At 74.9% G+C, this 54869-nt stretch carries 55 protein-coding genes and 1 pseudogene (2 of these 56 running past the window's edge); 24 read left to right on the top strand and 32 right to left on the bottom strand.

Going from position 1 to position 54869, the window contains the following annotated elements:
- Window positions 1-1170, bottom strand: the 5' portion of a protein-coding gene (locus tag ACIGG8_RS07395) for an acyltransferase (RefSeq protein WP_396546269.1). Its footprint begins 180 nt before the window's first position; only the first 1170 of its 1350 coding nucleotides appear in the window; the start codon lies at window positions 1168-1170; the stop codon falls past the left edge of the window.
- Window positions 1171-1343: 173 nt separating this feature from the next.
- Here ACIGG8_RS07395 and ACIGG8_RS07390 point away from each other — a divergent pair, with 173 nt between their 5' ends.
- The 5 genes from ACIGG8_RS07390 (at window position 1344) to ACIGG8_RS07370 (ending at window position 6476) form a co-directional block, all read left to right on the top strand.
- A complete protein-coding gene (locus ACIGG8_RS07390) occupies window positions 1344-3710 on the top strand; it encodes an FHA domain-containing protein (RefSeq protein ID WP_396546268.1) in 2367 nt (788 codons plus the stop codon).
- A gap of 141 nt (window positions 3711-3851) precedes the next feature.
- Window positions 3852-4466 carry a hypothetical protein gene (locus ACIGG8_RS07385; protein ID WP_396546267.1) on the top strand — a complete coding sequence of 205 codons (615 nt, stop codon included), beginning with the start codon at window positions 3852-3854 and terminating at the stop codon, window positions 4464-4466.
- Window positions 4463-5530 (top strand): serine/threonine-protein kinase, encoded by a 1068-nt coding sequence (locus ACIGG8_RS07380; RefSeq protein WP_396546266.1) that lies wholly within the window; start codon window positions 4463-4465, stop codon window positions 5528-5530. The genes ACIGG8_RS07385 and ACIGG8_RS07380 overlap by 4 nt, the downstream gene beginning before the upstream one ends.
- A complete protein-coding gene (locus ACIGG8_RS07375; RefSeq protein WP_350520901.1) occupies window positions 5518-5892 on the top strand; it encodes a DUF1304 domain-containing protein in 375 nt (124 codons plus the stop codon). The genes ACIGG8_RS07380 and ACIGG8_RS07375 overlap by 13 nt, the downstream gene beginning before the upstream one ends.
- 86 nt (window positions 5893-5978) lie before the next feature.
- Complete coding sequence (locus tag ACIGG8_RS07370) at window positions 5979-6476, top strand: hypothetical protein (RefSeq protein WP_396546265.1); 498 nt, start codon at window positions 5979-5981, stop codon at window positions 6474-6476.
- Between the two features lie 15 nt (window positions 6477-6491).
- Here ACIGG8_RS07370 and ACIGG8_RS07365 read toward each other — a convergent pair whose 3' ends face one another.
- Complete coding sequence (locus ACIGG8_RS07365; protein ID WP_396546264.1) at window positions 6492-7844, bottom strand: streptophobe family protein; 1353 nt, start codon at window positions 7842-7844, stop codon at window positions 6492-6494.
- Between the two features lie 201 nt (window positions 7845-8045).
- Here ACIGG8_RS07365 and ACIGG8_RS07360 point away from each other — a divergent pair, with 201 nt between their 5' ends.
- Window positions 8046-9602, top strand: coding sequence for a DUF6777 domain-containing protein (locus ACIGG8_RS07360; RefSeq protein ID WP_396546263.1), 1557 nt, complete (start codon window positions 8046-8048; stop codon window positions 9600-9602).
- A gap of 249 nt (window positions 9603-9851) precedes the next feature.
- Complete coding sequence (locus tag ACIGG8_RS07355) at window positions 9852-10679, top strand: nucleotidyltransferase domain-containing protein (RefSeq protein WP_396546262.1); 828 nt, start codon at window positions 9852-9854, stop codon at window positions 10677-10679.
- A 12-nt stretch (window positions 10680-10691) separates the two neighbouring features.
- Here the strand turns inward: ACIGG8_RS07355 and ACIGG8_RS07350 are convergent, their stop codons facing one another.
- Both ACIGG8_RS07350 and ACIGG8_RS07345 read right to left on the bottom strand, forming a co-directional pair.
- Entirely contained in the window at window positions 10692-12452 is a 1761-nt protein-coding gene (locus tag ACIGG8_RS07350) for an LCP family protein (RefSeq protein ID WP_396546261.1), read from the bottom strand.
- Window positions 12445-13071: a DUF6542 domain-containing protein gene (locus ACIGG8_RS07345; RefSeq protein ID WP_396546260.1), complete on the bottom strand. Its 627-nt coding sequence runs from the start codon at window positions 13069-13071 to the stop codon at window positions 12445-12447. The genes ACIGG8_RS07350 and ACIGG8_RS07345 overlap by 8 nt, the downstream gene beginning before the upstream one ends.
- A 258-nt stretch (window positions 13072-13329) precedes the next feature.
- Here ACIGG8_RS07345 and ACIGG8_RS07340 point away from each other — a divergent pair, with 258 nt between their 5' ends.
- Entirely contained in the window at window positions 13330-13536 is a 207-nt protein-coding gene (locus ACIGG8_RS07340; RefSeq protein ID WP_396546259.1) for an antitoxin, read from the top strand.
- 73 nt (window positions 13537-13609) lie between these two features.
- Window positions 13610-14299 (top strand): lytic transglycosylase domain-containing protein, encoded by a 690-nt coding sequence (locus ACIGG8_RS07335; RefSeq protein WP_396546258.1) that lies wholly within the window; start codon window positions 13610-13612, stop codon window positions 14297-14299.
- A 103-nt stretch (window positions 14300-14402) separates the two neighbouring features.
- Here the strand turns inward: ACIGG8_RS07335 and galE are convergent, their stop codons facing one another.
- The 5 genes from galE to ACIGG8_RS07310 all read right to left on the bottom strand — a co-directional run bounded on the left by galE (window position 14403) and on the right by ACIGG8_RS07310 (window position 20252).
- Window positions 14403-15416 carry a UDP-glucose 4-epimerase GalE gene (galE, locus tag ACIGG8_RS07330; RefSeq protein ID WP_396546257.1) on the bottom strand — a complete coding sequence of 338 codons (1014 nt, stop codon included), beginning with the start codon at window positions 15414-15416 and terminating at the stop codon, window positions 14403-14405.
- A gap of 131 nt (window positions 15417-15547) precedes the next feature.
- Window positions 15548-16219: a hypothetical protein gene (locus tag ACIGG8_RS07325; RefSeq protein WP_396546256.1), complete on the bottom strand. Its 672-nt coding sequence runs from the start codon at window positions 16217-16219 to the stop codon at window positions 15548-15550.
- Between the two features lie 184 nt (window positions 16220-16403).
- Window positions 16404-18617, bottom strand: coding sequence for an RICIN domain-containing protein (locus tag ACIGG8_RS07320; protein ID WP_396546255.1), 2214 nt, complete (start codon window positions 18615-18617; stop codon window positions 16404-16406).
- A gap of 332 nt (window positions 18618-18949) precedes the next feature.
- A complete protein-coding gene (locus ACIGG8_RS07315; RefSeq protein WP_396546254.1) occupies window positions 18950-19387 on the bottom strand; it encodes a hypothetical protein in 438 nt (145 codons plus the stop codon).
- A 97-nt stretch (window positions 19388-19484) separates the two neighbouring features.
- Window positions 19485-20252 carry a sigma 54 modulation/S30EA ribosomal C-terminal domain-containing protein gene (locus tag ACIGG8_RS07310; protein WP_350520914.1) on the bottom strand — a complete coding sequence of 256 codons (768 nt, stop codon included), beginning with the start codon at window positions 20250-20252 and terminating at the stop codon, window positions 19485-19487.
- A gap of 332 nt (window positions 20253-20584) precedes the next feature.
- Here ACIGG8_RS07310 and ACIGG8_RS07305 point away from each other — a divergent pair, with 332 nt between their 5' ends.
- The gene (locus ACIGG8_RS07305; RefSeq protein ID WP_396546253.1) at window positions 20585-23107 is read left to right on the top strand and encodes a cytochrome P450; all 2523 of its coding nucleotides are present in this window, start codon (window positions 20585-20587) and stop codon (window positions 23105-23107) included.
- A 123-nt stretch (window positions 23108-23230) separates the two neighbouring features.
- On the opposite strand, the gene ACIGG8_RS07300 is transcribed toward ACIGG8_RS07305, so the two are convergent.
- The 3 genes from ACIGG8_RS07300 to ACIGG8_RS07290 form a co-directional block, all read right to left on the bottom strand.
- On the bottom strand, window positions 23231-23374 hold the full coding sequence (locus tag ACIGG8_RS07300) for a DUF6126 family protein (RefSeq protein ID WP_396546252.1): 144 nt from the start codon (window positions 23372-23374) through the stop codon (window positions 23231-23233).
- 44 nt (window positions 23375-23418) lie between these two features.
- A complete protein-coding gene (locus tag ACIGG8_RS07295) occupies window positions 23419-23763 on the bottom strand; it encodes a metalloregulator ArsR/SmtB family transcription factor (protein ID WP_350520917.1) in 345 nt (114 codons plus the stop codon).
- 249 nt (window positions 23764-24012) lie between these two features.
- Window positions 24013-24498, bottom strand: coding sequence for a hypothetical protein (locus ACIGG8_RS07290; RefSeq protein WP_396546251.1), 486 nt, complete (start codon window positions 24496-24498; stop codon window positions 24013-24015).
- Window positions 24499-24719: 221 nt separating this feature from the next.
- On the opposite strand from ACIGG8_RS07290, the gene ACIGG8_RS07285 reads away from it, so the two are divergent.
- On the top strand, window positions 24720-25436 hold the full coding sequence (locus tag ACIGG8_RS07285; RefSeq protein WP_396546250.1) for a polysaccharide deacetylase family protein: 717 nt from the start codon (window positions 24720-24722) through the stop codon (window positions 25434-25436).
- Window positions 25437-25503: 67 nt separating this feature from the next.
- Here ACIGG8_RS07285 and ACIGG8_RS07280 read toward each other — a convergent pair whose 3' ends face one another.
- Complete coding sequence (locus ACIGG8_RS07280; protein WP_396546249.1) at window positions 25504-26652, bottom strand: glycoside hydrolase family 3 N-terminal domain-containing protein; 1149 nt, start codon at window positions 26650-26652, stop codon at window positions 25504-25506.
- Between the two features lie 189 nt (window positions 26653-26841).
- On the opposite strand from ACIGG8_RS07280, the gene ACIGG8_RS07275 reads away from it, so the two are divergent.
- On the top strand, window positions 26842-27297 hold the full coding sequence (locus ACIGG8_RS07275; RefSeq protein ID WP_396546248.1) for a hypothetical protein: 456 nt from the start codon (window positions 26842-26844) through the stop codon (window positions 27295-27297).
- Here ACIGG8_RS07275 and ACIGG8_RS07270 read toward each other — a convergent pair.
- The gene (locus tag ACIGG8_RS07270) at window positions 27235-28749 is read right to left on the bottom strand and encodes a PLP-dependent aminotransferase family protein (RefSeq protein WP_396546247.1); all 1515 of its coding nucleotides are present in this window, start codon (window positions 28747-28749) and stop codon (window positions 27235-27237) included. The genes ACIGG8_RS07275 and ACIGG8_RS07270 overlap by 63 nt on opposite strands.
- A gap of 29 nt (window positions 28750-28778) precedes the next feature.
- On the opposite strand from ACIGG8_RS07270, the gene ACIGG8_RS07265 reads away from it, so the two are divergent.
- A complete protein-coding gene (locus ACIGG8_RS07265) occupies window positions 28779-29636 on the top strand; it encodes a methyltransferase domain-containing protein (RefSeq protein WP_350520924.1) in 858 nt (285 codons plus the stop codon).
- 7 nt (window positions 29637-29643) lie between these two features.
- Here the strand turns inward: ACIGG8_RS07265 and ACIGG8_RS07260 are convergent, their stop codons facing one another.
- Window positions 29644-30141: a MarR family transcriptional regulator gene (locus ACIGG8_RS07260; RefSeq protein ID WP_350520925.1), complete on the bottom strand. Its 498-nt coding sequence runs from the start codon at window positions 30139-30141 to the stop codon at window positions 29644-29646.
- Between the two features lie 111 nt (window positions 30142-30252).
- Here ACIGG8_RS07260 and ACIGG8_RS07255 point away from each other — a divergent pair, with 111 nt between their 5' ends.
- The 3 genes from ACIGG8_RS07255 (at window position 30253) to ACIGG8_RS07245 (ending at window position 33756) form a co-directional block, all read left to right on the top strand.
- Window positions 30253-31173 (top strand): EamA family transporter, encoded by a 921-nt coding sequence (locus tag ACIGG8_RS07255; RefSeq protein WP_396546246.1) that lies wholly within the window; start codon window positions 30253-30255, stop codon window positions 31171-31173.
- A gap of 170 nt (window positions 31174-31343) precedes the next feature.
- A complete protein-coding gene (locus ACIGG8_RS07250) occupies window positions 31344-31985 on the top strand; it encodes an NAD(P)-dependent oxidoreductase (protein ID WP_396546245.1) in 642 nt (213 codons plus the stop codon).
- 154 nt (window positions 31986-32139) lie between these two features.
- Complete coding sequence (locus ACIGG8_RS07245) at window positions 32140-33756, top strand: alpha/beta hydrolase (protein WP_396546244.1); 1617 nt, start codon at window positions 32140-32142, stop codon at window positions 33754-33756.
- A gap of 9 nt (window positions 33757-33765) precedes the next feature.
- Here the strand turns inward: ACIGG8_RS07245 and ACIGG8_RS07240 are convergent, their stop codons facing one another.
- Both ACIGG8_RS07240 and ACIGG8_RS07235 read right to left on the bottom strand, forming a co-directional pair.
- The gene (locus ACIGG8_RS07240; RefSeq protein ID WP_396546243.1) at window positions 33766-34092 is read right to left on the bottom strand and encodes a hypothetical protein; all 327 of its coding nucleotides are present in this window, start codon (window positions 34090-34092) and stop codon (window positions 33766-33768) included.
- A gap of 17 nt (window positions 34093-34109) precedes the next feature.
- Entirely contained in the window at window positions 34110-34520 is a 411-nt protein-coding gene (locus ACIGG8_RS07235) for a hypothetical protein (RefSeq protein ID WP_350520930.1), read from the bottom strand.
- A gap of 567 nt (window positions 34521-35087) precedes the next feature.
- On the opposite strand from ACIGG8_RS07235, the gene ACIGG8_RS07230 reads away from it, so the two are divergent.
- Window positions 35088-36512, top strand: coding sequence for a lytic transglycosylase domain-containing protein (locus ACIGG8_RS07230; protein ID WP_396546242.1), 1425 nt, complete (start codon window positions 35088-35090; stop codon window positions 36510-36512).
- Window positions 36513-36652: 140 nt separating this feature from the next.
- Here the strand turns inward: ACIGG8_RS07230 and ACIGG8_RS07225 are convergent, their stop codons facing one another.
- The 8 genes from ACIGG8_RS07225 to ACIGG8_RS07190 form a co-directional block, all read right to left on the bottom strand.
- On the bottom strand, window positions 36653-37240 hold the full coding sequence (locus tag ACIGG8_RS07225; RefSeq protein WP_350520932.1) for a TerD family protein: 588 nt from the start codon (window positions 37238-37240) through the stop codon (window positions 36653-36655).
- 224 nt (window positions 37241-37464) lie between these two features.
- Window positions 37465-38103 (bottom strand): class I SAM-dependent methyltransferase, encoded by a 639-nt coding sequence (locus ACIGG8_RS07220; protein ID WP_350520933.1) that lies wholly within the window; start codon window positions 38101-38103, stop codon window positions 37465-37467.
- 153 nt (window positions 38104-38256) lie between these two features.
- Window positions 38257-39030, bottom strand: coding sequence for a hypothetical protein (locus ACIGG8_RS07215; RefSeq protein WP_396546241.1), 774 nt, complete (start codon window positions 39028-39030; stop codon window positions 38257-38259).
- Window positions 39031-39138: 108 nt separating this feature from the next.
- Window positions 39139-40014 (bottom strand): hypothetical protein, encoded by an 876-nt coding sequence (locus tag ACIGG8_RS07210; protein ID WP_396546240.1) that lies wholly within the window; start codon window positions 40012-40014, stop codon window positions 39139-39141.
- A gap of 270 nt (window positions 40015-40284) precedes the next feature.
- Window positions 40285-41691: a family 2B encapsulin nanocompartment shell protein gene (locus tag ACIGG8_RS07205; protein WP_396546239.1), complete on the bottom strand. Its 1407-nt coding sequence runs from the start codon at window positions 41689-41691 to the stop codon at window positions 40285-40287.
- 610 nt (window positions 41692-42301) lie between these two features.
- The gene (locus tag ACIGG8_RS07200) at window positions 42302-42814 is read right to left on the bottom strand and encodes a hypothetical protein (protein WP_396546238.1); all 513 of its coding nucleotides are present in this window, start codon (window positions 42812-42814) and stop codon (window positions 42302-42304) included.
- 236 nt (window positions 42815-43050) lie between these two features.
- Complete coding sequence (locus tag ACIGG8_RS07195; RefSeq protein WP_396546237.1) at window positions 43051-44505, bottom strand: PLP-dependent aminotransferase family protein; 1455 nt, start codon at window positions 44503-44505, stop codon at window positions 43051-43053.
- Window positions 44506-44616: 111 nt separating this feature from the next.
- Window positions 44617-45051 (bottom strand): universal stress protein, encoded by a 435-nt coding sequence (locus ACIGG8_RS07190; RefSeq protein ID WP_396546370.1) that lies wholly within the window; start codon window positions 45049-45051, stop codon window positions 44617-44619.
- 666 nt (window positions 45052-45717) lie between these two features.
- Between ACIGG8_RS07190 and ACIGG8_RS07185 the strand changes: the two genes are divergently transcribed.
- The gene (locus ACIGG8_RS07185; protein WP_350625143.1) at window positions 45718-46113 is read left to right on the top strand and encodes a transglycosylase family protein; all 396 of its coding nucleotides are present in this window, start codon (window positions 45718-45720) and stop codon (window positions 46111-46113) included.
- A gap of 70 nt (window positions 46114-46183) precedes the next feature.
- On the opposite strand, the gene ACIGG8_RS07180 is transcribed toward ACIGG8_RS07185, so the two are convergent.
- On the bottom strand, window positions 46184-46768 hold the full coding sequence (locus tag ACIGG8_RS07180) for a pyridoxamine 5'-phosphate oxidase family protein (protein ID WP_350520938.1): 585 nt from the start codon (window positions 46766-46768) through the stop codon (window positions 46184-46186).
- Between the two features lie 154 nt (window positions 46769-46922).
- On the opposite strand from ACIGG8_RS07180, the gene ACIGG8_RS07175 reads away from it, so the two are divergent.
- Complete coding sequence (locus ACIGG8_RS07175; RefSeq protein ID WP_396546236.1) at window positions 46923-47819, top strand: helix-turn-helix domain-containing protein; 897 nt, start codon at window positions 46923-46925, stop codon at window positions 47817-47819.
- A gap of 219 nt (window positions 47820-48038) precedes the next feature.
- On the opposite strand, the gene ACIGG8_RS07170 is transcribed toward ACIGG8_RS07175, so the two are convergent.
- A complete protein-coding gene (locus ACIGG8_RS07170) occupies window positions 48039-48473 on the bottom strand; it encodes a CBS domain-containing protein (RefSeq protein WP_350520940.1) in 435 nt (144 codons plus the stop codon).
- A 202-nt stretch (window positions 48474-48675) separates the two neighbouring features.
- On the opposite strand from ACIGG8_RS07170, the gene ACIGG8_RS07165 reads away from it, so the two are divergent.
- The 5 genes and pseudogenes from ACIGG8_RS07165 (at window position 48676) to ACIGG8_RS07145 (ending at window position 52339) form a co-directional block, all read left to right on the top strand.
- Window positions 48676-49572, top strand: a complete 897-nt coding sequence (locus ACIGG8_RS07165; RefSeq protein WP_396546235.1) for a helix-turn-helix domain-containing protein — start codon at window positions 48676-48678, stop codon at window positions 49570-49572.
- A 42-nt stretch (window positions 49573-49614) separates the two neighbouring features.
- On the top strand, window positions 49615-50040 hold the full coding sequence (locus ACIGG8_RS07160) for a VOC family protein (RefSeq protein ID WP_396546234.1): 426 nt from the start codon (window positions 49615-49617) through the stop codon (window positions 50038-50040).
- A 4-nt stretch (window positions 50041-50044) separates the two neighbouring features.
- Entirely contained in the window at window positions 50045-50404 is a 360-nt protein-coding gene (locus tag ACIGG8_RS07155; protein ID WP_396546233.1) for an MmcQ/YjbR family DNA-binding protein, read from the top strand.
- 102 nt (window positions 50405-50506) lie between these two features.
- Window positions 50507-51376 (top strand): annotated as a pseudogene (ligD, locus tag ACIGG8_RS07150) (non-homologous end-joining DNA ligase); the annotation flags it as partial.
- 108 nt (window positions 51377-51484) lie between these two features.
- The gene (locus tag ACIGG8_RS07145; RefSeq protein ID WP_396546369.1) at window positions 51485-52339 is read left to right on the top strand and encodes a DNA ligase; all 855 of its coding nucleotides are present in this window, start codon (window positions 51485-51487) and stop codon (window positions 52337-52339) included.
- A gap of 76 nt (window positions 52340-52415) precedes the next feature.
- Here the strand turns inward: ACIGG8_RS07145 and ACIGG8_RS07140 are convergent, their stop codons facing one another.
- The 5 genes from ACIGG8_RS07140 to ACIGG8_RS07120 form a co-directional block, all read right to left on the bottom strand.
- Complete coding sequence (locus ACIGG8_RS07140) at window positions 52416-53000, bottom strand: type 1 glutamine amidotransferase domain-containing protein (protein WP_396546232.1); 585 nt, start codon at window positions 52998-53000, stop codon at window positions 52416-52418.
- A gap of 11 nt (window positions 53001-53011) precedes the next feature.
- The gene (locus tag ACIGG8_RS07135) at window positions 53012-53308 is read right to left on the bottom strand and encodes a PRC-barrel domain containing protein (RefSeq protein WP_350520945.1); all 297 of its coding nucleotides are present in this window, start codon (window positions 53306-53308) and stop codon (window positions 53012-53014) included.
- A gap of 4 nt (window positions 53309-53312) precedes the next feature.
- Window positions 53313-53720 carry a DUF3040 domain-containing protein gene (locus tag ACIGG8_RS07130; protein ID WP_396546231.1) on the bottom strand — a complete coding sequence of 136 codons (408 nt, stop codon included), beginning with the start codon at window positions 53718-53720 and terminating at the stop codon, window positions 53313-53315.
- A gap of 66 nt (window positions 53721-53786) precedes the next feature.
- The gene (locus ACIGG8_RS07125; RefSeq protein ID WP_396546230.1) at window positions 53787-54230 is read right to left on the bottom strand and encodes an HAD family hydrolase; all 444 of its coding nucleotides are present in this window, start codon (window positions 54228-54230) and stop codon (window positions 53787-53789) included.
- 156 nt (window positions 54231-54386) lie between these two features.
- Window positions 54387-54869, bottom strand: the 3' portion of a protein-coding gene (locus tag ACIGG8_RS07120) for a GNAT family N-acetyltransferase (RefSeq protein ID WP_396546229.1). Its footprint extends 120 nt past the window's final position; only the last 483 of its 603 coding nucleotides appear in the window; its start codon lies beyond the right edge, outside the window; it ends in the stop codon at window positions 54387-54389.

Below are 54869 nucleotides of genomic sequence, written 5' to 3'. Positions count from 1 at the left end.
CAGCGGGTAGTTGGCGGCCGGACTGAAGAACACCGGGCGCTGCCCCTGGAAGCTGACCGCATAGGCGCCGAAGCGGCTCCAGTTGGAGAAGCTGAACCGGCGGGCCTGCGGGTCGAAGCCCAGCGGTACGCACTCGCGCAGCCGCGAGCGGCCGAGCGCGGCCAGGAAGCCGAGGTTGGCCCGGAGGTTGAGGTGCGCGGTCGGGAACTCCTCGACCGCCGCCCGCAGCGCGCCGGCCAGCGCCGCCGGGCCGTCCCCGGGCCGGTGCGGCACGTGCACCTCGCTCAGCAGGTTGCCCACCAGGGCGGGCGAGAGGCCGAGCCAGCGACGCGCGTTGACCGGGACGGTCAGCATCCGCTCGGCGTCGTCGCCGTCCAACTCCCGCAGGGTGGCGAGCAGATGCGCGCACAGCACGTCCCCGGCGGACAGCCTGCGCCCGGCCGCGGCACCGAACTCCGCGCGCATCCGGGCCACTTCGGTGTCGGTGAAGGCGATCTGCACGGTCCGGTTGGCGCGCGGCCCGGCCGCCACCTCGCGGGCCAGCAGCTCGGCCTCGGCGGGCGCGGGCACCCGGAACCCGGGCCGCCCGCAGTCCTCGGCGGGCAGCGCACCGTCCAGCAACTCGTCCTGGTCGGCGACGAGTTCGGCCTCCGGGAGCGGTTCCCCCTCGACCGCCGCCGACCAGATCCGCAGCAGCAGCATGAAGCTGTGCAGATCGCCGATCGCGTGGTGCCAGGAGCAGCCGAGCAGCGTCCCGCCGTCGGCGGTGCGGGTGACCCGGACGGTGAGCAGCGGGGCGCCGCCGGTGCGGGCGCCCGGTGCGTCCAGCCGGTCGACCAGTTCGGAGCCGGCCGCCGTGACCCGGCCCATCGCCTCGGCGAGCGTGCCGTCCACGGTGTAGACCTCCAGCGGCACGCCGGAGTCGTCACAGACCGCTTCCAGGACCCCGTCGACGGTGCGCAGCCGCCCGGCGAAGACCGGCACCCGTTCCAGGGCACGGGCCAGGCCGGCGGCGAGCCGGTCGTCGCCCAGCGGCTGCTCGAAGCAGAGCACGACCGAGACGGCGAGGTCGGCGAGCATGGTGTCCATCAGGCCGCAGCGCAGCACCCGGCCGGTGGCGCGCCCGGCTCGGACGGTCCGGGATCGGCGCAACCGGGGCCAGATGCTCATGGGTTCCGTTCCGAAGCATTCGTTGACACCCTGCGACGCCCGGCACTCGCCGACGCCCGACGCCCGGCGACGCGCGGGCACGCCGAACGATAGTGCCACCACGGCACAGTGGTCCAGTCCAATCCTGTGGTCCGGGAAGGCCGTTCGCGCCCACCGGCGATAGAATTCCCAGCATGGGAGAGCGCGTCGGCGCACTCACCGCGCCACCCCTCGTCCTGGTCACCGAGACCGACTCCCAGCTGATCGACCCGACCCGGGCCTATCACGTCGGCCGCGACCCGACCAGTGAGATCGTGCTGGACGACCCCCGGGTCTCCTGGCACCACGCGATCCTGCGCGCCACCGACGGCCACTGGCTGCTGGAGGACGTCGGAAGCACCAACGGCACCTTCGACGACGGCCACCGGGTCAGCCGCGAGGACGTCGGCCCGGGCACCCGGCTGCGGTTCGGCGATCCGGCCGACGGCCCGTCCGCGACCTTCGCCGGCCTGCCCGCCCCGGCGCCGGACGAGCGCACGGTCCTGGTCGCCCCGGAGAGCTCCGGCGTCTTCCGAAGTCCGAGCGCCGTCCTCCAGCTGCCCGGCCGCACCGTGCGGATCGGCCGCTCGCCGGACAACGACCTGGTGCTGGACGACCTGGTGGTCTCCCGGCACCACGCCGAGCTGCGCGAACTGCCCGACGGCAGTCAGGAGATCGTCGACCTGAACAGCCACAACGGCACCTACCTCAACGGCCGCCCGGTCAAGCGCGGCCCGGTCGGCCCCGCGGACATCGTCGGCATCGGCCACTCCGCGCTGTGCCTGGTCGACGGCCGGCTGGTCGAGTACACGGACACCGGCGAGATCTCGCTGGACGTCCAGCACCTGGTCGTCCACGTCGGCCCGGACCGCCGGGTCCTGCTGGACGACGTCAGCTTCCCGCTCCCCGAGAAGACCCTGCTCGCGGTGGCCGGCCCCAGCGGAGCGGGCAAGTCCACGCTGCTCAACGCGCTCACCGGGCTGCGCCCCGCCGACCAGGGCACGGTGCTGTACGACGGACGCGACCTCTACCGCGACTACGCCGAGTTGCGCCGCCGGATCGGGCTCGTCCCGCAGGACGACATCCTGCACACCCAGTTGACCGTCCGCCGCGCGCTCACCTACGCCGCCGAGCTGCGCTTTCCCGGCGACACCGACCCGCAGGAGCGGGAGGCCAGAGTCCTGGAGGTGATCCACGAACTGGGCCTGGACGAACGGGCCGACCAGGTGATCGCCAGCCTGTCCGGCGGCCAGCGCAAGCGGGTCAGCGTGGCCCTGGAGCTGCTGACCAAACCGTCCCTGCTCTTCCTCGACGAGCCGACCTCCGGGCTGGACCCGGGCATGGAGCGCTCGGTGATGCGGATGCTGCGCGGGCTGGCCGACGACGGCCGCACGGTGGTCGTGGTGACACACAGCGTGCTGAGCCTGAACGTCTGCGACCGCCTGCTGGTGCTGGCCCCGGGCGGGCGGACGGCCTACTACGGGCCGCCCGGCGAGGCGCTCGACTACTTCGGTCAGGACGAGTGGCCGGAGGCCTTCGAGGCCTTCGAGAGCGACACCGAGGGCGTCGCCCGCGACCGCTACCGGGCCTCGTTGCAGTACCAGCGGTACGTGACGGCCGAGGCGGCCCACCCGCCGCACGACGCCGCGGCGTCCGCGCCGACGATCGGCCACGAGAAGCCGCAGAGCTGGCTCTCCCAGCTGGGCACGCTGGTGCGCCGGTACTCCGCGGTGCTCGCGGCCGACCGGCTGTTCCTCACCGTCATGATCGCGCTGCCGTTCATCATCGGCCTGATGTGCCGGGTGATGGCCGGCTCCCGGCTCACCGACGAGAACGCCATCAACTGCCTGCTCACGCTCTGTCTCGGCGGTGTGCTCACCGGCTCGGCCAACTCGGTGCGCGAGATCGTCAAGGAGCGCGCGATCTACCGGCGGGAACGCGTCGTCGGCCTGTCCAGATCGGCGTACCTGGTCTCGAAGGTGGTGGTCCTCGGGGCGGTCACGGTGGCGCAGGCCGCGGTGCTGACCGTGGTCGGCCTGGGCGGGGTCAAGCTCTCCGCCGAGCCCCGTCCGGGCTCCCCGCCGCCGGTGACGAGCGGTGTGCTGATGCCGCAGCTGCCCGAACTGATCATCGCGGTCGCGGTGCTCGCGTTCACGGCGATGATGCTCGGCCTGGTGGTCTCCGCCGCCGTCGACAAGGAGGAGACCACGATGCCGCTGCTCGTGCTCCTCGCCATCGTCCAGATCGTCCTCAGCGGTCTGATGCTCAAGCTGGTCGGCGTGCCCGGCCTGGAGCAGTTCGCCTGGCTGTTCCCCTCGCGGTGGGGCCTGTCCTCCATGGCCCGGACGGTCCAGTTGAACGGGCTGACCATCCCGTCCCCGATCACCGCGGACCCGATGTTCCGCCACGAGCGCACCGGCTGGCTGGTCGGGATGGGCGCGATGTTCGGCCTCTCGGTGGCGTACGGCCTGGTGGTGCTGGCCCTGCTGCGGCGGCACGAGCCCTCGGTGATGCGCAAGTAGCCCGGGGGCCGGCCCGGGCGCGGGCGTGCACCCGCGCCCGGCGCCGGGTCGGGCCGCCGCCGGTAGAGTGGGAACCGACCCTGTGGTGCGAGTCGTGCCGCGCGCGGCGGGGGTCGCGCGGCGGAGGAAATGTAGCCGCCCATGGACGAGTTCGTGTTCAGCCCCACCCACGTCGCCCCGCCGGGCGGACTGGCCTCCTGGACGGCCCCGGACCCGGCACGGCCGTCCGCGCGGTTCGACGCGCTGCTCCCGCTGCAGCTGCTCGGCCGCCAGGGCGACTGGGCGCAGGTCCTGTGCTCCAACGGCTGGAGCGCCTGGGTCGACGGCCGGCTGCTGGTCGCCCTGCCGCAGCCGCCGCCCGCCGCCGGGGGCCCGCCCGCCCGGACCGCCGATCCGCGCCCGGCGCTCGCCGAGGCGGAGGCCGCGCTGGCCCGCTACCGCGCCCTGCTGGAGGACCTCGCGGCCGGGACCCTCGACCTGGAGGCGTTCCGGGAGCGCACCCGCGGCCTGCGGGTGGGCCTGGTGGTGGACGGCGAGGCGCTCTGGGCCTTCGACCCGGTGCACGACCGCTGGTGCTTCTGCGACGGGCTGCAGCTGCAGACGTACGCGGCCACCGACCGGCAGCCGGCGCCCGCCGCACCGGAGCCCTCCCCGCGGCACACGCCGACGCCGGCACCGGCGCAGTCGCCCGCGCCCGGGGCGTCGCCGTCGCCGGTGGGCGGCCCGTACGCGCCCACCCAGGCCGGTGAGCCGTGACCTCCGCCGAGCAGCCGTCCGCCCCGAGCCTGCCCGCCGGCCTGGTCGGGCGGAAGGTCGCGGACTACCGGCTGGAGAGCGAGATCGGCCGCGGCGGCATGGCCGTGGTCTACCGGGCCAAGGACCTGCGGCTGCACCGGACCGTCGCGGTCAAGCTGCTGGCCCCCGAGCTGGCCCGCAACGAGGTGTTCCGGCAGCGCTTCATCCACGAGTCCGAGGCCGCGGCGGCGATCGACCACCCGCACATCATCCCGGTGTTCCAGGCGGGCGAGCACGAGGGCATCCTGTTCATCGCGATGCGCTACGTCGAGGGCGGCGACCTGCGCGCCCTGATCAACCGGGACGGCCCCCTCTCGGTCGAGCGCACCACCCGGTTGGCCCTGCAGATCGCCTCCGCGCTGGACGCCGCGCACGACCACGACCTGGTGCACCGGGACGTCAAGCCGGGCAACGTGCTGGTCGCCGCCGGCACGGACAGCGAGCACCCCGAGCACCTGTACCTGGCGGACTTCGGGCTCACCAAGAAGTCCCTGTCGCTCAGCGGGCTGACCAGTGTCGGCCAGATCGTCGGCACGCTGGACTACGCGGCGCCCGAGCAGATCTCCGGCCGGCCGCTGGACGGGCGCTGCGACCAGTACAGCCTCGGCTGCGTGGTCTTCGAGATGCTCGCGGGCACCCCGCCGTTCCGCCGGGAGAGCGACCTCGCACTGCTCTGGGCCCACCTCAACGACCCGCCGCCGGCGCTGGAGGAGCACCGGCCCGACCTGACGGCCGCGATGACGGCGGTGGTCGCCCGGGCGCTCGCCAAGACGCCCGAGGAGCGGTACGCGAGCTGCCTGCAGTTCATCGCCGAGCTGCGCGCGGCCACCACCGCGGCCGACGCCCCCGACGCGGCCCGGTGGGGCGGCGGCGGGCCGCCCACCCAGGTCGTCCCGGCGTTCGACCCGCGCGTGCCCCGCGCGGTGCCGGAGCCCCCCGCCTGGGCCTCGCCGGTCGTCCACCCGCCGCCCGCGTGGCCGTCCCCGTTCGCGTCCGGAGGGAGCCGCTCGTCATGGATGCCGTGAGCCAGGTCTTCGCCATGGTCGCCGCCGCGATCCACCTCGTCGCGTGGCCGCTGGAGAGCTTCCTCTACGGACACCCCCGGGTGCGCTACCTGCTCACCGGCAACACCGCGGACGCCCCGGAGGTCCGGCTCTGGCGCTTCAACGTGGGCTTCTACAACCTCTTCCTGGCCCTCGGCCTGGTCACCGGCCTGGTCCTGCTGCACTCCGGCCACGGCGGCTCGGGCCGCGCGGTGATCCTCTACATCGCCGCCTTCATGGTCGCGGGCGGGATCACCCTGTTCGTCTCGGAGCCCAGGCTGTGGCGCGGGGCGCTCGGCCAGGCCGTCCCGGCGGCGGTGATCCTTCTGTCCGAGGCCTTTTGACGTGACGTCATCTGTTTCACCGGCCGCGGGCACGGCTACAATCCGCCTGCCCCGTGACGGTCGCGGCGGCGTCTGGGGGTGGCACGGTGGCACAGTCCACGATCGGCGACAGATACGTGGTGAGCCTCGGCTGCAGGGTGAGCGTGGAGCACGGACCCACCGCGACGACGGTCAGGTGGAGCGTCTCCCACGTGCCGCAGGGCGGCGCGCCGCGGCCCGCCGAGGGGGACCGCGACATCGCCCTCATCTGCCCGCGATGCCTCCGGGCGTTCTCCGTCCGGGTGGAGAGCGCCGCCCGGGCGAGGGCCAAGCAGCTGGTGCACCGGGCGCTGGGCTGGCTGCTGCTGCTCTCGCTGCTGGCCACCGTCCCGATGCTGATCCACCTGGGCGGCCAGACCGTCGAGGAGGGCGACGACCGGAGCACCCAGAACATCGGGCTGCTCTTCGCCCTGGCCGCCGCGGGCGTGATCATCGGCCCCTCGCTGCTGTTCAGCGCGAAGATGCACAGCGGCGTCAGGAAACTCCGGCACGTCCGCGACGACGGCACCAGGACCGCCCTGGTCCAGGGCCACCGGCTGTTCTGAGCCCCGGCCGGCCCGTCAGCTCCCCGCCGCCTCCTGCTCGGTGACCTCTCCCCGGTGCCGCACCCGGGTGGCGAGCAGCGCGCCGAGGGCGCCGGTGACCAGGCCCCAGCCCGCCGCGAGCGGGACGGCCGTCCACAGCGAGGGGCGCAGCGTGAGGCTGCCGCTGCCGAGGCCGGCCACCGGGTTGGAGCCGCCGAGGACGGAGCCGATCAGATCGTCCAGGCCACCGCCCTCGCCGAGGCCGACACCGAGCACGGAGAGCCCGTACTCGGCGTCCATCCGGGTCCACAGGCCCACCAGCAGCATGGTGACGGCGGCGGCCAGCGCGAACCGGACGGCGTGCTGCCAGAGCCGGACGGTGCGGGGCGAACGGCGGGCCGCCAGGAAGGCGGCCGCGAGCAGCACGACGGCGGCCAGCGGCAGCAGCCACCAGGCGCGCGCGTCCTGGTCCGCCAAGGTGCCGAGGTCGACCGTCGCCTCCTGCCCGTCCGGCACGCGCAGCACCTCGGCGAGCGGCTTGGGCACGGGCAGGCCGAGTGCGCCCTTCAACCGGCCGTGCCACTCGGCGCCGAGCCCGAGGCCGAAGGCCATCCAGGCGAGGTCGGGCAGGGCGAGCAGCAGCACCGCCATGGTCTGCCGGGCGTTGCCGTTGACGACGGCGGTCAGCACCCCCGCCAGCGCGCCGATCGCCAGGTACGCCAGAAGTACCGTCCAGAGTGCGAACGCAGCCGGTCGGACGGCGAGTTGGTGGCGCACCAGGGCGGGCGGCAGCGGCGCCCGGCGGGACACCGCGAAGGTGGCCGCGAGCACCGCCAGCAGCCACGCCAGACCGATGCCGACGGTGCTCGGGCCCTCCGCGTGGAAGCCGACCTCCGGGGTCAGCCCGAGGGCGCCGCCGATCGACTGCACGAGGTCGCCGCCGAGCGGGACGACGAAGCTGTGCCGGGCGGCGAGGGTCAGCAGGACGAGGGCGAGCACCCACAGGACGACCGTCCGGGCGAGCCGGCCCAGCAGTTCACGCCCGCCGGCCACCGCGCGGAAGCGCAGCTGACGCAGCAGCACCTCGGCCATCGTGACCGCGCCGACCACCGAGACGGTCAGCGGCATCGCCGTGATCCCGGCGTCCACGGCGGCGAAGCCGCCCGCGCCGCCGTCGAGTTGGACGGATCCGCCGACGGCGAGCGCCAGCGTCGCCGCGACCACCGAGGCGAAGCCGCCGTCGGGGAGGTCGGCGGCGCCGGCCAGCCAGAGGCCGAGCGCGGCCACCGCCGCCATCGCGACCACTCCGGCCAGCACGACGGCGAGCGCGTCCAGCCAGCCGCGGACGGCGCCGGGCGGGCCCGCGGCCCGGGTCGTGGGCTGCTCCATGCCGCCTCCTGGTCGCTCGACGGGCCTCCGGCTCTCGGGCCCGCTCGGCTTCCAGGGTGGCCGACGCCCGGGGCGCACGCTCGGCGACGCCCCGGGCACCTGCTGTTGCGGAGGGCGGGGCGCCGGGAGAGAAAGGGAAGCCAGTGGCAGGAGCTTCCCGTGCCGAACGCGATCGCCGGCCGCCTGCGAAACGGAGCCTCGATGACCTCCCAACCACCGCCGTCCGGACCACCGACCGAGCCGCCGTACGGCCCACCGTCCGGCCCCCCGTCCGGCCCGCTGGCCGGTCCGCCGTCCGGTGGCGGCACCTCCGGGCCGTCGTCCGTGCCCCCGCCGCCCTCGGGCCCGCCCGGGGACTCCGGGCCGCCCTCCGGTGGTGGCAACGGTTCCAGTGGCTCCGGGGGCCGGCCGCACCGCCCGTGGTGGCGCTCCCCGAAGGGGCTGGCGCTGGCGGCGGGCACCCTGGTGGTGGCCGTGGTGGCCACCGTGGTGATCGTCAGCAACCAGGGCAGCAAGACCGAGGCGATCCCGGCCGCCAACGAGGTCGCCCTGCAGGCGCCGGCGGACCCGGGGCCCGCCCCGTTCACCCCGTCGGTGGAAACCCAGGGGATGACGGCGCCCGCTCCCGCCACCTCGCCGGCGCAGCAGCCCGGCGGTACCACCCACCCGGGCGGCGCAACGTCCGCGGGCAGTACGTCGGCCGCCCTGCACAGCGTCGAGGGGACCTCCGCGGGGCTGTACGGCGGCGCGATGGGCAAGTCCAGCTGCGACACCGAGCGCCTGATCGGCATGGTCTCGACCGGGGACACCGGCCGTGCCTGGGCCGCCGGCGCCGGCATCGCGCAGGCCGACATTCCCGGCTACCTGCGCTCGCTCACCCCGGCGTACCTGCGGGTGGACACCCGGGTGACCAACCACAGCTACAAGGGCGGGGCCTCGGTCGAGTACCAGTCCGCGCTGCAGGCCGGGACGGCCGTCCTGGTGGACGCCCAGGGCGTGCCCAGGGTGCGCTGCGCCTGCGGCAACCCGCTGGGGCCGCCGAAGCTGATGAGCAACGCCAAGTACACCGGGAAGGCCTGGACGGGCTTCCAGCCGTCCTCGCTGATCGTGGTGGTGCCGGCGCCGCAGCCGGTGACCGCGATCGTCCTGGTGAACATCGACACCGGCGGCTGGTTCGCCCGGGCGACCGGGCAGATCCGGATCGTGGACAAGCCCGTCGAACCGCCGAAGGGCCCCCTCGCGCCGGGCGTGCCGCCGCCCGCGGTGTGGAAGCCGACCACGCCGTCGGGTTCGCCGGCCTCCGGGACCGCTTCGGGCGCCACGACGTCCGGGGCCACCACCTCGGGTGCCACGACCTCCGGGGCCACCACCTCGGGCTCGACCACCTCGGGCTCGACCACCTCCGGGTCCACCACCTCGGGTGCCACGACGTCCGGGGCCACCACCTCGGGCTCGACCACCTCCTCGGGCGGGCCGTCGTCCTCCTCGGCGACGACCTCCACGGGCACGCCGTCCGCGACGAAGTCGACGGCGAGCACCGCGCCCTCGACCGCCACCACCACGGCCACCACGGCCACCACGGCCACCACGGCCACCACGGCCACTACGGCCACGACGGCCGGAAAACCGACCACCACCGTCACATCGGCCGCGACCACCGTCACCACGAGCGCGAGGTCGCAGGCCGCGACCTGTGCGACCACGGCGCCGTCGACCCTCCCGCCGTGCTCGACCACGCAGGCGGCCACGCCGAGCTGACCGGGCGTCCGGCTCCGCCCCGCTGCCACCGTCCGACTCCCGGCCGGTGGCAGCGGCACGCCTCCGGGCCCGCCAGTGGCCGGTCGTCGGTCATCGGTCGCCGACGGCCGCCCCGGGTGCCCGTGCCGATCCCCGCGCACACCCTCCGTGTTCGTGTGCGACGGATGCTTGCACACGGCACCGACAAGCCACCGGGTGGCCGGATATCTCGCTGGTCAGCCGGGCCGGTGGTGCGGCAGAGTGCCCCCCATGACCACCACTCAGGGCCTGGACGCCGCCGGATTCATCGCCCGGGAGGGCTCGCTCACCCGCATGCCGGCGCCGTTCGCCCCGGTCGTCGGCGCGGCCCGCGAGCGGATCGCCCGCGGCTTCGGCCCCGACCGGCTGCACAGTGCCTACCTCTACGGCAGCATCCCGCGTGGCACCGCCCGCCCCGGTGTCTCCGACCTCGACCTGCTGCTCGCCCTGCACCACGAGCCCACGGCCGCGGACCGGGCCGACGCCGACGCCCTCGAAGCCGCGCTGGACACCGAGTTCGCGCAGGTCGACGGCGTCGGCGTGCTGCTCTTCGGCACCGGCACCCTGCTGAGCGAGCTCGAACGGCACGACCTGGGCTGGTTCGTGGCCTGCCTGTGCACCCCGCTGTTCGGCGTGGACCTCGCCACCCGGCTCCCCCGCTACCGGCCCACCTCCCTGCTCGCCCGGGAGACCAACGGCGACCTCGCCGTGGCCCTCCCCGGCTGGCGCGAGCGCGCGGCCACCGCCACCACGGACGCCGAACTCCGCGCCCTCACCCGCGCGGTCACCCGCCGCATCGTCCGTACCGGCTTCACCCTGGTGATGCCCCGCTGGGGCGGCTGGACCAGCGACCTCACCGCCTCCGCCGAGGCCTTCGCCGCCTACTACCCGGAGCACGCCGACCGGATGCGCCTGGCCGCCGCCACCGCCCGTACTCCGGCCGCTGACCGCGCTCCCGCCGTGGACCGGGGCGTCCTCACCATGCTCATCGACGACCTGGGCCCGTGGCTCGCGGCCGAGTACACCGCCGTGCACGGCGAGAAGGCACCCCGCCCCTGACCCGCGCTCCCCTCAGTCCACGCAGGGGATCCCGCCCGCCTTCACCGGCGGCCCCTGCATCGGCAGGCCCGCCGCCGGGTCGCCGGACGGGGCGCCCGTCGCGGCGGCGCCCGAGGGCACGGCGGTGGGGGCCGGGGTGCGGGCGGCGGCGAGGGTGAGCAGGATGTGGCCGGGCGCAACGGTGCCGGAGGGTGCGGCGGTGACCCCGTAGCGGCCCGCGAGCTGCTGGGCGTCGGCCTTGGCGCCGCTTCCGTAGGCGACGGTGGTGACCTTGGTCCTGGCCGGGGCGTCACCGATCCTGCCCGCCTGGTAACCGAGTTCGGCCAGCGCCTTGGACTCGTTGGACGCCGCGCCGGCGCCCGCCGCCGCGTTCACGTCGACCACCGCCTTCGCTTGCCCGCTCGGCCCGCTCGGCCCGCTCGGCGCAGCGGACGCGGTCGTCGCGGCCGACGCGGAGGCGGCGGGAGCGGCGCCCGCGTCGCCCGGTGCGTCCCCGGCGGGAGCGGCCGCGGTGGCCGGATCGTGGTTGAACAACTGCCGGACGATCTTCTTGATCAGGTCCGGGTTGACGGTGTTGACCTCCTGCCCGCCGACCGTCCTGAACCCGGCGATCGGCAGGGTGTTGAACTCGACGTTGCCGCCCGTCAGGTTGGGCGCCTGCTGGGCGAAGTCGAGGATGTTCCACTCGTTGTCGATGACGACGTCCTTCTTCACCACCCCGAACAGCTTCTGCATCTGCCCGAAGTCGTTCAGGATCCCCTGCTGCTTGAGCTTGTACTCGACGGAGGAGATGAACGCCTGCTGCCGGTGGGTGCGGTCGAGGTCGCCGTTGGCGAGGTGGTGGCGCTGGCGGACGAAGGAGAGCGCCTGGGCGGCGTTGAGGGAGCTGATCCCGGCGGGCAGTTTGAGGCCGGTGCCGCCGCCCTCGTGGGTGGCGGTCCGAGCGGTGATCGGATCGTCCACCGGGTGGTTGAGGCAGACCTGGATCGGCTCCACCGCCTTGGCGATGTCGTAGAAGCCGATCAGGTTCACCTCCGCGAAGTGGTCGATCGGGACGTCCAGGAGGCTCTGCACGGTCTGGATGGTGGCCGAGCGGCCGGCCTCCCGGCTCTGCCGCTCCAGGTCCGCCTTGGAGAGCCCCTTGCCGGCCAGCTTCAGCTCGGCGGCGTCCTTCGCGATGCCGTACGCCTCCTTGATCTTGTGCATCCTGCCGTCGGCGCCGACGGTCTGCACGTAGTCGTCGCGCGGGACGGACAGCGCGGAGACCTTGCCGCCGTTGGCCGGGATGTGCAGCACGATCAGGGCGTTGGTGTTGTAGCCGCCGATCCCGCTGGAGCCCGCGTGCAGTTCGTCCTCCACGAACTGCTTGGGCAGGTCGTTGCCGTCCATGTCCTTGCGGCTGTCCAGACCGATCAGCAGCAGGTTGACGGACTTGTCGAGGTGCGGCGGGGCGTTCTTCTTCGCCTCGCTCAGCGCCATGGACTTGATCATGCCGTCGTCCAGGCTGCGGTACTCGTACCAGGTGAAGCCGCTGGCCCCGAGCACGGCGATGGAGACGGCGCAGGCCAGGGTGCGCCCGGCGACGGTCAGCGGGGCGGGGCCGCGACCCTGGGCCCGACGGCGCGGGCCGCCGGCCCAGCCGGCACCACCGGCACCACCGGCACGAGGGGCACCACCGGCACGAGGGGCACCACCGGTACGAGGGGCACCACCGGTACGACCGGGGGCACCGGAACGGCCCGCGCCCCGGCCCCGGTTGTTGTGTTCAGCCACGACGGCTCCCCCCGGTCGGGGCGCCCGGACCGTCGGGTCGTCGCCGGTCGGGCACGGCCCGGCGGCGGTCGGCCACCGCCCGGCCGACGACCACCGCCAGCGCCACCCCCACCGCGGCGGCCATCACCGGGAACGCCTCGACGACCCAGCGCAGCGTGCCGGTCCCCAGGTTCCTGCCCCGGTACTCGTCGGGGTGCGCCGCGTACTCCACGCCCGCCGCGGCGAGCAGCACCACGACCGGAGCGGCCGTCACCACCCACCACCGGCCCGGCCGGCTGCACAGCGCCGCCGCGACGCCCGTCCCGAGCACCGAGCCGGCCGCGAACAGCAGGCCGACGCCGGGCCCGCCCGACTCGTCCGCGACAGCGCCCAGTAGGGGCAGCCCGACCGCCGAGCACGCGGCCACCAGACCGCCGCGCCGACGCGCCTGCTGCCGGCGGCGCGCCGCCCCCGTCCGCGGCGCCCGCGCCGACGGCTCCGCGCCGGCGTGCCCGGCGTGCGCGGCGTCCACCGGGCCTCCCGGAGCTCCGGCCACCCGGGAGCGCTGGGCGGGGAAGGCACGGTCCTCGGGGCGCGGTCCCGCGTCCTGGTACGGCGTTCTCGCCCGCTGGCCGGCCATGCGCACTTCCCTCGATCGTTGCGGCTGCGGCGACGCGATCGCACCGCCGCGGTCGCCGGGACGCCTTCGGTCCCGGCGACGGACCCGTCTTCTACACCTCTGTAGAAGTAGGGCTGGAGCATACAAACCCATCTCACCAAAGTCACCCGCCGCCGACCGGCAGCAGGCGAACCGTTCGGTCGGCCGTCGTTAGGATGGTCATGATCCCCGCCACGTCGGCACACCATCAGGAACGCACCAGAGGAGCAGAGCGTCACCATGCTTGAGGGTCCGAAGAACCTGGCGGACGAGGCAACCGACCTCGCCCGCGAGCACGGTGACGTGATCGGGAAGGGCCTGGAGAAGGTCGGCGACGCGATCGACGACCGCACGGACGGCAAGTACAGCGGGCAGATCGACACCGGCGTCGAGAAGGCGAAGGACTTCCTCCGCACCCTCGACGGCGACCACGGGAGCGCCGAGTAACCTGCCGACGGAAGGCGGTCGGCCGTACGGCGGTCGAACGGGCACACGGACGAATGGGGAGGGGCCGGCAGCGGTGAGCGAGGAACAGAAGGGCCCGGGCTGGGGGCGCTGGCTGGTGATCGGCGTCGTGGTCGTGGCCGGACTGGGCCTCGTCCGTGGCAACGGCCACGACGGCGCGACCTCCGCCGACCCCACGCCGTCCGCCGCGGCGTCGTCCGCGCCGGCGTCCGGTGGCGCGCCGTCGGCCGCCCCCTCGGCCGCACCGTCGAAGGCCTCGGGCCGGTACGACCCCGCCGACTACGCAGCGCCGGTGCGCCGGTTCGCCGCCGAGGCCGGGGTCAACCCGCAGCTGCTGATGGCGATCCTCTACAACGAGGCGTACAAGCCGCACGACCCCGAGCTCGAACGGGCCTGGCAGCGCAGCAAGCCGGACGCCTCCTTCGGCATCGCCAACATGCACCGGGCCGCGTTCGACGACACCAAGCCCGGCCGCCCCTTCGCCTCCCGCCAGTGGGAGGAGCTCCCGGACGACCGCGACCTCGCCGTCCAGGCCGCGGCGTGGCACCTGCACGACCTCGCCGAGCAGCTCCCGGCCCACCCGGGCGTCTCGCTGAGCCGCGACGAACTCGTCGCCCTCGGCTACAACGCCGGCGCGGGCAACATGCTGGCCTTCGCCCGGGGCGTCAAGATCGGCTCCCAGGCGCAGTCCTACCTGGACCGGCTGCGCGACAACTGGACGAAGTCCGGCGAGGCCGTGAAGTAGGCCGCGCCGCCGGGCCCGTGGGGTGAAGCGGGCGGGGCCCGCCCCCGTCCGCCCGGCACGCGGCGACGGGCGGTACGCGGGCGGGCCCAGGACTGCCGACCGGTCAGACGCCCAGGCGGGCGGCCCACTTGGCGCGCCAGGCGAGCGCGTCGGCGACCCCCTCGGCGATGCCGCGGCGCGGCTGCCACTCCAGCAGCTCGCGGGCGGTGTCGACGGCGGCGTAGCAGCCGATCACGTCGCCGGGGCGCGGGCCCGCCTCGCGGACGTAGAGCCGGGCGCCGACGGCCTCCTCGAAGGCGGCGACCAGCTCGCGGACGGTGGTGCCGTCGCCCGTCCCGACGTTGATCACGCGGTAGCGGTCCGCCGCACCCGGGGCGACCACCTCGTCGAACCGCAGCAGCGCCGCGACGTGCGCCTCGGCGAGGTCCTGGACGTGGACGTAGTCGCGGATGCCGGAGCCGTCGCGGGTCGCCCAGTCGACGCCGGTCACGGTGAACGGCGCGCCGGTGGTGTGCGCCTCGATCAGCTTGCCGAGGGCGTGGGTGGGGTTGAGGTCCTGCAGTCCGGTGCGCAGCTGCGGGTCGGCACCGATCGGGTTGAAGTAGCGCAGGGCGATGACCCGCTGCCGTTGGGCCCCCTCGCCGCGGGTCCAGTCCTGGAGCACCTGCTCCATCATCTGCTTGGTGCGCGCGTACGGGCTGTTGGCGTCGACCGGGCAGCTCTCGTCGACGCGGGCGTCGGGGGTGGGCGCGTAGATGGAGGCGGAGCTGCTGAAGACGACGCGGGTGCAGCCGTGCCGCTGGAGGGACTCCAGGAGTTCGACGGTCTTGGCGACGTTCTCCCGGTAGTAGTACAGGGGCTTGGCCACCGACTCCGGTACGACGATCTTCGCGGCGCAGTGCACGGTGGCGTCGATGTCCGGGTGGTCGGCGAAGATCCGGTCGAGCAGGGCGGCGTCGGCGATGTCGCCCCGGTAGAAGATCCGGTCCTCGACGAACTCGGCCCGGCCCTTCGAGAGGTCGTCCAGCACGACCGGGGTGATCCCCCGGTCGAGCAGGGCGGACGCCACCGTGCTCCCGATGAACCCCGCCCCGCCGGTGATCAGCACCTTCTTCATCCGCGGACGCTCCCTTGCGATCGGCCGGGCGCCCGGTGGCGCCCGATGACCGAGGAGGACGTCGGTTCGTGCCCTGCTGGTTCCCCGGCGGGGCGCGCCGACGGCCGGGGGGCGGCCTGCGGCCGGGCGGTTCAGGCCCGGCGGCGACGGAACCAGAGGCCGGCACCGGTCAGCAGGACGGCCGCGACGGCGGTGCCGACGGCGGCCCAGGTGGTGGCGTCGGAGGTGGTCTCGTGCGCGGTGGCGGCCGTGGTCTCGCGGACGGGTCCGGCGGTGGCCCCCTGCGTGGCGGCGGGGCCCGAGGTGGCGGACCGGGTCGGAACGGGCGCCGGGGTCGGGGCGGTCCCGGAGCCCGTCCCCCGGGTCGGCCCGGCGGTGGGCTGGGCCGGCGTCGGGTGGGCCGCGGTGCCCGCGGGCACCGGGTCGTCGATGGCGGTCGCGTCGACGTCGAGCTCGCGCTGGGCGTGCCCCAGCGAGGGGAACGCGCACTCCACGGTCACCGTCCAGTGCCCGGCGGGGACGATCTCCCGGGTGGTGTACGTCCCCGGCTGACCCGGGACGGCGACCAGGCGCCAGGGCCCGACGGCGCGGCCGTCCGCGGCGGTGGCGGAGAGCGTTCCGGCGAACTCCTCGGTGACCGGGTCGTGGTCGTTCTCCCAGGTGGCGACGGTGCTGACGTGACCGTTCTGCTGGCCGGTGACGTCGAGGTGGACGCTGTCGCCGTGGGAGACCGCGGGCGTGGCGGCGGAGAGGACGGCCGCCGCGGCCAGGACGGCGGCGGCGAGGATCGAGCGGGTTCGCATGGCGGGACTCCTCGTGGCGGTGTGGGGAACGGGCGCGGGAAGCGGTGAGCCGGGCGCGGCCGCCACTGGGTGAGTGGCGGCCGCGCCCGGCGTGTCGGTCCGAACGGCTCACGGGCTCGGCGACTTGCGGCCGGCGGCTAGCGAGCCGGTACGACGGGCCCGCGGGCCGGCGGTCCGGCCGGCGTCACGAGGTCTTCAGCAGCGACCAGTTCTGGTACGGCTTGCCGTTCGGCTGCTGCAGCTCCAGCAGCCAACCGCCGTAGTACCAACGGTTGCTGAGCCCCAGCACCAGCGAGCCGCCGTCCGCCGTGACGGTGAAACCGCCGTCACCGGCGTTGAGCTGCCACTTCTGCGCGGCGGCGTCCGAGCACGGCTGCTGGGCGACGTACTGGCCGGCGACCGCGGCACCGCCGAGCTGCAGGCACTTGTTGGAGCGCACGGACTTGATCCGCACCGCGCCGTTCCCGGCGTCCTCGAACTGCCACTTCTGGTTGGCGTAGCCGGTGCGCTGGTAGGCGATGGCCACGGTGCCGTCGTTCATCGAGCTGCCCCACAGGTCGGCCGCCTGGCCGGTGAGGCTGTTGACCATGGTGTAGCTCGCACCCGGCTGCGGGCGGCCCGCGTCGGTGACGGTGCGGAAGGTGGCGGTGCGGCCGGGCTTGCCGACCGCACCGGCGGCGTCGCGGACGGCGACGGCCACGGTGTACGAGGTGCCGGGGGCGAGGCGGACCACGCCGACCACGGTCGAGTGGACGGTGCCGATGGTCTGGCCGTTCAGCAGGACGTCGTAGCCGGCGGCGGCGGGAGCCGCCTTCCAGCTCAGCATCACGGAGTTCTGGGTGATCTGGCTGACGCCCACGTCAGGGCCGCCGGTGCCGGTCGTCGACGTCGGAGTCGGGGTCGGCGTCGGCGTCGGGGAGCCGGTCGGCGTGGGGGTGGTGCCGCCGGTGGGCGTCGGGGTCGGAGTGGGCGTGCGGGTCGGCGTGGCCGTCGGAGTCGGGGTCGGAGTGGGCGTGGGCGTCGGGTTCGGGTTGCTGCCGCCGCCGGAGATGAGGAAGCGGTTGTTGGCGACGTTCCAGTGCGTGGTGAGGTAACTGCCCGGCGCGGGCGAGGTGTTGTAGTAGTCGTCGTGGTTGCAGTCGAGCCGGTCGTCATGGGCGCGGTCCGGGCAGACGGTCCGCATCTGCGGGTAGTTGGGTGCGTCCGAGTAGCACATGATGTCCCACTCGTCGACGCAGTGCCCGGCCTTGCTGGAGTTGGGGGCGCTGTTGTTCACCGCACCCAGGTTGTGGCCGAGTTCGTGCGCCGCGGTGCTGCCGCTCCAGCAGCCGGAGTCGGTCCGGCCGTACGAGGGGCCGAAGTTGCTGAGGTTGTCCTGGCTGGGGCGCTCGTCCCCGGCGAAGGTGCCGATCCCGCAGTACACCTTGGCGTCGGTGAACATCATGTACTTGCGGTCCTTGCGGTTGAACCCCTGCGCGGCGAGGGCCCGGTTGCTCGCGTTGAAGTCCTGGATCTCGGAGTCGGAGATCTGCACGTTCAGCACGGACGCGGTGCAGTCGGACTCGGTGACGAAGCGGACGTGCCGCTCGCCGCCGGTCTCCGCGGCACTGGCGTTGTAGATGACGTCGACGTCGGCGGCCCACTTCTTGAACGAGGGCAGGTACTGGGCGAAGCGGTCGTTGCCCGGCGAGTGCACGTACACCACCTGGACGCGGTTGCCGCTGCTGCCGTCACCGTCGCAGAGGACCTTGGACCCGGCGGGCGCGGTGGGCGCGGCCGGCGCGGCGTCCGCGGCGGCGCTGCCGGAGCCTCCGAGCAGCGTCTTCTGGGTGGCGTCCAGGACGGGCGCGCCGCCCTTCAGCAGGTCGGCGGCGGCCGGCGGCTGGGCACCGGCCGACGGGGTGAGCGCGGGCGCCTGAGCGGCCGGGGCCGCGACCGGGGCGACGTCCTGGCGGATGTCCACGCCCTTGGGCGGCACGTCCGGGCCGTGGCTGCACTGGGTGCTGCCGGTGACCTCCAGGGTGCCGCCGCAGCGGTCGCTGCTGGGCAGGCTCAGTCCGGCGTAGACCAGTCCGCGGTCGGGCTCGTCCTTGGGTATCGCCTTGAGCGGCGCGGCCTTCTGGTCGCGCTTCGGGGCGGGCGCCTGGGTGGCGCCCTCGGCGGTGCCGGTCTCGCCCGGCCCGCCGTCGTCGCCGACCAGTCCGGCCTGCGACCCCGAGCTGTCGACCGCGTCCGCCGCGGCCGTGACGGCGCTGTTCGCGCCCGTCGGCTCCAGCGCGGTGCGGATGCCGAGCGTCCCCGCCACCAGTCCGGCCGCCACTACTGCGGCGACCAGGACGCTCCTGCGGGTGAGCCTGCGGCGCTTGCGCCGGCGAAGCTCGCTGCTCCGGTGTCCCATCGCGTTCCTTTCCTCGTGCGACGACCCGCGCCCTGTGGTGAAGAGGGGCTCGGGCCTTCCGACACTCAGGAGAGCCAGTGGGACTGGTGGGAATAACAGAAACCTCTTGCGAATTTCTTCGACCAGTTCGACCGGGCCGTCGGCTCGGCGCGGTGGCATGCGAAGCACCGGGCGCCGGCCCGGCCGGCGGCGGGGATCGTCCGGTGCGGGTCAGGAGCCGGGGAGCGCGCCCGGGGCGTGTGACGGTCGACACATGACGTGCAGCGGGTGACGGCCGGTGTGACGGCCGGTGTGTGACGGGCGGCGTGACGGCCGGTCACCCCGACACGGGATCAGGCCGCAGCCTTCACGGGCCCGGGGTCGAAGGACGCCGCGACCGCGGCGGCGCCGCAGCCGCCGTGCAGCCGGGCCAGGGCGCCCGCCAGGGCGACGCGGTCCCCGGTGAGCCAGAGCCGCAGGGCCGCGGAGAGCGCGGCGCTGGCCGACCCGGCGAGCGGCCCGCCGGTGCGGGCGAGCCGCTCGCCGAGCAGCGGCAGCAGGTCCGCGACCGGCGCGGGCAGCCACAGGGTCAGGGCGAAGGGCGCGGGCCGGGCCAGGACGCGCTGCAGCGGCAGGACGGACGCGTCGTCGTGCAGGGCGGGGACGATCTCCAGCAGGCCGTCCACCGCCACGTCGGACACGTCACCGCCGTGCCCGCGCGCCAGCTCGCGCAGCAGCGCCCGCTCGGCCGCGGTGATCCGGACGGTCAGCATGACCTCGTCGCAGTCCATGGTCCCGGTCCCCTGTCGTGGAGTTCGTGGAGTGGAGTACTGGCGTACTGGGAAGTTCGTGGAAACCCGTGTGCGGTGGTGCCGTGCCGTTGTCGTGTCAGTTCCGTGCCGACAACAGGGTTCCTGCCCCGATCCGGCCGCCCGACACCGGCTCGATCAATCCGTAATGGCCGTCATAGCGGCGGTAGAGCACCCGGACCCGGTCGTCGCCGGGCCCGGTGTAGCCGACGAAGGGGCGGCCGCCGAGCCAGAGCCGGCGGGCCGCCTCGGCGAGTTCGAGCCGCGGCAGGGGCCGGCTGCCCGCGGCGCAGGCCTCCACGACACCGCTCGACGGGCAGCGGTGCACCAGGCCGTCCCGTCCGGTCGTCACGTCCGCGAAGAGGTGGAACCGCCGGTCCAGCGCGAGCAGTTCGCGCGCGGCCTGCCCCGGGGTGCGGCGGGCGAGCAGCACGGTCTTGTGCCGGGCGATCCGCCGCCGGGCCAGCGGGCGCTCGACGTACTGCGGGCGGTAGGCGCTCTCGTACGTGACGGCGAAGCCGATGTCGCCCTGCTCGCGCAGCCGGACGGCCCGCCCCGCGAGCGTCCCCAGCACCAGGTCGACGGCCTCCCGGGCCGTTCCGGTGGCCAGCTGCACCCGCAGCGGCCCGGCGTCGTCGAGTCGGACGTCCGCCTGCGCGAGCGCGGGCCGGCTGATCGACCGGTCGCGCGCCCGGGTGAGCCGCAGCCGCAGCGCGCGGGCTCCGGGGCCGAGCGCGGTGGCCGTGTCCAGCGCCCGGGCCCTGGCGTACTCGGCGTCCTCGCGCGGCAGCTCGCCGCGGATCTCCACCCGGACGTCGAGTGCGGGCCGGTGGCGCAAACGGGTCATCAGGCTCCTCCTTCTCCGCCACCATGCTGGCCCTCCCACGACCCCGCGGCGAGGGTCCAAAGACCCTGCGGCCGGGCCCCGTCGGGGACCTTCCGACCCGGGCCGTCCGCGCAGGTCAGCCCGGATCTCCGGACGGGCCCGGACGACACGGTGGGATCGGCCGTTGGAGTGATCCCCGCGCGTTCGGCGCAACGCCCGTGGAACCGGCGCGTTTGCCATGGCGAGCGCCCTGGTGCGCGCGGGGTCCGCGCTGGCCGGGCCCCGAGCCGCGGTCGGCCCGCCGGTGCCCACCCGCACCGCCCGGCGCCTGCCCCTCTGTGGAAGGTTGTGTCATGACCCTGCTGACCGAGTCCCGGAAGCGGATCGTCCCCCCGAGAAACGCGCCCCGCCCCTCCCCCCTGGCCCGGTCCGCCGTCCCGCCGCTCGCCCCCGGCGCGCTCCCCGGCCTCGGACACGCCGCCGCCCTGCTCCGCGACCCGCTCGGCTTCCTCGGCTCCCTCTCCCCCCACGGCGGCGTGGTCCGCATCCGCCTCGGACCGCGGACCGTCTGCGTGGTCACCGACGCCCGGCTGGTCCACACCCTGCTGGTCGCCCTCGCCCACGACTGCCCGCGCGGCGCCGTCCAGGACACCCTCAAGACGGCCTTCGGCGACGGCCTGCTGATGTCCGAGGGCCAGGCCCACCGCGACCGGCGCCGGATCATCCAGCCCGCCTTCGGCCCGGACCGGATGGGCGAGTACCTGGCCGTGATGCACCGGGTCACCGAGGAGCGGGCCGGGCGCTGGCACCCCGGCCAGGTCCTGGACGTGGCCAAGGAGATGAACCACCTGGCGCTGGAGATCGTCACCCGCTCGCTGTTCGGCGCCCGGCTCAGCGAGGACGCCACCCTGGCCTTCCACCGGGCGCTGCCGGACATGGTGAAGGGCCAGATCGTCCAGTCCCTCTACCCGACCCCGTCGCTCGCCCGACTGCCGCTGCCCGTCAACCGGCGCTTCGACGCCGCCGTGCGGGTGCTCAACCAGGTCGTCGACCAGGCCGTCAACGGCCCCACCGAGAGCCCGGGTTCGGAGGACGGACCCGGCCCTTCGCAGGAGGGACGCGGCGCTTCGCAGGACGGACCCGGCCCTTCGCAGGAGGGACCCGGTACCCTGCCCGCCCTGCTGCGCGCCGCGACCGACCCGGCCACCGGCTGTCCGCTCACCGAGGCCGACGTCCGCGCCGAGGCGATCACCATGTTCGGCGCCGGCACCGAGACCGTCTCCACCACCCTCACCTGGCTGCTCGACGAACTGCTGCGCCACCCCGAGGTGGAGGCGCGCGTCCTGGCCGAGCTGGACGAGCACCTGCCCGCCGGCGCCGTCCCCACGCCCGCGGCGCTGGCCCGGCTCACGTACACCAGGAGCGTCACCCAGGAGGTGGTGCGCCTGCACGCGCCCAACGCCTTCCTGATGCGCACCGCCCGCGTCCCGGTCGAACTCGGCCCGTACCGGATCCCGGCCGGCACCGAGCTGCTGTACAGCCTCACCGCGCTGCACCGCGACCCGGTGCGCTACCCGGAGCCGCTCGCCTTCCGCCCCGAGCGCTGGCAGGACGGCGGCGGCGCCGGCCGGCCGTCCTTCCTGCCCTTCGGCGCGGGCAAGCACAAGTGCATCGGGGAGGCCTTCGCCTGGGCGGAGCTGACCGTCGCGGCGGCCGCGATCCTGCGCCGCTGGCGGCCGGTGGCCGTAGCGGGCTCACGGGCCCGGGAGGTGGTGTGGACGACGGTCCAGGCGCAGGGGCTGCGCGTCCGACTGGCGCCGCGCGAGCAGCGGGCGGGCGGCGGCCGGCGGGCGGCCCGCGGGGAGCGGACGGCGGACGGCCGGGGTGCGGCATCCTCCTGCGACGAACCTGCGACAGCGGGCCGCTGTCCGTTCACCGGAGCCCCTGCGGCGAGCCCGGCGAGCCGCCCGCCCGGCGAGCTGCACGCCGCCGCACGACGACACGACGACTGGGCGGTCCGCCACGGCCTGCTCACCCCCGCGCAGCTGCCCGGCTACCGCGCCTACGCCCTGCAGGAGCTGATCGGCCGGGCCTTCCCCCGCACCCGGGGCACCGAACTCGACCTGCTGCTGGACATGCTGGGCTGGTTCACCATCCTGGACGACCGCTTCGACGGCACCCCCGGACGCCGCCCCGCCGAGGCGCACGCCCTCGTGGACCCGCTGATCTCCGTCCTCGACGGCGGCGACACCCCGCCGCAGTCCCGACTCCTCGACTCCTGGCGGGAACTGTGGGACCGCCAGAGCGCCTCGATGTCACCCGCCTGGCGCGCCCGGGCGGCCCGCGAGTGGCGGGAGTGCCTGGCCACCTTCCCCGCCGAGGCCGAGCACCGCGCCCGCGGGGCCGTGCCCGCCCACGGCCTCGGCCTGGCGGACACCATGCGGCTGCGCCGACACGGCAGCTGCCTCTACCCGTTCATGAACATACTGGAACGGGCCCACGGCGCCGAGGCCCCCGCCGCCCTGCACGCGGATCCCGCGCTGCACCGCCTGCGCGCCCACACCGCCGACGCCGCCACCCTGATCAACGACCTCTACTCGCTGGAGCGGGAGGAACGGCAGACCGCGGCCGCCTTCAACACCGTGCTCACCCTGCAGCGGGCCCGCGGCTGCACCCGCAGCCGGGCCGTCCGCGCCGTGCGGGACCGGGTGGCGGTGCTGCGCCGGGAGAGCGAGGCGCTGCGCCGCGACCTGCAGCGCCGCCACCCGGCCGGGCGCTGGTACCTGGACGGGACCAGGGAGCTCGTCGCGGGCGTGCAGGCCTGGAGCAGCACCAGCGGCCGCTACCTGGTCCCGGACGACGGGCGGCGCCGCTGAGCGACCGGGACGGGCGGCGCCGCTGAGCGACCGGGACGGGCGGCGCCGCTGAGCAACCGGCGCGGGCGGCGCCCCTGAGTAGTCGGCGCGGTCGGCGGCGCCGAGCCGGCCGTCCCGGCCGCGCTACTTCCGACCGCCGAGCGCGAACAGCAGCAGCACGAAGCCGGCGAACAGGTGCGTGGCGAAGATGTAGATGCCCGCGCGGATGAGCATCGCCTTGCGGCGCCTCTTCTCGTCGCCGATGCCGTCGCTCGTGCTGTCGCTCATGGTGGGTGGTTCTCCTCGGATCTGTCGGACGGGCCGGGCGCGGCTCAGCGGAGCTGCCGACCACCGGACGCGCGCAGCTCGGTGAGCAGCGCGCCCTGGTCGGTGATCAGCTCGGTGAGGATCCTGCGCGCCGCGCGCAGCAGGTCGGCGACGTCCGGGGTGCTGAGCGCGTACACCACGGTGTTGCCCTCGCGGGTGGCCGTGACGAGCTGGGTGCGGCGCAGCACCGCGAGCTGCTGGGAGAGGTTCGACGGTTCGACCTCGATCTCCGCCAGCAGCTCGCGCACCGGCCGGGGTCCGTCCTGGAGCAGTTCCAGGACCCGGATCCGTACGGGGTGGCCGAGGGTGCGGAAGAACTCCGCCTTGGCCTGGTACAGCGGGACCGGCATCGTCCGCGCGCCTCCCTCGGGGCCGGATCGGGTCCGGCCCGGTGGTCGTCCTGGCCGGGCGGTCCGTGCCGCGGCCGGTAGGCATCATCGCGGACAGATGAAGACTTCTTCAAGTCGTCACAGCTTGACGACTCCCGGTCACCGCGCGCACGGGCGGCCCACCGCGCACCGGCGCCCGCGCGGGGGCATGCCGACGCCGAGCCCGGGACGCTGCCAACTCCCGGGCTCGGCAGTCACGGTGACGAGCCGTCAGCAGACTACAGGCACATCGACCGTGACCGGGGACGGTCCTCGCCACATCGCCTCGACGGAGAAGGATGCGTGCACGGTCGAACCGCACGGCACCGTCGCGGTGATCCCGTCGACGCGCACCGTGCTGACCGTGAAGACGGTGCGACCGTTCACCGCGCCGAGCGAGTTGCCGCCGGCCACGTCGGCCGACAGCCGGGTGAGCAGCTCCTGCGGCGCCGGCGGCCACGGGGTGCCCGGGGACGGCGGGCCGGCCAGCCCGATCTGCCCGTAGAGCACGACGCTGTCGCCGGTGACGTCGGCGCAGACCTTGGTGGACAGGCCGGCCTGGAGGCCGGACCACCCGCAGGTGGTGACGGTGCCGGTGGCGGCGGGGGCGGCAACAGGGGCGGCGGCCGTCCGGGTCGCGGCGAGTGCGGGCACGGGCGTCGCGAACAGGGCGACGGCGCCGGCGGCGCCCGCCGTGATCGTGGCGATGCGGTTCATGGGTTGCTCCCTGGGAGACGAGGACGGTCAGAGACAGGTGGCGTGGTACATATGACATTTCATAGGCCCACAGACAGAAACTTTGCCATGCGATTCCTATGCCCGAGTGCGTTTCACCCTTGGAAGTGCCGCCTCGACCGAAACCAGACCTTCGATGGCGTGATCACCCTCGGACGGGCGAATGCCCATAACCCGCCAGGCAACGCCCGCGTTGACCCCAGGTGAACCGACTCCGCACCGCCGCCGCAGCCGTCCTCGCCACCGTCGCCCTGCTGGCCACCGCCCCGCCGCCCGCGGCACTCCTGGGCACCGAGATCCGTCGGCTCCCCACCGACGAACGCGTCCTCGCACTGACCTTCAACGCCGCCTGGAACGAGACCGGGCTCGACGCCGTCCTCAACGTCCTGCGCGACCGCGGCGTCCCGGCCGCGTTCTTCCCCACCGGCGACTTCGCCGACCGCCACCCCGGGGCGGTCCGCGCCATCGCCGCCGCCGGGCACGGCCTCGGCAACCACTCCTACAGTCACCCGCACTTCTCCGAGCTCACCGCCGACCGGGCCCGCTCCGAGGTCCGGCGTGCCGACACCGCGATCCGCCGCGCGGCCGGGACGGAACCGCTGCCGTTCTTCCGCTTCCCGTACAGCGAGACCACCCCGCAGGGCATCACCACCGTCAACGAACTCGGCTACGCCGACCTGGAGTTCACCGCCGACACGAACGGCTACCTGGGCCCCGGCCACGGCATGACGGCGGACCGCGCGGTCGAACGCGCCCTCGCCGCGCTCACCCCGGGCGCCGTCCTCCAGCTCCACGTCGGCGCCACCGACGAGGGCGGGCCGGACACCTGCCTCGACGCCGAAGCGCTCCCGCGCATCATCGACGGGGCACTGGCGCGCGGCTACCGCATCATCGACCTGCGGACGCTGCTCGACCGGTGAGCCGCGCCGGCGGGCGGACCGGGCCTCGAAGCACCAGCACCGCCCCGGCCGCCGGCCGCCCCGACGGTCAGCCGAGCGAGGCACGCAGGGCGTCGACCCGGGAGACGGCGGCGGTGAAGGCGCGGCGGTCGAGCCGGCCGTCGTCGAGGGCGGCGGCCAGGGCCACCGCGGCGTCCTCGGCCTGCTGCGGGTCACGGGCGGAGCAGAGCATCAGGTCCATCCCGGCCTCGGCGGCGGCCACCGCCCGGTCCCCGGTGTCCCCGTACGGGGCCAGCGCGCCGGCCTCCATGGCGTCGGTGACCGTCACGCCGTCGAAGCCGAGCCGCACGCGGAGCTCGCCCTGGATGACGGCGGGCGACAGCCCGGCCGGGCGTTCCGGGTCCAGCGCCGGGTACACCGCCCAGGAGGCCATCACCAGCCGCACGCCCGCCGCGATGGCGGACCGGTAGGGGGCCTCGTCGTGGGCCCGGATCCGCGCCAGCGGGGCGGTGAGGGTGACCGGGCCCTCGTCGGTGTTGGCCCCGCGGACGGCGGCGCCGAGGCCCGGGAAGTGCTTGGCGGTCGCGGCCACGCCGAGACCCTGCTGGGCGGCGAGGAAGGCGGTGCCCAACTCGGCCACCGTGGAGGGGTCCTGGCTGTAGGAGCGCTCGGCGTGGTCGATGAAGTTGTCCGGGGTGTCGTAGACGTCGAGCACCGGGGCGAGGTTGACGTTGAGGCCGGCGTCGGCCAGGTTCCGGGCGGCCCCGATCCCGGATTCGACCGCGGCGGCCGGCGGGTTCGCAGCCGACCCGGTGCGGCGGGCGGAGAGTTCGGGCGCGCCCGGCAGCCGGCGGACCTTGCCGCCCTCCTGGTCGGTCATCAGCAGCAGGGCCCGCGGCTCCGGCGCCTCGGCGGCGGCCTGCTTCAACGCGGCGACGGCCTCGGCCAGTTGCCCCGGGCCGGTGATGTTCTCACCGAACAGGATGACCCCGGCCGCGCGCCCCTCCCGGATCGTCTGCAGCACCCCGGGCGGTGGCGTCGGCCCGGCGTACGAGAGCACGATCCGCCGTCCGGCGAGCACCCGCGAGTCCTCCTGGTCCTGGGTGGCCACGGCGACGGTCCTCTCGGGGTGGGCGCTACCGGCCACGGAAGCCGATCCGTCCGGTACGGGGCCGAGCGCGGCCCCCAGGGCCGTCAGCACCACTCCGAACCGGGCGGCTCGTCGGAAGGCGGCCATCACGTCTCCTGGATCGATGGGAATGACTGGAGCGATGCAACGTCGGAGCGATGCAGCGTCGGAGCGGTTCGGTCGACGGCGGACCACGGCCCGTCAGCGTACCCGCGCCCGGCCCGCCGCTTCCCTCCCCGCACCAGCTTCGTCCGGTACTCCGATCGGCGCTACACCGCAGGGCCATAGGGTGGACGCGTGTTCGACCGACTGGAGATCAGGATCCTGCCGCCGGGCCGGCGCCTCACCGCCGAGCTGCGGGTCCGCGTCAACGACGAGGACCTGGTGGCCGAGGCAACCGGGCCCGACGGCCAGGGGCCCTGGGCCGGTCTGCTGTTCCCCGACGGCCACCCGAGCCCGCTGCACGCGACCGGCGAACCGCACCGCGTCCGCCTGGGCGAACCGGAGTGCACCGGCGGGTGCTGCGGTTACCTCTCGGCCGAGGTGCAGCGCTTCGGGAACGTCGTCCGCTGGTCCGCCTGGGAGGTGCCGGACCAGCAGTCCCGACCGCCGGAGTTCGACTTCGAGGCGGAGCAGTACGACGCCGAAGTCGCCCGTGCCGCGGCCGACCCCTGGTGGCACGCCGCCCGCTCACCCCGACCGGCGGAGCAGCCGGCCGAGGACGGCGACGCCCTCGGTGATGTCGGGCGGTGAGCCCGCCGCGTAGCCGAGGACCAGACCGGGCGGGTACGGCAGCCGGGTGTGCCAGGACAGCGGCTGGACCTTCACGCCCAGGGCCAGCGCGGCGGTGGCCAACTCGGTGTCGGTGCAGCCGGGTTCCTCCGGCAGGGTGAGCATCAGGTGGAGACCGGCCGCCGCGCCGTGGACGGTGGCGCCGGGGAGGTGGGTGCGGATGGCGGCGATCATGGCGTCCCGGCGGCGCCGGTGGCGGCGGCGCAGCAGCCGTAGGTGGCGGTCGAGTTCGCCGGATTCCATCAGCCGGGCGAGGACGAGCTGCGGCAGTACCGGGTTGCCGAGGTCGGCGAAGCGTTTGGCGTCGAGGACGGCATCCCGGAGGCGGGCGGGCACCAGCAGCCACCCGGTGCGCAGGGCGGGGGCGAGCAGTTTGGAGATACTGCCCGCGTAGCAGACCCGGTCCGGCAGCGCGGCCCGCAGCGCCGGGACGGGCGGGCGGTCGTAGCGGTGTTCGGCGTCGTAGTCGTCCTCGATGACCAGGCCGCCCTCGGCCGCCCAGCGCAGCAGTTCCCGGCGGCGGTCGCCGCCGAGGACGACACCGGTCGGGTACTGGTGGGCGGGGGTGAGCAGGACGGCCGGCGCTCCGGTGGCGCGCAGGGCGTCGACCCGGATGCCCTCGGCGTCGACCGGCACGGGCGGGGTGGCGGCGAGCCAATGGGCGAGGTGCTGCCGGGCGCCGAGCGAGCCGGGATCCTCGACGGCGACCTCGGTGATGCCCGTCCGCCCGAGGGCGCGGCCGAGCAGGGCGAGGGCCTGGGCCGTGCCGGCGACGACCAGCACCTCGTCGGGGTCGGCGCGGATGCCCCGGTTGCGGGCGAGCCAGTGGGCGACGGCCCGGCGCAGCGCCGGGGTGCCGCGGACGTCACCGTAGCCGAGGTCGGGCGCGGCGAGGCCGTCGAGGACGGCGCGTTCGGCGCGCAGCCAGGCGGCGCGGGGGAAGGCGGCGAGGTCGGGCACGCCGGGGGTGAGGTCGATCCGGGCGGGGGTGGTGCGCAGCAGGTCGAACACCTCGGGGTCGGGGTCGTCCCGGAAGAGGGCGGGCGCCGTCGGCGCCGGAGGGCGGAGCGGTTCCGGGACGGGCACGGCGGGCGGGGCCGGGGCGGCGACCACGACGGTGCCGCCCCGGCCCCGTCCGGCGATCTGCCCCTCCTCGGCGAGGCGGCGGTAGGCGTCGGTCACCACGCCGCGGGAGACGCCGAGTTCGGCCGCCAGCACCCGGCTGGCGGGCAGCCGGCTGCCGGCCGGGAGCCGGCCGTCGGCGACGGCCTCGCGCAGTCGGCGGGCGAGCCAGTCGGTGAGACCGCCCGACGGGGCGTCGGCGGTGTCGAGCTGCAGGAAGTCGGCGCCGGTCTCCCGGGGGTCTCCGGGCTCTTTGGACCTGTCGGTCAGGGTGGTTTTGGACCTGTTCACCGGACCATGGTGACGCGAGGGTGGTGGCCATGACCACGGAAACGGCCCGGCCGACACACCGGAACGAGAACGAGAACGACGGCACGACCTACGTCCACGGCTACTCGGACACCGAGGCGCGGCGCCTCGGGGACCAGGCGGACACCCTGGCCGAGTTGCTGCACGCGGGCACGGCGTACCCGGCGGGCAGCCGGGTGCTGGAGGCGGGCTGCGGGGTGGGGGCGCAGACGGTGCACCTGCTGGCCGCCGGCCCGGGGATGCTGCTGACCGCGATGGACCTCTCCGCGGACTCGCTGGCGCAGGCCCGCGCCCGGGTGGCGGCGCAGGCACCGGACGCGGACGTCAGCTGGCACCACGGCGACCTGCACCGGATGCCGTTCCCGGACGGCGCGTTCGACCACGTCTTCCTCTGCTTCGTGCTGGAGCACCTGCCCGACCCGGCGGCCGGGCTGGCCGCGCTGCGGCGGGTGCTGCGGCCGGGCGGGACGATCACGGTGATCGAGGGTGACCACGGCTCGGCCTTCTTCCACCCGCAGAGCCCGGCCGCCGGCCGCACGATCGACCACCTGGTCCGCCTCCAGGCCGCGGCGGGCGGCGACGGTCTGCTCGGCCGTCGCCTGCACCCGCTGCTGACGGCGGCCGGGTTCACGGACGTGACGGTGCGCCCGCGGACGGTCTACGCCGACGGCGGCCGCCCCGAGCTGGCGGAGGCCTTCACGCTGCGCACCTTCGTCGCCATGGTCGAGGCGGTCCGGGCGGAGGCGCTGGCCGCCGGGCTGACCACGGCGGAGGACTTCGACCGGGGCATCGCGGACCTGCGCCGCGCGGCCGAGCCGGGCGGGACCTTCCACTACACCTTCTTCAAGGCGGTCGCGGTCAACCCGTGAGGATCCGTCAGTCCGGGCTGTCCCCGAGGGTCGCCAGCAGGGTGCGCATGGCGTCGACCAGCGCGGCCGTCCGGGCGTCGTCCAGTCCCTCCAGGAGGCCGAACTCGGTGGCGAGGTGGTCGGGCAGGGCGCGGTCGATCAGGGCGTGGCCCTCGGGGGTGAGGGCGACCTCGCGGCTGCGGCCGTCCTGGTCGCTGCGGGTCCGGGTGACCAGGCCGCGGGCCTCCAGCCGGTCCAGGCGCTGGGTGATGGCGCCGGAGGTGACCATGGAGGACTGCATCAGGCCGGTGGGGGTGAGGCGGTAGGGCGGGCCGCTGCGCTTGAGGGTGGCGAGGACGTCGAAGGAGGCGGCGTCCAGGCCGTGTTCGGCGAAGGTGCGGTTGAGCGCCGCGTCCACCAGGCGGTACAGGCGCTTGAGCCGGCCGAACACCTCCATCGGGGAGACGTCGAGGTCGGGACGCTCGGCGGCCCACTGCGCGACTACGCGGTCCACATGATCTGCCACGGCACCAGGGTAGGCGATCGGACCCCGGTCCCTTAGCGGTGAGGTAACTGTGAGCCAGGTCACCCGCAGGCGACGGTGAAGAATGTCTTAGCGCTGAGATACATTGACTTAGTGCTAAGACATCGCCTCGCCATCGTGCTGGTGACGGCCCTCGCCCCCGCCGTCTGGGGGACGACGTACCTCGTCACCACCGAGCTGCTGCCGCCCCACCGCCCCCTGCTCGCCGCCGTCATCCGCTGCCTGCCCGCCGGGCTGCTGCTGATCGCCCTCACCCGCCGACTGCCGAAGGGCAGCTGGTGGTGGCGCTCCCTGGTCCTCGGCGCGCTCAACATCGGTGCGTTCCAGGCCCTGCTCTTCATCGCCGCCTACCGCCTGCCCGGCGGCATCGCCGCCACCGTCGGCGCCGTCCAGCCGCTGCTGACCGCCGGCCTTTCGGCCGCCGTCCTCGGCGACCGGCTCACCCTGCGCACCGTGCTGTCCGGCATCGCGGGCGTGGCGGGCGTGAGCCTGCTGGTCCTGCGGGCCGGCGCCGAACTCGACGCGCTCGGGGTCACCGCCGCGCTCGGCGGCGCCGCGGTCATGGCCGCCGGCGTCGTGCTCTCCAAGCGCTGGGTGTCGCCCGCCCCGCTGCTCGCCACCACCGGCTGGCAGCTCACCGCGGGCGGCCTTCTGCTGGTACCGCTCACGCTGCTCACCGAAGGCACGCCGCCGACCCACTACACCGCCGGCAACGTGCTCGGCTACGCCTACCTGTGCCTGATCGGCGCGGCCCTCACCTACGCGCTCTGGTTCCGCGGGCTCCGCTCGCTGCCGCCGACCTCGCTCTCCTTCCTCTCCCTGCTCAGCCCGGTGGTCGCGACCCTGGTCGGCTGGCTGGCGCTCGGACAGAACCTCAGCCCGCTGCAGGCGCTCGGCGCCCTGGTCGTGCTCGGTTCGCTCGTCGTCGCCCAGACCCGGCGGCCCGGCGCCACCGCCGGCTCGACGCCGGTGGCCCGCTCGGCCGCCGCACCGCCGGTGCGCGAGAACGTCTGACCCTCCCGGTCGGAGTCCCGCGCCGCAGGATCCCCACCGGTGTCCCGGACCCCGTGCCCCCGAGCCGGCGTCCCCGATCCCCCGTTCCCGATCCCGCATCCCGCGTTCCCAAGCCCGCATCCCGCATCCGGTCCGGCCCCCGGTCCGGACCCCGTCCGAGGAGAACTCCCATGCGCATCACCGTGTTCGGCGCCACCGGAAACGTCGGCAGCCGGGTCGTGGCCGAGGCGATCGCCCGCGGCCACGAGGTCACCGCCGTCGTACGGGACCCGGCCAAGCCGCACGGCCTGCCCTCCGCCGTCACCCTCGCCGTCGCGGACGCCCGCAACCCCGAGGACGTCACCCGGGTCACCGCGGGGCAGGACGCGGTGATCACCGCCACCCGCCCGGTGCCCGGCAGCGAGCACGAACTGGCCGTGGCCACCGAGGGGCTGCTGGCCGGCCTCGCCGGCACCGGCGTACGACTGCTGGCCGTCGGCGGCGCGGGCAACCTCGTCGTCCCGGGCACCGACGGCACGACCCTCGTCGAGACCCCCGGCTTCCCCGCCGAGATCCGGCCGATCGCGCTGGCCTGCGGCGAGCAGTTCGACCTCTACCGCGCGGCCGACGCCGACGTCGACTGGACGTATCTCAGCCCGGCCGCGCTGCTCGAACCGGGCGTGCGCACCGGCCGGTTCCGGCTCGGCCGGGACGAGCTGCTGCTCGACGCCGACGGCAACTCGGCGATCTCCATGGAGGACCTCGCCGTCGCCCTCCTCGACGAGGTCGAGACGCCCGCCCACCGCCGCGCCCGGTTCACCGCCGCCTACTGACGGCCGGCGGCGGCCTCCACGGGGGTGGGGCCGCCGCCGGCCACCCCCGCCCGGAGCTGGAGCCTTCCTCCGGGCGGGGGTGTAGCCAGCACCACCCCGAAGACGGCAGCACGGGTGATCGATCGTCAGGCCCGGCTCGGACAGGATCATTCCCGTGACGAACACCGCATCGACGAACCCCGCCCCGACCGCCGCCGCACCGGCCGCCACCGCCCCGGCCCGCACCACCCCGGCCGCCGCCAGGCCCCGCACCCGCCGTGCCGCGCTGGCCATGGCCGCCGCCGTGCTGACCGGCCTCGCCGTTCCCGCCACCGCCAGTGCCGACACCGCCCGCGATCCGGGCGACGCCGACCCGGCACCCGCCCGCTACACCCACCAGACGCTGAACTGGCAGCCCTGCGCCACGCAGCCCGCCCTGGACTGCGCCACCATGACCGCCCCGCGCGACTGGCACCACCCCGGTGTCGGGGCCGACCTCACCATCGCCGTCTCCCGGCACAAGGCGACCGCCGACCCGGCCAAGCGCAAGGGCACCCTGCTGATGGCGGCCGGCGGCCCCGGCGGCTCGGGCCTCCTGCGCCCGGCCGGACTGGCCACGGCCGCCCCGGCCGTCGGCGCCGCGTACGACATCGTCGGCTTCGACCAGCGCGGGGTCGGCGCGAGCACCAAGGCCGTGTGCCAGACCCCGGAGGAGTTCCAGGAGTTCCTGGCCGGCGACTACCGCGACCAGTCCCCCGCCGCGGTCGACCACGTGATCGCCGAGTCCACCAAGCTGGCCGCCGATTGCCAGGAGCGCAGCGGCGACCTGATCCCCTACCTCACCACCGAGCAGACCGCCCACGACATCGACCTGTTCCGCTCCCTGCTCGGCGAGCGCAAGCTCAGCTACTACGGCCCGTCCTACGCCACGATGATCGGCGCCTACTACGGGACGCTCTTCCCGCATCGGGTCGAGCGGATGGTGCTGGACAGCAACATCGGTTTCGACGGCACCTGGGAGAAGTTCCAGCTCGGCCAGCCGATGAGCTTCCAGCGCCGCTTCGACGAGGACTTCGTGCCCTGGCTGGCGACCCAGGACGCCACGTACCACTGGGGCACCACGCCGGAGCAGGTGCGGGCGCACTGGGAGCAGCGGCGGGCCGCGCTGCACGAGTCCCCGATCGTCGAGGGCTCGCTGACGATCGGCCCCAACCAGCTGGACAACATCGCGATCTCGGCGATCTACTCGGCGTCCCACTTCCCCGACCTCGCCCGCCTGTTGGCCGTCCTCGACAACTGGCAGACCACCGACGCCGCCACCCGGGCGGCGGTCGCGACCATGTTCAACAGCTACCTCAGCCCGGACTTCCTCGCCGAGTACTTCTCGGTGACCTGCAACGACACCGCGTGGACCAGGGACATGGACACCTGGGTGCGGCTCGGAGCCGAGAACACCGCCCGCTGGCCGCTGGTCGGCGCCCGGACGCTGGCCTTCAGCGCGGTCTGCGCCGCCTGGCCGGTCGCCCCGGCACCCAAGGTCAAGGTCACCGGCGCCCACCTGCCGACCACGCTGATGCTCAACTCGGTGCACGACCCGGCGACGTACTACGAGGCGGCGCTCGGCGCCCACCGCGCGCTGCGCGGCTCGAAGCTGGTCACCGTCACCGGGAACGGCGACCACGGCCAGTACCCCGGGACCAACTCCTGCGTCACCGACGTGGTCGAGCGCTACCTGCTGGACGACAAGGCGCCCGCGCACGACCTCACCTGCGCCCCGCCGCAGGCGGGTTGACCGCCCGGGTCAGTTCCGGGGCTTGGCGCCCAGCCGGGCGCGGAGCCAGCCGAGGCCGACGGCCATCGCGGCGAAGCCTCCGACGGCGAGCTTGATGCCGGCCTTGGCGACGAGCCAGCCGATCCCCGGGACGGCCCACCCCAGCCAGTGGAACACGGCCAGCAGCACCGCCGCACCGCACAGCGCGGCCAGGACGGTGACCACGACGGCGGCGGCCCGCGAGAGCTCCTGCGGGCCGTCTGCGTCGGAAGCGGACACCGGAACCGAACTCGACGTCGCGCCGTCCGTACCGCCGCCGGTCTCGTTCACCATGTCGTTCGTACCCCCCTCAGCCATGGGGTGATGATACGACTTCAGCGCCGGGCGTGGTGGGTGTCCCCGAGGTGCTCGCCGGTCTCGTCGTCGGGGAAGCTGACGGCCAGGGTGACGCGGTACTCGTGGACGTCGTCGCGGTGCCCCGGCACCCGGGCCCAGGCCAGCGAGTGCACCTCGGCGCCGGGGGCCTGACGGCACCAGGCGGCCGCCTCCTCCAGGGCGCGGGCGGCCGACAGTCCGGTGCACACCACGGCGGTGTACGCGGCGACCGCGACGTCCCCGCCGGAACGGCAGGTCCGCGACACGGCCCGGACGGCGGCGGCGGCCTGGGTCAGGTCACGGGCCAGGTCGTCCACCACCCGAGGGGGCGCCGGCAGGACGACTGCTCCCTCGGCGACGGTCTCCGGCAGGTTCGGGCTCACGGTCTGGACCTCCATCCGCATCATCACGCGGCACAGCATGCCGGGCGGTGATTCCTGGCATGCCCACTTTCACCAGAACGTCACCCGTCCAGGGGCGAGTTGGGAGGGCGCCCTGGTGTCCGGGGGCCCGCCCTGCTAGGGGAGGCCGACCGGGGCGCCGGGCGTTCCGGCAGGTCAGGGAGGTCGGGGGCGGGCGCCGCCGGGGAGCCCGGAACACCGCGCACGTACCACCCCCGTGCTCCGAACCGCCGGTCCGGCGCCCGCGGCGTCCGTCCCACTGCCGTTGGGCCCTTGGTCAACTCCCGGTACCGGAAGGTGATATGCCGCCGGACGCGGGTGGAGCTACCGCCGGCCACGGGACCGCTCCGGAGTGCGGTCCGCGGCGTGATCCGCGGGCCCGGGAGCGGCGCACCCCCGCTGAAGTGCCGAGTCAACCCCTCGGAGGGCCTCGGGCCGCCTCCCGGTCACCCTGTCCCTGTCAGATCGTCGTGATACTAATCGTGCGGTGGCGGGCCCCTTATCAGGTGGACGGGCACGATGACGACAGCTCAACCGTTCCGGGATCGTCCGGGCGGTGACGGGGAGGGGAATCGGATGACGGCGAGGTTCGGCAGCAGCCAGGGCGGGCGGAAGCTCCGGGTCGGCAAGCGGGTCACGGGGACGGCGGCGGCCTTCGCCGCGCTCGCCGCGCTGACCGGCTCTCAGGTGACGGGAATCGGGCTCGCCCCCGGCGCGGCCGCGGACACCGGCCCGACGAGCGGTGCCAGCGCCCCGGACACCGACCACCAGGGCACCGGCTCACCGTTCGGCACCCCCGCGCCCGGCACCGGCATTCCGGCCGACGGCGGCGGCACCCTCCAGCTCCCGCAGCCGCCCGGCTCGCTGCCGGGCGCGCCCGACGCCGGCCTGTTCGCCGCCACCGGGCCCGCCCTGCCCGCCACGGTGCTCGCCGCCTACCGCCAGACAGAGGCCTCGCTGGCGCAGCGTTCCCCCGGCTGCCACCTGCCCTGGCAGCTGCTGGCGGCGATCGGCCAGGTCGAGTCCGGCCAGGCCAACGGCGGCCAGGTGGACGCCTCCGGCACGACGCTGACCCCGATCCTCGGCCCGGCGCTGGACGGCAACGGCTTCGCCGCGATAGCCGACACCGACGGCGGCCGCTACGACGGCGACTCCCGCTGGGACCGCGCCGTCGGACCGATGCAGTTCATCCCGTCCACCTGGGCCACCTCGGGCGTGGACGCCAACGGCGACGGCAAGGCCGACCCGAACAACATCTTCGACGCCGCCGAGGCCGCCGGGCGCTACCTGTGCGCGGGCGGCCGCGACCTCTCCGACCCGGCGCAGCTCGACCGCGCGGTGCTCAGCTACAACAACTCGGGCGAGTACCTGCGGACCGTCCGCAACTGGATGGCCCACTACGGCAGCGGCACGGTGACGACCGTCCCGAACAGCCCCGGATCCTCGATACCGTCGCCCTCGCTGCCCTCGCCGTTCCTCCCGGTCCTCGGCGGCCCGACGGTCGGCGGCGGATCGGGCTCCGGCGCGACCGGTACCGGCACGACGCCCGCCCCGGCTCCGACCCAGCAGCCGACCACGCCGACCACGCCGGTGACGCCCACCCAGGACCCGTCGCCGACGGCGCAGCCGACGCCCACCACGGCGCCGACGCCCACCGGCTCGCCGTCGCCGACCGCGACGCCGACGACCACCCCGACCGGCACCCCGACGGCGACGCCCACGGGCACCCCGACCGGCACGCCCACGGCCTGCCCGGACCCGACGGCCACCGCCACCCCGACCGGTACGCCCACGGGCACGCCCACCGGGACGCCGACGGCGACGCCCACCCCGACGGGTTCCCCGTCCCCCACCGCCACGCCCACGGGCACCCCGACGGCGACGCCGACCGGCCTCCCCGGCTGCCCGACCCCGGCGCCGACCGCGACGGGCACCCCGAGCGCGGCGCCCAGCACCACCCCCAGCGCCTCGTTCTCGCCCTCGGCGGCCCCGAAGAAGTGACCTGACGACGCGCCCTGACGACGTGCCCGACGGGGGCGCGGTTCCCGGTGCGGAACCGCGCCCCCGTCGCGTCCGGTTGTCGTGTGTCCCGTCGGGCAGGTGGGGTGGACGCACGGGTCGGGTGCGCGCCCGCGGGAGCATCAGAGGTGCTTGACCAACTCCGGCATCAGGTCCTGGAAGGTCCGCCCGGTGGCGGGCTGGCCGATCGCGGTCATCTGCCAACCCGTCCCCGTGCGCTGCACCTTGGCCATGATCTGCGCGGTGTACGGGCCGCCGCCGGTGAGGGTGTAGCGCGCCAGCTCGGCGCCGGTGGTCTCGTCCACCAGCCGGCAGAAGGCCGCCTCGACCTCCTGGAAGGTCTGCCCGGTGAAGGAGTTGACGGTGAAGAGGATCTGGTCGACCTCGGCCGACACCGTCGACAGGTTGACCGTGATCGACTCGTCGTCGGTCGCGTTGCCGGAGCCGCCGACCAGGTTGTCCCCGCTGTGCCGCACCGAGCCGTCGTTGCTGGTGAGGTGCTGGAAGAAGACCACGTCGACCGGACGACCCTGGGCGAACAGCACCGCCGAGGCGTCCAGGTCGATCTCCCGGCCTGCGGCGAGCAGCTTGGCGAGGAAGCCCTTGCGTTCCGCCGCCTTCCAGCCCAGCCCCATCCGGACCAGGCTCAGCTGACCACCGCCCGGCTTCTCCAGGCTGATCTTCTGTCCCTTGGCCAGCGAAACGCTCATCGCGCCCTCCTCGTTCTGCCACCGCCGCGTGCCGCGAATCTACAGCACTGTAGAAAGTTTGTGATCATCCGACGGCGCCCTGGGAGCACCCCTACCCCGCACGCCCCCGCGCCTCACCCCCGACAACGGTCCGTACACCGAGGAAGCAGCGGCCAGGGGCCCTGCATCCGGCATCCGACGTCCGGCATCCGGCATCCGGTTAAGCCGCCGGGCCGGGAGCACCGTCACCCGGCGCCGCGCTCCAGCCGTACCAGCGCGTCCACCGCGACGCCACCCGCACCCCCACCCCTGTGCCCGGACCCGCCACCGACCGTACGGTGCACGCGCTCGGCGCGGACGGTGCGCAGTCCGAGGTCGGCGAGGTCCGCCAGGACGTCCTCCGGGGTGAAGAGCACGGCCGGGTCCTGCGGCCCGCCGACGCCCTCGGTGAGGTTGCTCAGGTCGTGCCCGACGACCAGCAGGGTGCCGCCGGGCGCGAGCGCGTCGGCGGCGCGGCGCAGCGCCGTGCGGCGGTCCCCGGCGGGCAGCTGGAGGTAGGCGACCAGGACGAGGTCGTAGCCGCCGACGGGGGCCTCGACGGCGCGGGCGTCGCCGTGGCGCCAGGTGAGCCGGTCGGCGACCTCGTCGGGCAGGTCGGCGGTGAGCCGTTCGGCCCGCTCCAGCGCGACGGCGGAGAAGTCCAGTCCGGTGACCTCCCAGCCCTGGGCGGCCAGCCAGATGGCGTTGCGGCCCTCGCCGGCGGCCAGGTCGAGGGCGTGGCCGGGGGTGCGGCCGGTCAGTTCGCGGACCACCCACTGGTTGGGTGCCGTGCCCCACACCAGTTCGCTCGCGGCGTAGCGGTCGTCCCAGTCCTGGCTGTCCATCGCGCGTCCTCCGTTCGGGGGCCTGCCGGTACGGGTCAACCTACCGGGCGGCCGCAACGGAGAGGGGGCGGGCGGACGGTCCGCGTGGGCCGTCCGCCCGCCCGGATTCTCCCGATGCCCGGGAGCACCGGGGCCGGCCCCTCCCGGAGGGGATCAGCCCTTGAGGTCCAGCGACGGGAAGAGGTCCTCGAACGGCTGGGTGGTCACCGAGACGCTGCGGGCGAACGGGTCGTCGAAGTCCCAGATCATGAACAGCAGGAAGGCGATCAGCACGCTGAAGCAGAGCGCCAGCGTCAACTCCCTTGGTGTGCGCCGGATCTGCAGGGCGAACAGCATGCCGACGGTCACCACCGCACCGCCGATCAGTCCGAACCAGACGATCCCCGGCATCGTCGAGCCGGCGTTCTGACCACGCGCCTGGCGGGCCTCGGAGGCCTGGCTGATCCGGTCCATGATCGGCTGGTAGGCCTGGGACTCCAGGTCGGAGGCCGGCGGCCGGGTGGCGACGTCGGTCTGCAGCTTCTGCAGCAACTGGTCGCCCTTCTCGGAGATCCCGCCGTTCTCGCGCATGTAGTCCCACTCGGTGTTCACCACGTACGTGACGTAGGCGTCCACGTCGGCCCGGACCTGGTCGCGGAACTCGACCGGGTAGACCACCGCCCGGTCGCTCACATCGCGCAGGGACTGCGCCTCGCGGAACAGGTCGTCCTGGGCGACGCCGCGCGCCTCCCAGACGCCCGCGATGGCGAGGCCCAGGACGATCGCGTAGACCACCCCGATCATCATCGTGATGTACTCGATGACGTCCGGGGTCTCGTCGGTGTTCTCCTCTGCGGCGCCCACCCGGCGGTTCCTCAGCAGGACCACCGCCACCACGACGGCACAGGCCGACGCCATGGCGATGGTCAACGCCACCCACTCGGACATGGGAACTCCCTTCTCTGGCTTGGCTTGTGACGAAACGAAAAAGGTCTGGGCAGGCCCGGGCCGACGGACGTCGCAGGATCGGACGGCGGGCGGCGGGGCCGCGGCCGGTCAGGACCGGCCCGAACCGCCTCGGCCTCGGCCCTGGCCTCGACCCGGGCGGAGGGCCGCCGCCGCGAGCACACCGGGCACCATGATCAGCAGCAGCGTGGTGGTCATCGGGGCGCCGTGGTGGCGCTGCGGCATCGCCACCGGCAGCGCCGCCGGGGCGCGGAACGCCGGTCGCGGCGCGGGGGCCGGCCACGGCGCGCTCGGGCGCGCCGGGCTCGACGGGACGGGGCTCGGGGCCGCCGGGACCGGGGCCGCGGGAACGGCGGGCGGCGGCGGATCGGCAGGCGCGGGCGGCGGCGGGGCCGGGGCGGGCGGCGGCGGGGCGGCAGGCGCGGGCGCGGGTGGCGGCGGCGCGGGGGGCGACGGCGGGGTCGGCGTGGGGGTGGGTGTCGCGGTCGGCGACGGCGTACGCGTCGGCGTGGGAGTGGGGGTCGGGGTCGGCGTACGCGTCGGCGTGGGAGTCGGGGTCGGGGTCGGGGTCGGCGTACGCGTCGGCGTGGGGGTCGGAGTCGGGGTCGGACACGGGTGCGGGTGGTGGTGGTGCCCGGCCGGGGGCTTGTGGTCGTCGTGGTGTCCGGTGCCGGCGTTCGGGGCGACGCTGACGCCGACCTGGACGTCCACGCCCACCCCGACGCCCACGCTGCCGCCCGGCCCCACCGACACCGACACGTCGGTCCGGGTGCAGACGCAGGTGTCGACGGACGTGCCGTGCGGGTGCCCTCCGTGGCGTTCGGCCCCGGACGCGGTCGCGCCGGTGACCAGTGCGCACATCGCGACCACGCCGACCGCGGCACCGGCCAGCCGCGCCCGCCGCCCGGAGGCCGCCGCCCCACCGCCGTGCAGCGGTATCCGTCGTAACTGCCGACGCTGGGACATGGGCTCCACGCACCTCTCGGGTCACCTGGGGACGGAACGGGCGGAACGCATCGGGACCGGACCGGTAGGGCTCCGGTCGACGGATCGCCGTAGGACCGGCGGAACGGCCGACAGCGGTCGCTCCCCGATCAGAAGTCGATCGGGCACAACCAGAAACGATCGGACGCGATCAGCCGGACGGCCCGCCTTCCGGGGGGCGGGCCGTCCGTCATCAGGTCAAACGATCATCGAGCCCGGCCGGTTACGGCCCGCGCCCGTTGTTGTGCGCGATCAGTGGCGGCGGTGCGCGATCTCCACGTTCTCCAGCACGCCGACGGCGTCCGGCACCAGGATCGCGGCCGAGTAGTAGGCGCTGACCAGGTACGAGATGATCGCCTTCTCGTCGATCCCCATGAAGCGGACCGAGAGCGACGGCTGGTACTCGTCCGGGATGCCGGTCTGGTGCAGACCGATCACGCCCTGGTTGTCCTCACCGGTACGGATCACGAGGATCGAGCTCGTGTTCTCCTTGGTGATCGGGATCTTGTTGCACGGCAGGATCGGTACCCCGCGCCAGGCCGGCACCTGCTGCCCGCCGAGGTCGACGTGGGTGGGGTACAGACCGCGGGCGTTGAACTCGCGGCCGATCGCGGCGATGGTCCGCGGGTGGGCCAGCAGGTAGTCGGGGTCACGGCGGCGGTTGAGCAGCTCGTCCAGGTCGTCCGGGGTGGGCGGGCCGGAGTGGGTCTGGATCCGCTGGTCGAAGTCGGCGTTGTTGAGCAGGCCGAACTCCGGGTTGTTGACGATCTCGTGCTCCTGCCGCTCGCGCAGGGCCTCGATGGTCAGCCGCAGCTGGTGCTCGGTCTGGTTCATCGGCTGGTTGTACAGGTCCGCGACCCGGGTGTGGATCTTCAGGACGGTCTGCGCGACGCTCAGCTCGTACTCGCGCGGCTTCAGCTCGTAGTCCACGAAGGCGCCGGGGAGCTCGAACTCGCCGTGGTGGCCGGCCGACATGGCGATCTCGGCCTCGCCGCGCTCGTTCTGGGCCTGCAGCGGCAGGGCCAGGAACGCCTGCAGGTGCTCCTGGAGGCTCGGCGCGTTGTCCCGGATGGCGACGAAGTCCGCCCGGGACAGGGTGAGGGCGACACCGGAGGTGGCGGTCTTGGCGGTGAAGTCCCAGGCGGCGTCCGGGTTCAGCAGCGCGTCGTCGCCGAAGCGGTCGCCGTCCGCGGCCACGCCGATCTCGGTCTCGTCGCCGTACTTGCCGGTGCCCACCAGGTTGACCCTGCCGTGCGCGATCAGGAAGATCCGGTCGGCCGCCTCGCCCTGGGTGGTGAGCACCTCGCCGGGGCCGAAGTCCCGCTGCTGGCAGCGGTCGGCGAGGGCGGTGAGCACGTCCTCGTCCTCGTAGCCGCGCAGCAGGGCCAGCTCGCCCAGCTCCGCCGGGATCACCCGGACCTGGGAGCCGGTCTTGATGAACTCCACCACGCCGTTGCCCACGGCGTAGGTGAGCCGGCGGTTGACCCGGTACGCGCCACCGGCGGCCTGCACCCAGGGGAGCACCTTGAGCAGCCAGCGGGAGGTGATCTCCTGCATCTGCGGTGCGGACTTGGTCGTGGTGGCAAGGTTGCGGGCAGCGGCCGTCGCAAGGCTCTGCTGCTTGACCTGCTCTGTCTCCGGGCTCGTGTCCACGGGCATCGGCAGGGTCTCCATTCCTGTGGTCGGGTCACGCGGCCAGGGCCATACGAACCGCCCTGGGGCACATGCCGTGACGGATCATCAGATCCGTAGACTGGTGGGGGCGTTGGCGAAGTATCGCGAGTGAGGCCACCGTCCGGCGGCGGCCCCTCCGGAACCCTAGATCACCAGGGCCCAGCCGAGCCCGTACGGACGCCCAGTACCCCCCGATAGGGTGAATCTCGCGCGGTCCGCCCCCATCACGCCGAGGACCGGAGGAACATCCGTTCACCCCGGCGGTTCGCCGCTCTGCCAACGGCTCCCCCGTCCAGGCCACGACCCCGCGGGCCGGTTCGGAGCCCACCGCCCGGCGTCAACCCGGCACACCGGTGGACCCGCTTCGGGGCTTCTACGGCCGGTGCCGTACGGGGTCGAACCGAACCGCCCGACCCACCAGGGCCCACCGGGCGCCGGGCCCGCCACCGCCGCGCGGAAGAGCCCGTCAGGTGCCGGCACGGGGGAGGCCGGCACCTGACGGGGGCACGGGGATGCGCAGTGGGGTGTGCACCGGGGAGGGACGCCGGGGAGGGACGCCGGGGTCGGACGCCGGGGCCGGTCGGGGCGCTCGTGATCAGGCGCAGGCGACCTGGGTGCCGGGGACGTCGACGATGCCCGAGTTGTTGTTCAGTCCTCCGTTGTACTCGTAGTACAGGTAGGAGTAGAAGTCGATCCGGGTGGCGTCCCCGCAGGCCGAGTCGGGGGCGATGGCGTAGGTCACCGTGAAGGTGCTGCTCGCTCCCGGTCCGAGCGGCACGTCGTACCGGGCGATGCCGCCGTGGACATTGTCGCTGCAGCCGTTGGTCTGGGTGCCGCAGGCCGTCTCGGTGAACCTGAGGCCGGTCTCCAGGCTGGTCCCGTAGGTCTCCTGGACGCTCTGGTAGACGAACTGGATGGGGGTGTCGTACGGGTTGCCGAGCGTCAGGGTGAGCGTGAACTCGCCGCCGCGGACGGTCGTCTGCCGGTCGGAGACGACCGTGAGGGGCAGCGGGGAGTCGGCCCGGGCGGGAGCCGCGGCGAGGAGCAGACCGACGACGAGGGCCGGGCACGCGACGAGCGCGGCGCGGATCGGATGTGTTCTGCGCATGACCATGGAGCGTAGGCCGGGGCACCGCCGGGGTTGCCCGCCGCTGCCCGGTTCCGTACCGACGCAGGAGCGGCGAGCGGACGCGGCGGACCGGTCGGTCCGGTCACTGCCCCGCCCGGACGTCCGGGGGCCTATGCTTCGCGCCGCCCGGCCCGTCCGCCGGCCCCGGCGCCCTGCCTCTCCACCGGTCCCCGGCTCCTCCGCTCCCCGCCACCGGCCGCCGCCTCCGGCCCCGTTCAGGCCGGCGGCGGCAGGATGTCGCAGAGCGCCGCGAGCGCCGCCGGGTAGGCGTGGTCGGGCGGAGTGGCGTAGCCGACCACCAGTCCGTCGACGACGGGCATGGCCGCCGGGGCGATCGCCGGGTGCCGGAAGTCGGCGAGGCCGTCGACGGCCAGGCCCCGGTAGGCGGCGGCCTTGAGCACCGAGCGCTCGGTGCCCGGCTCCAGCCGCAGCACGGCGTGCAGGCCGGCCGCGATGCCGGACACCTCGACGTGCGGGGCGCTCGCCGCCAACGCGGCCACCAGCTGGTCGCGGCGCTCGCGGTAGCGGCGGCGCATCCGGCGCACGTGCCGGTCGTAGCCGCCGGAGTCGATGAACTCGGCGAGGGTCAGCTGGTCCAGCGCGCTGGCCCAGCCCTCGCGTTCGCCCTTGGCGGCGAGCACCCGGTCGACCAGGTGGTCCGGCAGCACCATCCAGCCGAGGCGCAGCGCGGGGCTGAGGCTCTTGCTGGCGCTGCCGAGGTAGACCACCCGCTCGGGGTCGAGGCCCTGGACGGCGCCGACCGGCTGGCGGTCGTAACGGAACTCGCCGTCGTAGTCGTCCTCCAGAACGAGCCCGCCGCGGCCGCGCGCCCAGTCGATCACCGCGGCGCGGCGGCCCGGGTGCAGCGGGCCGCCGGTGGGGAACTGGTGGGCGGGGGTGAGCAGGGCCGTGCGGACGTCCCCGTGCTGCACCAACTCGTCGACGAGGGCGCCCTGTTCGTCGATCGGCAAGGGGACGGCGGTCACCCCGGCGGTGGCCAGCAGCCCGCGGTGGAAGCCCAGTCCGTACGCCTCGACGGCCAGCGGGCCGGTCTCGGCGGGCGGCAGGACGGGCCGCGCGCCGTCGAAGAGCAGTCGTAGCGCGTGGGCGAAGCCGGAGCAGATCACGATCCGGTCCGGGTCGGTGCGCACCCCCCGGGCGCGGGCCAGGTAGTCGGCGAGGACGGTGCGCAGCTCGCGCCGACCGTGCGGATCGCCGGGCCCGAAGGCCTCGTTGGGCGCGGCGGTGAGGGCCCGGCGGGCGGCGGCCAGCCAGGCGGTGCGGGGGAAGGAGGCGGCGTCGGGCTGGCCCTGGCGCAGGTCGTGCCGGGGCCCGGGGCGGCGCGAGGGGCGGCGGGCCCGGGTGGCGGGGACGGGCTCGGCCCGCTCGGCGACGGCGGTGCCGGATCCCTGACGGGCGGTCAGCCAGCCCTCGGCGACGAGTTCGGCGTAGGCCTCGGCGGCCGTGTTGCGGGCGAGGCCGAGGTCGGCGGCGAGGGTCCGGTAGGGCGGCAGCCGGGTGCCGGGTGCCAGTCTGCCGCTGCGGATCGCCTCGCGCAGGGCCGTCATCAGCGCGGCGCGGCGGCCGCCGGTGGCGGGGAGGTCGAGGTGCAGGTCGCTGCCGGTCGGGTGGGCGGGCTCGGAGAGGTGCGTGCCCCGCGTGTCCGTCATGTTCACGCACCCTACCCGCCGCCCCGCTCCCGCCCTGCGGCCGGTCGGCCCGGGGCCCTCCGGCCCCAGTTCCACCGGGCCCGGAGCCACCGACGTCCGGCCGATCCATACCTAGGGGACGACGGTCACCGGCCAGCGGCCCGCCTTCACCAGTCGGACTGCCACCGATCCGATCACCTTGTGCCCGGCCTGCTCGGAGACGCCGACCACCACGGCGTCGGCGCGCAGCTCGTCGGCGAGCTTGGCCAGCCCGCCGTACGCGTCGCCGCGCATGGTCAGGAACCGCCAGTCCACCTTCCACACCTCGCGCACCCGCACCTCGGCCTCGCGCAGGGCGGTCAGCAGTTCCTCGGCGACCTCCTGGGTGGTCTCCTCCACCGCGGCCCCGGCCAGGGCGGTCGCGGCGGCGAGGATCGGCTGGATGTAGGCCACCGCGAGGACGGCGCCCTGCCGGCGGGCCAGTCCGGCGGCGTAGGCGGTGGCGCGCCAGGAGGAGTCGGAGCCGTCCAGCCCCGCCAGGATCACCTTGGGCCCGTCGGTCCCCAGCTCGAAGCCCTGCGGCGCTGCCGCGGCCTCGTGCTCCTCGGCTCCGAACGGTCCGGTCGATCCGAACGGTCCGGCCGATCCGAACGGTCCGGCCGATCCGGTCGGCACCGCGGCCCCGCCCGTCCCTCCCGCACCGGCATCCGCGGCCCCCGCGCCCGCCGCACCCGCTGCATCGCTCTCTTTGCTCATGGCCACGAGGCTATGCGCGGCACCGTGCGTGAGCGCCCGGGGCACTCCGGGTGAGCCGTGTGGTGCGGGCCACCCGGGACGGCGGCGGGCACGGCGGATCCGGCACCGGCGGCGGGCGGGCCGTCACGCGCTGTCGACGATGTGCGCGGCCTCACAGCACTTTCGCTGTGGCCCGGGCCACTTCACCGGGGGGTTTGATCTTGGAAATGGGTGGAAATCAGGCGAAATCATCACAATTCCTTGATCCTTACTTCCGGTAACAGGCCTCTGACGTGCCCAAACCTTCGAATCCTTGAATCGGCCCCGACCGGACCCGTAACTTCGAACCCGTTGCACCGAGCGATCCGCTCCGGACGGGCCTCACCGCCCGCCCACCGAGCCGGAACGGTGCCGAACCACGCGAGTGACGTGTCCCCGAAACCACCGGCCTTCCGAGGGCCTGGTTCCGCGCGCTCGCAACCCTCCGAAAGGAACTCCATGACCTTCCGTAACGAGACCGCCGCTGCCACCACCACTGCCACCCCGAAGCGCCGCAACCGCGTCCGGATGGCTCTGATGGCCGGGGCGCTCACCGCCCTGCCCGTGGCCGGCCTCGTCACGGCCACCAGCGCCTCCGCCGCTCCGGCCGGCGTCTGGGACAAGGTCGCCGCCTGTGAGGCCACCGGCAACTGGGCCATCAACTCCGGCAACGGCTTCTACGGCGGCCTGCAGTTCACCTCCAGCACCTGGGCGGCCTTCGGCGGCACCTCCTTCGCCCCGCGCGCCGACCTGGCGACCAAGGACCAGCAGATCTCCATCGGCGAGAAGGTCCTCGCCGCCCAGGGCCCGGGCGCCTGGCCGATCTGCTCCGTCAAGGCCGGTCTGGGCAAGTAGGACCACCACGCCGCCGCCGCATCCCCCACAGGGTGCGGCGGCTTCGTCGTCCCCGCGCCTTCCGGCCCCGTCAGGCCGGCCGGGCCGGGAGCGGCAGCGGGAGGGCGGGCAGCCCGTCGAGGCTGGTCCCGACGAGCGGCTTGCGCTCGCAGTAGGCGCCGAACTCCTCCTCGTCCTTGCGGTCGAAGTACTGCGCGTGCAGGTCGCGGTCGGCGCGGTAGTCCATGAACGGCACCGCGTAGCCGCAGGAGTCGCTCACCCGCTCGGCCTTGACCAGCACGATCGCCCGCAGGCCCGACCCGTCGGCGGCCGGGTCGAAGTGGCCGAGCAGCCCGGCGAAGCGCGGGTCGTCCCGGAAGACCGCCTCGCCCGTGCCGTGCACCCGCACCACGGTCGGCGGCCCCTCGAAGGAGCACCACATCAGGGTGATCCGGCCGTTCTCCCGCAGGTGGGCGACGGTCTCGGCCTGCGATCCGCCGAAGTCCAGGTAGGCGAGGGTGAGTTCGTCGATCACCGCGAGGGTGCCGGAACGGCCCTTCGGCGAGAGGTTGACGTGCCCGTCGGCGGCCAGCGGGGCCGTCGCCACGAAGTAGACCGGCTGGCGCTCGATGAAGGCGCGCAGTCGGCCGTCGATCGATTCGTACTGCTTTCCCATGTACGCAATTGTGCTCGCATCTCGACTGGCGGGAAAGAAGAATCCGTTCCGTGAGACCCACCTGACCTGCCGTCGGCCCGCCCGGGGACTTCGAGGACGGGCCCTAGAATGGGCTGCGTACATGTCACCCACCCCGCCCAGCACGGGAGTCGATATGTCCCGGAGCACCGTCCCGCCGACCGCGCCGGGGATGGTCCTCGGCACACCCGCCGTACCGCTGCGCCGGTACGTCCTCGGCTACCGCGGCTACCGGCTGGACCTGCGGCAGCCGCGCCGCCGACTGGAAGTGCCGACCGACGTGGTCACGGTGGCCCTCGCCTTCGAGGGCAGCATGCGCCTCACCGACGCCGTCTCCCCCGCGCCCGCCGCCTCCTTCGGATCGGTCGTGGCAGGGCTGCGCCGCACCGCGACGATCGCCCAACACTCGGGCGTCCTGCACGGGTTGGCCGTCTCGCTCACCCCGCAGGGCGCCTTCCGGGCGTTCGGTCCGCTGGCCGGCGACCTCGGCGGACAGTGGGCCGAGCCCGGGGACGTCCTCGGTCCGCGGCTGCGCGCGCTGACCGACCGCCTCGCCGACACCCCGAGCTGGCCCGCCCGGTTCGCCATGCTCGACGGCTACTTCGCCGCGCTGTTCGCGTACGGCCCGGACTGGGAGCCGTCCGTCCGCTGGGCCTGGCACCGACTGCGGCGCTCGCACGGGATGGTCCCGATCCACACCCTGGTCGAGGGCACCGGGTGGAGCCGCCGCCGACTGGAACTGCGCTTCCGCGAGCACCTCGGGCTGGCCCCCAAGCAGGCCGCCGGGATCCTCCGGCTCCAGCACACCCTCGGCGTCCTGGCCGCCCGCGCGGACCGCCCCACCGGCGCCGACCTCGCCGTGCTCTGCGGCTACTACGACCAGTCCCACCTCGACCGGAACTTCCGCGGCATGGTCGGCTGCTCGCCGCGCGAGTTCCTGGCCTCCCGCACCGGCACCGGCACCCTGCCCGAGCCCACCGACCGGGTGGCGGGGCGGGTGACCAGCGCCCTCCTCGACCCCGGCGCGGCCTGAGCCGGGCCCCCGGCCCGCTCCGGAACGCGTGCGCATTCTTACAAGACGCGCGGCGGCCCCGTCCGGCACCTTCGAAGAGCCCGGCCGGCACGGGGGGCCGGCCGGTCACGGGCGCGGACGGGGCCGGGGCTCGGCTCGGTGGCGGCCGAGCCCGGTCACTGCGTCAGGTCATCGCGTCGGGTCACCGCGACGCATCACGGCGGCGGGCCACCGGGCGGGTCACTGCTTCATGTAGACGCTGTCCATGAAGTCGATGATCTGCTGGTCCGTCAGCCGCTGGCCGTCGCGGTGGCCCATCGCCAGGTCCGCCTCGCTGATCATGCCCACCAGCCGCTCCCCGTCGATCACGGGGATGCGCCGGATCTGGTGCTGCTCCATCTTGCGCAGCACCATGTCCATGCTGTCGTCGGCGCGCACGCAGTGCAGGTGGCCGGACAGGTCCATGGCCGTCATCTTGGACGGGTCCTTGCCCTCGGCGATACACCGCAGCACGATGTCGCGGTCGGTGATGATGCCCTTCAGCTTCTGGTCGTCGCCGCAGATCGGCAACGCGCCCACGTTCTTGTCGCGCATCATCATCGCGGCCTCGGCCAGCGTCTGGTGGGCGCCGATGCACTGGGCGCCGGTGTGCATGATGTCTCGGGCAGTGGTCACGGGGACTCCTTCGTCGGTGGTTCCCCCCGCATCCCCCCGGAACGGCGCGCCCCCGCGCCCGACACGGGCGCGAACGGGGTGACCGCGCCCTCACCATAAGCAACGCCGCGCCGGTCCGCGACCGCGCCGGACCCGCCGGGGCGGCAGCCGCGCCGGCTCGGCGACCCGGCGCCCGGCCCGTGGGAGCGCCGATACTGGGAGGGTGACCACGGACACCGCAGGGCCCGGTGCCGGGACCGTCGACGAGGCCGTCCGGGCCCGGCCCGCGACCGCGCTGCGCCCGTACGTGGCCTGGTACTCCGGCTACCGGCAGCGCGGCCTCGCCCCCGCCGTCCACCGCGGCCTGCCCTCCCCCCACCTGACCTTCATCCTCACCCTCGACGAACCCCTGGTGATCGCCGGCCACCCCGACCCGGCGCAGCCGCCCGGCAGCTACCCGACCCTGCTCGGCGGCCTGCACACCACCCCCGCGCTGATCACCCACGAGGGTGCCCAGTCCGGCGTGCAGATCGCCGTCCACCCGCTCGCCGCCCGGGCGCTGTTCGGCCTGCCCGCCGGGGAGTTGGCCGGGATCGACGTCCCCGCCGACGAGGTGCTCGGCGGGCTGGGCCCGCAGCTGCAGGACCGGCTGCGGGCCGCACGGACCTGGGAGGAGCGGTTCGCCGTGCTGGACGGGGCGCTGCTGCGGGCCGCCCGGCCGTCCGGGCAGGTGCCGCCCGAGGTCGGCTGGGCCTGGCGGGCCCTGCGGCGCAGCGGCGGCGCGCTGCCGGTGGCGGCGCTGGCCCGGGAGACCGGCTGGAGCGCCCGCCACCTGCAGGAGCGGTTCCGTCGGGAGACCGGGCTGACGCCGAAGGCCGCCGCCCGGGTGATCCGCTTCGACCGGGCCCGGCACCTGCTGGCCGCCCCGGACCCGCCGTCCCGGTTGGCGGAACTGGCCGTGCGCTGCGGGTACTTCGACCAGGCGCACCTGGCCCGCGAGTTCCGCGCACTGGCCGGGGCGGCGCCGAGCGCCTGGCTGGCGGCGGAGGGCCCGGACGCGGCGAAGTTCCGAAACGTCCAAGGCGGCGCCGCCGGGGCGGTCGCAGAGTGGGAGGCGTAGCGGATTCCCGCACCCACCCGAGCCGATCCCGAGGAGAGAGCCATGGACGCCACCGAGACCCCCGCCCCGCAGGTCTGGCCCAGCCTGCGCGCCACCGATGCCCGGGCGCTGATCCGCTTCCTGGTCGGGGCCTTCGGCTTCCGGGAGGTCGTCGCCTACGGTGAGGGCGAGTTCGTCGCCCACGCCGAGCTGGCCTGGCCCGAGGGCGGCGGCGTGATGCTCGGCTCGGACCGCGAGACGCCCGACGGCGACTCGCCCTGGCCCGGCAAGCCGGGCGGCTTCACCGCCTACGTGGTCACCGCCGACCCGGACGCCCTGCACGCCCGCGCCGTGGCCGCCGGCGCCCGGATCACCACCGGGCTCCACGACACGGACTACGGCTCGCGCGACTTCGCCGCCACCGACCCCGAGGGCAACCGCTGGTACTTCGGCACCTACCCGGGCGCGCCCCGGCCCGCCGCGGGGTAGCGCCGTGCCCGGGACGGCCCGCGGGCCGGTGGACCGGCTGCGGGCGCTCTGCCTGGCGCTGCCGGAGGTCGAGGAGCGGGTCAGCCACGGGGAGCCGACCTGGTTCGCGGGCTCCGGCCGCCGGGCCCGGGTGTTCGTGATGCTCTCGGACCACCACCACGACGACCGGCTCGGCTTCTGGTGCGCGGCGCCCGGCGGGGCGCAGGAGCGGCTGGTCGCGGAGGCCCCCGACCGCTACTTCCGGCCGCCGTACGTGGGACACCGGGGCTGGCTCGGCGTGTACCTGGACGGGCCGGCGCCGGACTGGGCCCGGATCGAGGACCTGGTCGCGGACGCCCACGCGCTGGTCGGCCCCGGAGGGTGACCGCCGGCCCCGGGCGCCGGCCCCGGGCGGTGACCGCCGAACCGCGGCAGACTGACTGCGGGGGCCACCCACCGGAGGCTTCGGAGACGGACCGTGCCGCAGATGACGGTGGACGGGCGCACCCTCGCGCTCTCCCACCTCGACAAGGTGTACTACCCGCGCACCGGCACCCCCAAGGGCGAGGTGCTGCGCTACTACGCCGCCGTCCACGCCTCGCTGCTCCCCCACCTGCGCGACCGCCCGGTCTCCTTCCTGCGCTGCCCGGACGGGGTCGAGGCGGAGGTCTTCGTCGCCAAGAACCCGCCCCCGGGCACCCCCGGCTGGGTGCGCACCGTCGAGGTCCCGAGCAACACCGGGGACCTGCGCCAGGTGGTGCTGGAGGACGGCGCGGCGCTGCTGTCCGTCGCCAACCTGGGCTGCCTGGAGCTGCACGTCCCGCAGTGGCACGCGGCCGCGCCCGCCCTCGCCGACCGGCTGGTCCTGGACCTCGACCCGGGCGAGGGCGCGGACGTCCTCACCTGCCGGGCGGTCGCGCTGCTGCTGCGCGAGCGGCTGGCGGCGGACGGCCTCACCGCCTGGGTGAAGACCTCCGGCTCCAAGGGCCTGCACCTGCTGGTCCCGATCGAGCCCACGCCCAGCACCCGGGTCTCCGCGTACGCGAAGGAGCTCGCCGCCGCCCTGGAGGCCGAGCACCCGGAGCTGGCGGTGCACACCATGGCCAAGGCCCGGCGGCGGGGCCGGGTGCTGGTCGACTGGTCGCAGAACAACGCCAAGAAGACCACCGCCGCGCCGTACACCCTGCGGGCCCGGCCGCTGCCGACGGTCTCCACCCCGCTGTCCTGGGCCGAGCTGGAGCGGGCCGGCGGGGAGCGAGACCTGACCTTCACCCTCGCGGAGGTCCCGGACCGGCTGGCCGCCGACGGCGACCTGTTCGCCCCGCTGCTGGCCCCGGAGCAGGCCCGCCCGCTGCCGACCACCCCCGCGGCCGCGCCGCGGCAGTCGGCACGCGGCAGGACGGGGCAGCCGGCAGCCCGGCGGGCGCGCGAGGTGCGGCAGGTCCTGCAGCCGCCCGTCGAGGTGATGCGCCCCGCCGCCGTCACCGCCGTGCCGCCCGCCGACGGACTGGGCGGCGGTGGCGTGCAGTACGAACTGAAGCTGGACGGCTTCCGCTGCGTCGCGTTCGCCCGCGGCGACCGCCCGCCGGTCCTGCAGTCCCGCAGCGGACGCGACCTCGCCCCCGAGTTCCCGCCGATCGCCGACGCCGTCGCCCGGCTGCCCGAAGGGCTGGTGCTGGACGCCGAGCTGGTCGCCTGGCGCGGCGGCCGGTTCGCCTTCGGTGAACTGCTGCGCACCCGCCGGGCCCGCGCCGCCGCCACGGACGTCGCGCTCGGCCTGATCGCCTTCGACGTGCTGGCCCTGCCCGGCCGCGACGTCCGCCGGCTCCCGCTCACCGACCGCCGCCGGCTGCTGCTCGCGGCGCTGGCGGACGTCCCGCCGCCGGTCCGGCCGGTGCTGGCCACCACCGACCGGGCGGAGGCGATGGAGTGGATGGAGCAGCTCGCCGACACCGGGGTGGAGGGCCTGGTCTGCAAGGCCGCCGCCTCCCCCTACCGGCCGAGCGGCGCCGGCCGGGTCTGGGTCAAGTACCGCCGCAGCGACACCCTGGACGCCACCGTCAGCGCCGTCACCGGCCCGGCCGCCCACCCGCACGCGCTGGTCCTCCGGCTCGACGACGGCCGGGTCTTCCTGACGACCCCCCGGCTCACCCCCGTCCAGTCCCGCGAGGTCGCCGACGTCGTCCGCCCCCTCCTCGGCCCGGCCGGCACCGACCCCGACCACGGCCCGGTCCACCCCCTGACCGCACCGCTGCGCGCCGAACTCACCCTCACCGGCCGCCCGCCGAGCGCCACCTTCGTCCGCCTCCGGGGCGACTGAGACCGCTCCCCGCCGATGGGGCCGCCTGTGGTCCCGCCGCTCGCTGCCCGCCGTCGCTTCCCCGCCGGTGCCGCTGCTACCTGTGCCGCTTGGCCGTGGCGTGGGCGAACTCCGTGACCAGCGCGTCCTCGAAGAGCGGCAGGTCGACCGGCTTGCGGCTGGTGACGAGCGGGCCGGGCCCGTCGTGGCAGACGTGGACCGGTTCGTCGACCCAGTGGGCGCCGGCGTTGACCAGGTCGGTGCGCAGGCTGGGCCAGGAGGTGAGGGTGCGGCCCCGGACGGCGTCGGCCTCGATCAGGGTCCAGGCCGCGTGGCAGATCGCCGCGACCGGGCGGCCGCCGGCGCAGCAGGCGTGCACGAAGGCGACCGCCGGGCGGTCCAGGCGCAGGTGGTCGGGGTTGGCGACGCCGCCGGGCAGGATCAGGCCGTCGTAGTCGGCCGGGTCGGCCTCGGCGACGAGGGCGTCCACCGCGAAGGTGTCGCCCGGGGCGCGGTGCCGGACGGCCTGGACCCGGCCCTTCGCGGTGGACAGCAGGCGCGGCGTGCCGCCGGATTCGGCGACGGCCTGCCAGGGGGAGGTCAGCTCGGCCTGCTCGACCCCGTACGGCGCGGCCAGGAAGGCGATCGTCCGGCCCGTGAGCGTGGTGGACGGCCAGGGCATGGCACCGGGCCTCAGCGCGGGCGGGGGGCGGTCAGGTCGACGGCGGCGGGCGGAGCCGAGCTGAGCCTGGCCCGCGGGCAGTCGAGGTGGACGGCGAGGACGAGGTGGTCGACCCGGGCGACCGCGCCGACCGGGACGAGCACCCGGGTGCCCGGCACCCAGGGCTCGGCGTCGACCAGCAGGTGGTCCCCGGTGTCCTGCTCGACCGTGCCGACCGGGCCGTCGGTGGCCTGCACCTCGTACCCGACCAGGCCCGGGTCGGCGGCGGGATGGGAGCCCGGGCGGTGCTCCCAGAGGTCGGTGGTCATCGCGTCACGCCTCCGGTCGGTCCCAGGGCCGCCGTTCACGGCGTTCGCGGCGTTCCTCCGCCTCGGCGGTCTCGATCCGGCCCTCGCGGGCGGCACTGCGACGGCGCAGCAGCTCCGAGGTGGCGACCGCGGCCGCCACGGTGGCCGCCCAGACCACGGCGAGCGCGGCCAGCACGGCGGTGGTCGGGGTCCGCGCGCCCACGCCGAGGCAGATCGCCGTCATCACCAGGACGGTCAGCACCACCCCCGCGGTGGCCCGGCGCCCGACGGCGCGGAGCACGCGCCGGACCCGGCTGGGCCGCTTGGCGCCCATCGTGCTCAGCTTCCGGTCGAGCCGCGTGTCCTGGCGCAGATCGGACTCGATCTCCTCAAGGAGCCGACGCTCCCATCCGCTCAAAGCGGGACCGTCCATCTCGGTCACCTCCGACACTTCCGGTGACGTGCTCGCACCGGCTCGGTTTCCCGGTGCGGGCCGGCGCTAACCGTTCCGGGCACCGCCTGTTCCGGTGCCCACCGGTCCGAAGGCCCGGGGACGGGCCAGCAGGCTGTCGTCCAGGACGCGCAACAGGGCGGCGGCGTCGCGGTGGACCTCTGCCGCGCCCGCCGCCCGCAGCTCCGGACCGGCGTCCCCGCCGGTCTCCAGGGCGACGCACGGCACTCCGGCCCGCCACGCCGCCCGTACCTCGCGCACGCTCCCCGCGACGGCCACCGCGTGCGAGGGCGTGCCGTCCAGCAGGTCCAGCGCGGCCCGGACCGGATCGGTCCCGGGGTCGGCCACGGTCAGGGCCGGGGCCCCGGCGGGTCCCGGCCCGGTCAGCACGACCGTCCAGCCCCGGGCGGCGCACTCACGCAGCAGGTCCGCGCCACCGGGCGGCGCGGGCCGCCAGTCGGTACCGAAGAGAGCCGCCGAGATCACCGTCATGGCCACCGCTTCCGTTCGCAGGCCACGCGCCGTATGCGCCCTTCCAGGTTAGGCCGCTCCTCCGCCCGGCGCGCTGCCTGCCGGACCGGGGCTTCCGGGAGCGGTGCAACGGGCACCGCGGCGGGACGGGAGCGACCGCGCCCGGGTGGGGCGGCCCTAGTCGGCGAAGGGGTCCGAGGCCAACCGAGCGTGCAGGTGTTCGTCCTGGTGGTCGCGCCCTTCGAAGCGCCACGAGGCGCGCAGGGTGCCCTCGTACGGGAAGCCGGCGCGCTCGGCGACCCGGCAGGAGTCGTCGTTGCCGACGGCGTGGAACAGCTCGATGCGGCGGGCGTCGGCGGTCTCGACGGCCCAGCGGGTGACGGCGGTGGCCGCGCGGGTGGCCAGGCCCCGGCCGCGGGCGGCGGCGAGCAGCCAGTAGCCGATCATGGCGACGCCGTCGGCCTGGTTGCTCCAGCGCAGGAAGGCGTTGCCGAGGAGGGTGCCGTCGGCGGCGTCGGTGAGCGCGAAGGCGGCCATGGTGCCGTCGGCCCAGTGGACGTCGCAGCGGTCCAGGTAGGCCTCGGCGGCGGCCGGATCGGTGGCGCTCAGCGGGTTCCAGCGGGCGATCTCCGGGTCCGTCGACGCGGCGACGAGCGCGGG

Origin of the sequence: Kitasatospora sp. NPDC085464, assembly GCF_044541955.1 — a bacterium.
In the GTDB taxonomy this organism is placed as follows: domain Bacteria; phylum Actinomycetota; class Actinomycetes; order Streptomycetales; family Streptomycetaceae; genus Kitasatospora.
This window is presented reverse-complemented; position numbering and strand designations above follow the sequence as displayed.

Bases quoted from the DNA above. Each gene is read 5' to 3' on its own strand.
- ACIGG8_RS07205 (WP_396546239.1), bottom strand. From the start codon at position 41,691: ATGCCCGTGGACACGAGCCCGGAGACAGAGCAGGTCAAGCAGCAGAGC.
- ACIGG8_RS07280 (WP_396546249.1), bottom strand. From the start codon at position 26,652: ATGGCCGCCTTCCGACGAGCCGCCCGGTTCGGAGTGGTGCTGACGGCC.
- ACIGG8_RS07185 (WP_350625143.1), top strand. From the start codon at position 45,718: ATGACCTTCCGTAACGAGACCGCCGCTGCCACCACCACTGCCACCCCG.
- ACIGG8_RS07195 (WP_396546237.1), bottom strand. From the start codon at position 44,505: ATGACGGACACGCGGGGCACGCACCTCTCCGAGCCCGCCCACCCGACC.
- ACIGG8_RS07340 (WP_396546259.1), top strand. From the start codon at position 13,330: ATGCTTGAGGGTCCGAAGAACCTGGCGGACGAGGCAACCGACCTCGCC.
- ACIGG8_RS07320 (WP_396546255.1), bottom strand. From the start codon at position 18,617: ATGGGACACCGGAGCAGCGAGCTTCGCCGGCGCAAGCGCCGCAGGCTC.
- ACIGG8_RS07390 (WP_396546268.1), top strand. From the start codon at position 1,344: ATGGGAGAGCGCGTCGGCGCACTCACCGCGCCACCCCTCGTCCTGGTC.
- ACIGG8_RS07130 (WP_396546231.1), bottom strand. From the start codon at position 53,720: ATGGACGGTCCCGCTTTGAGCGGATGGGAGCGTCGGCTCCTTGAGGAG.
- ACIGG8_RS07210 (WP_396546240.1), bottom strand. From the start codon at position 40,014: ATGTCCCAGCGTCGGCAGTTACGACGGATACCGCTGCACGGCGGTGGG.
- ACIGG8_RS07215 (WP_396546241.1), bottom strand. From the start codon at position 39,030: ATGTCCGAGTGGGTGGCGTTGACCATCGCCATGGCGTCGGCCTGTGCC.
- ACIGG8_RS07145 (WP_396546369.1), top strand. From the start codon at position 51,485: ATGCGCCCCGCCGCCGTCACCGCCGTGCCGCCCGCCGACGGACTGGGC.
- ACIGG8_RS07290 (WP_396546251.1), bottom strand. From the start codon at position 24,498: ATGAACCGCATCGCCACGATCACGGCGGGCGCCGCCGGCGCCGTCGCC.
- ACIGG8_RS07180 (WP_350520938.1), bottom strand. From the start codon at position 46,768: ATGGGAAAGCAGTACGAATCGATCGACGGCCGACTGCGCGCCTTCATC.
- ACIGG8_RS07140 (WP_396546232.1), bottom strand. From the start codon at position 53,000: ATGCCCTGGCCGTCCACCACGCTCACGGGCCGGACGATCGCCTTCCTG.
- ACIGG8_RS07360 (WP_396546263.1), top strand. From the start codon at position 8,046: ATGACCTCCCAACCACCGCCGTCCGGACCACCGACCGAGCCGCCGTAC.
- ACIGG8_RS07355 (WP_396546262.1), top strand. From the start codon at position 9,852: ATGACCACCACTCAGGGCCTGGACGCCGCCGGATTCATCGCCCGGGAG.
- ACIGG8_RS07295 (WP_350520917.1), bottom strand. From the start codon at position 23,763: ATGCCGGTCCCGCTGTACCAGGCCAAGGCGGAGTTCTTCCGCACCCTC.
- ACIGG8_RS07250 (WP_396546245.1), top strand. From the start codon at position 31,344: ATGCGCATCACCGTGTTCGGCGCCACCGGAAACGTCGGCAGCCGGGTC.
- ACIGG8_RS07220 (WP_350520933.1), bottom strand. From the start codon at position 38,103: ATGGACAGCCAGGACTGGGACGACCGCTACGCCGCGAGCGAACTGGTG.
- ACIGG8_RS07265 (WP_350520924.1), top strand. From the start codon at position 28,779: ATGACCACGGAAACGGCCCGGCCGACACACCGGAACGAGAACGAGAAC.
- ACIGG8_RS07160 (WP_396546234.1), top strand. From the start codon at position 49,615: ATGGACGCCACCGAGACCCCCGCCCCGCAGGTCTGGCCCAGCCTGCGC.
- ACIGG8_RS07305 (WP_396546253.1), top strand. From the start codon at position 20,585: ATGACCCTGCTGACCGAGTCCCGGAAGCGGATCGTCCCCCCGAGAAAC.
- ACIGG8_RS07125 (WP_396546230.1), bottom strand. From the start codon at position 54,230: ATGACGGTGATCTCGGCGGCTCTCTTCGGTACCGACTGGCGGCCCGCG.
- ACIGG8_RS07225 (WP_350520932.1), bottom strand. From the start codon at position 37,240: ATGAGCGTTTCGCTGGCCAAGGGACAGAAGATCAGCCTGGAGAAGCCG.
- ACIGG8_RS07135 (WP_350520945.1), bottom strand. From the start codon at position 53,308: ATGACCACCGACCTCTGGGAGCACCGCCCGGGCTCCCATCCCGCCGCC.
- ACIGG8_RS07300 (WP_396546252.1), bottom strand. From the start codon at position 23,374: ATGAGCGACAGCACGAGCGACGGCATCGGCGACGAGAAGAGGCGCCGC.
- ACIGG8_RS07230 (WP_396546242.1), top strand. From the start codon at position 35,088: ATGACGGCGAGGTTCGGCAGCAGCCAGGGCGGGCGGAAGCTCCGGGTC.
- ACIGG8_RS07315 (WP_396546254.1), bottom strand. From the start codon at position 19,387: ATGGACTGCGACGAGGTCATGCTGACCGTCCGGATCACCGCGGCCGAG.
- galE (WP_396546257.1), bottom strand. From the start codon at position 15,416: ATGAAGAAGGTGCTGATCACCGGCGGGGCGGGGTTCATCGGGAGCACG.
- ACIGG8_RS07345 (WP_396546260.1), bottom strand. From the start codon at position 13,071: ATGGCCGGCCAGCGGGCGAGAACGCCGTACCAGGACGCGGGACCGCGC.
- ACIGG8_RS07365 (WP_396546264.1), bottom strand. From the start codon at position 7,844: ATGGAGCAGCCCACGACCCGGGCCGCGGGCCCGCCCGGCGCCGTCCGC.
- ACIGG8_RS07375 (WP_350520901.1), top strand. From the start codon at position 5,518: ATGGATGCCGTGAGCCAGGTCTTCGCCATGGTCGCCGCCGCGATCCAC.
- ACIGG8_RS07175 (WP_396546236.1), top strand. From the start codon at position 46,923: ATGTCCCGGAGCACCGTCCCGCCGACCGCGCCGGGGATGGTCCTCGGC.
- ACIGG8_RS07325 (WP_396546256.1), bottom strand. From the start codon at position 16,219: ATGCGAACCCGCTCGATCCTCGCCGCCGCCGTCCTGGCCGCGGCGGCC.
- ACIGG8_RS07385 (WP_396546267.1), top strand. From the start codon at position 3,852: ATGGACGAGTTCGTGTTCAGCCCCACCCACGTCGCCCCGCCGGGCGGA.
- ACIGG8_RS07240 (WP_396546243.1), bottom strand. From the start codon at position 34,092: ATGGCTGAGGGGGGTACGAACGACATGGTGAACGAGACCGGCGGCGGT.
- ACIGG8_RS07200 (WP_396546238.1), bottom strand. From the start codon at position 42,814: ATGCGCAGAACACATCCGATCCGCGCCGCGCTCGTCGCGTGCCCGGCC.
- ACIGG8_RS07310 (WP_350520914.1), bottom strand. From the start codon at position 20,252: ATGACCCGTTTGCGCCACCGGCCCGCACTCGACGTCCGGGTGGAGATC.